Origin of the sequence: Streptomyces sp. NPDC056486, assembly GCF_042795295.1 — a bacterium.
Taxonomy (GTDB): Bacteria; Actinomycetota; Actinomycetes; order Streptomycetales; family Streptomycetaceae; genus Streptomyces.
In genome coordinates, this window is sequence record NZ_JBHTSF010000042.1 from 1 (window position 1) to 55,986 (window position 55,986).

Below are 55,986 nucleotides of genomic sequence, written 5' to 3' on the forward strand. Positions count from 1 at the left end.
CCCTGCGTCCGTGGGGCGGCCCTGTCACGGACCATGGCTCAAGCACCCTGATCGGAGAACTCCATGCTCACCAGATGGCAGCGCTACTTGGAGACCCACCCCCGAGCCAGCGACGCGGCCCTGGCCATCCTGCTGTTCGGCGTCTCCTTCTCCGGCAGCATCCTCAGCACCACCGCCCCTTCCGACCGGCCCGCGTGGTGGGCCGGCGTACTGATCTCGGCCGTCGCGTGCGCAGCCCTGCTGTGGCAGCGCGGTCGTCCCCGCACCGTTGTCGCGGTGACCACGGTCTGCGCCATGGGCACGAGCGCGATGGGCTTCCTGCTCACGCCCCTGCTCCTCGGCCCGGTCATGTCGGCGCTCTACTGGCTGGCCGCCGGAGCCGACCGGAAGACCACCCGCCGCTACACGCTCAGCGTCGCGGTGCTTGTGGGGGCCACGGCCCTGTTCGCGGACCCCGTCAACCACTCGCTGCTGCTCAAGACGCTCAACCCCATAGCCTGGATTCTGCTGTCGGCCATGTTCGGCAGCGGCGTCCAACTGCGCCGCGCCTACCTGGCGGCCCTGCAGTCCCGTGCCGCGCACGCCGAACGCATGCGCATCGCCCGCGAGTTGCACGACGTCGTCGCCCACCACCTGACCCTGGCCAACGCCCAGGCCGGTACGGCGGCTCACCTCGCCCGCACCCACCCCGACCAGGCGCGGCAGATCCTCACTGAGCTGACGGGTACCACCGCGACCGCGCTGCGCGAACTCAAAGCCACCGTCGGGCTGCTGCGCCAGGCGAACGATGCCGAGAGCTCTCCGGAACTAGAACCGTCGCCCGGACTCGCACGGCTCGACGACCTCACCGCATCGTTCGCGTCCACCGGGCTCACGGTCACCGTCACCACGCATGGCGAGCCGCGGGAGCTCTCGGCGGCAGTCGATCTGACAGCATTCCGGATCGTGCAGGAAGCGCTCACCAACGTCAGCAAGCACGCCCACACGAAGACGGCGTACGTCCACCTCTCCTATGCCCCCGAAGGCGACCTGACCCTCAGAATCACCGACGACGGACACCACACGGTCCGCACCGCTCCCGGCCACGGGTTCGGCCTCATCGGTATGCGAGAACGCGCCCACTCCGTCGGCGGTCACCTGCACACCGGTCACCGCCCCGAAGGCGGCTTCGAAGTCACCGCCGAACTGCCGTCGCACCCCCGGCCCCCGGAGGAGAACCGCACCCCATGACCATCCGCGTCCTGCTCGCCGACGACCAGGCCCTCCTCAGGGCGACCTTCCGCATCCTGATCGACTCCTGCGAGGACATGGAGGTGGTCGCCGAGGCCACCGACGGCGAGGAAGCCGTGGCCCTCACCCGGACCCACCGCCCCGACCTCGTTCTCATGGACATCCGCATGCCCGGCACCGACGGCCTCGCCGCCACCGCCACGATCTGTGCGGACCCGGACCTGGCAGCCACCCGCGTCCTCATCCTCACGACCTTCGAGACGGACGAGTACGTCGCCCGGGCCCTGCGCGCGGGCGCGAGCGGATTCCTCGGCAAGGACGTGGGCGTCGACGAACTCCTCGGCGGGATCCGCACGGTGGTCGCGGGCGATTCCCTGCTCTCACCGTCGGCCACCCGCGCCCTCATCACCCGCTTCCTCGCCACCCCGGACCCCGGCGGCCACCTGGCGCCGCCCGAACGCCTCACCGCGCTCACCGCCCGCGAGCGGGAGGTGATGGCCCTGGCCGCCGAGGGGAAGTCCAACGCCGAGATCGCCGACGTGCTCTTCGTCAGCCCGCTGACCGTGCGTACCCACGTCCAGCGCGCCATGACCAAGCTCGACGCCCGCGACCGCGCCCAACTGGTCGTCATCGCCTACCAGTCGGGCCTCGTCCGCCCAGCACCGCCCTCGCGCTGAGTTCAGGACGTCCTGAACTTGAGTTCAAAACTTCAGGCCTTCAAAACTTCAGGCCTTCAAAACTTCAGGCCTTCAGGACTTCTTGAGCCCGTCCATCTCCGCGCGCGTGTCGGACATGAGCATCTCCTCGACCTCCGACGCGGTCGGCGGCTCCACCTTGTCGTCCGGGCCGCCGCCGTAGAAGCTCCAGCGCATTTCGATGGTGAACCAGCCCTCGCGCACGGCGAGCGTCATGCCGTTGAGGGAGTCCTTGCCCGTGCCGCTCGTCTCGGTCACCAGGTATGCCTCGTCGCCGATGCCGCTCACGGCCTTGGTCTTGTAGCCGTACGTCTTCTGCGACTGGTCCTCGTACGCCTTCTGCTCCGACGCGAACTCGCCCGCGGGGTCGGTCGCCTTGTGCCAGCGGGCCGTGGAGTAGACGTAGATGCTCGTATAGGTGTCCTTGTCCGCTTCCGGGTCCTTGAGCTGGCGGCTGCAGTAGCTCTGGTCGAACCCCTTCTGCTGCGAGCCGTAATGGGTGGTCGCGGTGGAGTCCGTATCGAGCTCGTACTTCTTCTTGAAGGCGTCCAGCGGGGAGACGTCGCAGAGGTTCTTCTTGTACTGGTATCCGGCGAGGTCCGCCTTCACGTCGTCGCCGCCGTCGGAGCCGAGGTTGCCGGTGGCGAAGAGCGCCCCCGCCCACAGCGCCGACGCGACCACGACGCCGCCTATTCCCCACACCCAGCCCGGCGTGGGCTTGCGCGGACCTGCCGGGGGCGCGGGCGGGGCGGGCGGCTGGCCATAGGGGCCCGGCTGCTGACCGTACGGGCCCGGCGGCTGGCCGTAAGGCTGAGGCGAGGGCTGGGGCGGGACCGCGCCCGGGGGCTGCTGGTAGGGATTCGGGTTCTGCTGGTACGGATTGGGCTGGTTGGGCTGGTTGGGCTGGGGATTCGGTATCGACATAGGCGGCAATGTACCGGTGGGTCGGGGCAGGAGGAGGCGGTCCTGCCCTGGTCGTCCCAGGGGCGACCGGCTCAAGTAAGGTCACCCTTAGCTATATGTGTACGTAGTGAACCCCTGGAGGCTCCCTCATGCCGCTCACCGCTCCTCCCGACGGGGCGACCCGTCGGCCGCCCCGCATCCCGAGGCCGCAGCCCGTCGAGCGGGCGGACAGCGCGTGGGTGGCCCGGGCCGTGGAGCGGGGCGTGGAGCGTGGCGACTTCTGGGGTGAGGTGCGGGCGGCGGGCGGGTCGCCGGTCGTCGAGCCCGATCCGCAGGGCGACGACGGACATCGGGTGGTCACCTTCCTGTGGCGCGGCACGGACGCGACCCGCGCCGTCCTCGTGCTGCCGAACAAGATCGTCGACCCCCGTGACATGGCGCCCAACCTGATGGAGCGGGTGCCGGGGACGGACATCTGGCACTGGTCGGTCCGGATGCGCGCGGACTGGCGTGCGACCTACAGCCTGTGTGTGGACGAGGGGGAAGGGCCGCGGGCGGAAGACGCCACGTACTGGCCCTGGTTGCGGCAGCAGCAGCGGACTGATCCGCTCAACCCGCTCACGCTCGCCCCGCGTTGGGGCGGCGAACCGGTCTCGTACATCGAGCTTCCGCAGGCGCCGACGGGCGACGACTGGCAGCGCCGCGACGGCATCGCGCACGGCACCGTCAGCGCGCACACCGTCCGCAGCGAACTGCTCGGCAACGAACGGCAGGTGCACCTGTATGAGCCGCCGGGAGGCGGGCGCGACCTGCCCGTCCTGGTGCTCATGGACGGCGAGATGTGGCAGCCGGGCCTGGATGTCGCCGCCCTCCTCGACAACCTCATCGCCGACGGCCGCATCCCGCCCCTGGTCGCCCTGCTGCCCGAGTCCCTGAGTGCCGATCAGCGCTGGGAAGAGCTCGCCTGCAACGAGCGGTTCGTCCGGTTCCTGGAGACCGAGCTGCTGCCCTGGGCGGGCGAGCGGCTGTCCCTGACCGGCGATCCCGCGCGGACCGTCGTCGCGGGCCAGAGCCTCGGCGGTCTCACCGCCGCGTACGCCGCCGTGATCGCCCCGGGACGGTTCGGCCGCGTCCTTGCGCAGTCGGGTTCCTTCTGGTGGCCCGACGGACCCGACCTGGAACGCTCCGAGTGGCTGACCGGGCGCATCGCCGCGAGCGAGAAGCTGCCCGTGCGGTTCTGGCTCTCGGCCGGTGAGCAGGAGTGGGTCGCGCTGCCCGCCATGCGCAGGCTGCGTGCCACCTTGCGGGAGAAGGGGTACGACGACACCGTGTACCGCGAGTTCAACGGCGGGCACGACTACTTGTGCTGGCGCACCGAGCTCGCGGACGGGCTCGTGGGGCTGCTCGGCGATCAGTCCGCGACGCAGACCGCCGCCGCGTAGCCCTCGGGGACGGCCACGTCCCGCACACTCCAGCCCTGGACGGCGAGCGGCGTGGGGCCCGTTCCCACAAGGAGCGAGGCCATCCCGTCGCCCGCGAGCCCCTCGCCCGTTCCCTTGAGGCATGCCTCCTTGCGGGTCCAGCAGCGGGTGAAGGCCAAGGGGCGTTCCGTGGCCGGGAGTTCGGCCAGTTCTGCCTGTTCGCGGGGGTGCAGGGAAGCCGCCACGTCGGCCGTCACGTCCGCGCGCTGCAGCTTTTCCACATCGGCGCCGACCGGCCGGTCCGCGAAGGCGAGCAGCGCGAGCCCGTCCGTGTGCGAGAGGGAGAAGTGCGGGCCCGCACCTGCGGCCACGGCGGGGCGGCCGTGCGGGCCGCCGCACAGCGGGCACGGCAGCCGCACAAGCTCCACCGCCGCCGGATCGACACGCAGGTACGCGCCGAGAACGCGGCGCAGCTCCGAGTGCACCGCCGCGTACAGCTCCTGGTCCGCCGGGCGCCGCAACGCCGCCGCCCGGCGCCGCTCTTCGGCGTCGAGGAGCGACACGTCGAGCGGGGCCGGGCGGACGAGCCGGATCTCCGTCACGCGGGCGGATCCTGGAGGCGGGCCACACAACGGCCGTACGTCTCCGGGCCGTACACCGCGGTCCAGCCATCGGGCGCGCGGCGGAAGACCGGCCACAGGGAGTACTCGCCGAGCGCGTTCTCCAGGATCAGATGGGTCGGCTCGGTGTCGGAGCCGGAGTCGGTGTCGACCGGGTCGAAAGGGCCGGGCGTGGTCGTCATGCGTGGTCCAGCTCCTTGAGGCGGGTGGCGAGGACGGCACAGACCTCGTCGAGGCGGCGCGGCTGCGTCAGCTCCGGATGCAGGCAGTCCACGTCGTGGTTGCCGATCACACCACTGACGTACGGCGCCCAGGCCTCCCTCGTCAGCCAGTCCTCGGCGCGTGGCGCTGCGGCCGTGAAGAACAGGGCGTCGCCATCGAAGGGGCGGTGCTCGTGCTCGCGCATCAGGCGCGCGTTGTTGATCACGATGTCGATGACCGCCGACAGTGTCCGGTCGGGAAGGCCTGCCAGGGCGCTGCCCTCGCGCTGCAGGGTGGCGAGGACGTCCTCGCGGGTCAGCTCGTCCGTCAGGTCGTACCCGGCCATCCGCAGGAGCGCCTTCAGGGCGTCCGCCTCCGCGGGGACCGCGGCGTCACGCCACTGGTCGGACGGGTAGGCGTCGAGCAGTGCGAGCAACTCGACCTCCTCGCCCGCCTCTTGGAGCAGAACGGCGACAGTATGGGCAAGGACGCCGCCCACCGACCAGCCGAGCAGCCGGTAGGGTCCGTGCGGCCGCACGGCGCGCAGCGCGTCGACGTACTCGGCTGCCATCTCCTCCATGGTGGCCGGGAGTTCACCGTCGTCGTGCGAGCCGTGCAGGCCGCGCGCCTGGAGGCCGTACACCGGCTGACCCGGGTCGAGCCGCGAGAGCAGCCCCGAGTAGCACCAGCTGATGCCGCCCGCCGGGTGGAAGGTGAACAGCGGAGTGCGGTCGCCGCCCGCGCGCAGGGCGAGCAGCACGTCCAGGGCGTGGTCGGCCTCGCTGTGGTCCGCGTCCAGGTGGGCGGCGAGCGCCGCCGGGGTCTGCGCCTGGAAGAGCGTGCCGATGGTGAGCTCGGCGCCCAGCGTGTCGCGGACCCTGGAGACAAGGCGGGCCGCCAGGAGTGAGGTGCCGCCGAGGTCGAAGAAGGCGTCCTCCACGCCGAGTTGGGGCACACCGAGGATCTCGGCGAAGAGCCGGGTGAGCGTCTCCTCGCGGTGGCCGCTCGGCACCCGGCCGCCGTCGCCCGAGCCCTCGAAGGCGGGGGCGGGCAGGGCGCGCCGGTCCAGCTTGCCGTTCGGGCTGAGCGGCAATTCGTCGAGGACGAGGATCGCGCCCGGCACCATGTAGTCGGGCAGTGTGCGGGCGAGCCGGGCGCGCAGCTCCTCGGGATCGGGGTCGGGGTCGGCTCCGGTGTCGGAGTCGGACGACGTCACGTACCCGACGAGCCGCTGGTCGCCCGGCCGGTCCTCGCGGACCAGGACGCTGGCCGCGCCCACCGCCGGATCGGCGGCCAACTCGGCCTCGATCTCGCCCAGTTCTATGCGCAGGCCGCGCAGCTTCACCTGGTGGTCGGTGCGGCCCAGGTACTCGATCTCGCCGTGCTCGGTCCAGCGCGCCAGGTCACCCGTGCGGTACATGCGGGTGCCGGACGGGCCGTAGGGGTCGGCGACGAAACGGGACGCGGTCAGTTCGGGCCGCCCCAGGTACTCGGCTGCCAGTTGCGTCCCCGCCAGGTACAGCTCGCCCTGGATGCCGGGCGGGCACGGCTGGAGCGCAGCGTCCAGAACATACAGGCGTGTGTTCCAGACGGGCTTGCCGATCGGTACGGGGCCCGTCGCGTCGGTGGCGCACGGGTGGTACGTGACGTCGACGGCGGCCTCGGTCGGACCGTACAGATTGTGCAGCGGTACGCCGTCGAGCACGCGCCCGAACTCCCGCACCGTCTCGCGCGGCAGTGCCTCTCCGCTGCAGAAGACGTGCCGCAGTCCCACGCATTCCGCCGCGGCAGGTTCCGACAGGAACACCTGGAGCATCGACGGCACGAAGTGGCAGACGGTGACGTCCTGTTCGCGGATGACGCGCGCGAGGTACGCAGGGTCCTTGTGGCCGCCGGGCTCGGCGACGACGAGCGTCGCGCCCACCCGCAGCGCCCAGAAGAACTCCCACACCGACACGTCGAACCCGGACGGCGTCTTCTGCAACACCCGGTCACCGGCGTGGAGTTCGTACTGGGCCTGCATCCAGCGCAGCCGGTTGTCGATCGCCGAGTGCGGCACGACGACACCCTTGGGGCGACCTGTCGAACCGGACGTGTAGATGACGTAAGCGGCATGGTGCGGGGTGAGCGCGCGCGGCGGGTCGTACGAGCCGTACGGCGTCGTGTCCAGGCGGTCGAGGGCGACGAGCGGGACGCCCGATGCGGGCACCCGGTCGGCGCGGTCGGCGATCACGCAGGCCGGTCCCGCGTCGTCCAGCATGTACGCGAGACGGTCCGCCGGATAGTCCGGGTCCAGGGGCAGATAGGCGCCGCCCGCCTTGAGTACGGCGAGGAGCGTGATCACCAGGTCGAGCGAGCGGGGCACGGCGACCGCCGCGAGCGCGCCCGGACCTACGCCGATCTCGATGAGATGGTGGGCGAGCCGGTTGGCGCGGGCGTTCAGCTCGGCGTACGTCAGCTCCTGGTCGCCGAAGACCAGAGCGGTGGCGTCCGGGGTGCGGACCGCCTGCGCCTCGACCGGGCCGATCAACGTGGTGGGCGGCACTGGCCGGGCGGTGGCGTTGAACTCGTCGACCACCAGGGTGAGTTCGGCCCGGCGGGCGATCGTGTGCTCGGCCAGCGGGGTGTGCGGTCCTGCCTCCGCGATGCGTTCCAGGAGCTCCATGAACCTCGCCTGGTGGGCGCCGAGTTCCTCCGGCTCGTAGAGGGCGGGATTGCCGTCGTAGTCGATGCGCAGGCCGCTGCCGTCGGCGCGGTCGTAGACGTTGACCGTGAGGTCGTCGACCGGGCCCGCCGACAGGTTGTGGGCGTCGGTGCGGGCGCCCGCGAAGGTCAGGCCGTAGTCGAACGGCATGACGTTGATCAGTGGCCCGACCAGGGACCGGCCGTCGCCGAGGAGGCCCAGGTCGCGGCGGATGTCCTCGTAGCGGTAGCGCTGGTGGCGGCGGGCGGCACGGATGCCGAGCACCACCTGCCGGGTCAGCTCGGCGAACGTCGCCTGCGGGGTCACGGTGAGCCGCAGCGGAAGGACGTTCATCACCATGCCGGGCACGCGAAGCGCCACCGAACCCATGCGGCCCATCATCGGCAGGCCGAGCACCACTTCGGCGGAGCCGGTGGCCCGCGAGACGTAGAGCGCCTGCGCGGCGATAAGCACCTCAGGCCAGGTCGCCCGCATCGAGGACGCGGACTCCCGCAGCCGGGAAGTCGCCTCGGGGGAGAGGCGGGCGCTGCGGCGGTGGAAGGTGCGGGACGGCAGCGCGGTGCGCCCGGCCAGGTTGGGGGCGTCGGGACGGTCGGCGAAGGCGCCGTCCCAGTGGCGGCGGTCGGTCTCGAACGTCTCCGACGCGCGGTACGCGGTGTCCTCGGCGACCAGGTCCGCAAGCCGCCCGAAGGGGCTTTCCCCCGGTGCCTCACCCGCGGCGAGCGCGGTGTAGACCTCGGCGGTGCGACGCGCGAGCAGCGAGTAGCCGAAGCCGTCCATCACGATGTGGTGCACCCGCTGGTACCACAGCCAGCGCTCGTCGCCTACGCGGAACAGCGCGTGCGCGAACAGCGGCCCGGCCGCCAGGTCGAACGGCGTGGCCAGGTCCTCGCGCATCCACGCCTGCGCCTCGGCGTCCGGGTCGGACGCGGCGCGCAGATCGCGCACCTTCAGCGGCAGCGTCGGATCGGAGACCTCCAACTGGCTCGGCCCTTCGGACCCTTCGATGATCCGTACGCGCAGGGCATCGGCCTCGGAAACCACCTGACGCAGCGTCCGCGCGAACACCGACGGATCGATGGGACCGTGGATCTCCAGGCACTCGGCCGTGTTCTGGGCCGGGCTTCCGGGGTCGAGCGCCTGCGCGAACCACATGCCCGACTGGGCAGCGGTGAGCCTCATGCCGAGGCTCCCAGAATCGGCGCCCAGGCCTCGATGGCGGGCTGCTCGGCCAGGTCCACGAAGGTCGCGGTGATGTCGTGCTCGCGGCGCCAGCGCTCGATGAGCGACATGATGCGCACCGAGTCGAGGCCGTAGTCGACGAGGTTCTCGTCGAGGGGGATGTCGGCCGGGTCCTCGCCGAGGACGTCGGCCACGTCGGCCCGTATGAGTTCCACGCTGAGCGCCATGTCAGATCCCCTTCAGAACCGTGTCGGTGGTGGTGACGACCGCGCACCGTCCTGCCGCGTAGCGCAGCGCCATGTCGTGGTCCTCGCGGGAGAAGTCGGCCACCGCGTCCGCGACGACGAACGCCTGCACGTCACGCATCCACGCGTCGCAGGCCGTCATCAGGACGCCGATGTGCGCGTACACGCCGACGATGACGATCTGGTCGCGGCCCGCCTCGCGCATGCGCTCATCGAGGTCGGTACGGACGTACGCGCTGTACTTCCACTTCGTGAGCACGGTGTCGCCGGGCTCCGGTGCGACCGGGCCCGCGATCGCCTTCGCGTACTCGTCGTCGGGAAGGCCGGGACCCCAGAAGTCCTGCTGGAGGCCGCGCTCGGCCGGCGACTGGCCGCCCGGCTGCGCCGAGTACAGGACGGGGACCCCGGACGCACGGGCCGCCTTCGCCAACTCTCCGACATTGGCGAGTAGTTCAGTGGCCGGTGACGTGTCGGGGGTGTAAGCGGTCAGGAAGTGGTTCTGCAGGTCATGGACGAGCAGCACCGCCCGCTGCGGGTCGATGGTCCACGCGACCCGGTTGTCGGGCAGTTCCTCGGACGAGGGCATCGCGTACGGCGTGACGGCGGGGAGCGCCATGGTGGGGGCCTTTCGGGGAATTCAGGAAAGCTGGGTGGATCGGGGCTGCCTGCCGGGCAGGGGTCAGCTGCCCGGAGCGGCGGTCAGGTGCCCGGAGCGGCGGCGGTCGACCGCTGGTCCTTCTTGCTGATCTTGCCGATGCCGGTCTGCGGGAAGACGGTCACGAACTCGACCCGGTCGGGCACCTTGTACGCGGCGAGACCGCGCTCCCGTACGAACTTCTTGATGACGACGGGCTTCAGCGGTTCGGCGTCCGCGCGCAGGATCACGTACGCGAGGGTCCGCTCGCCGAGGTACTCGTCGGGCACGGCGACGACCGACACGTCATGGACGTGGGGGTGGGCGAGAATGATGTTCTCGACCTCCTCCGGCGCGATCTTCTCGCCGCCGCGGTTGATCTGGTCCTTCGCCCTGCCCTCCACCACCAGATGCCCGGTGGGGGTGCGGCTCACGATGTCGCCGGTGCGGTAGAAGCCGTCGGCGGTGAACGAGCGGTCGTTGTGCTCGGGGGCGCGCCAGTAACCGCGGATGGTGTACGGGCCGCGGGTCAGGAGGTGGCCCGCCTCGCCGTCCGGCACCTCCTGGTCGAGGTCGTCGACGATGCGGATCTCGTCGTCCGGGGAGATCGGACGGCCCTGCGTGGTGACGATGGTCTCGGTCGGGTCGTCAAGGCGCGTGTAGTTGACCAGACCCTCGGCCATCCCGAATACCTGCTGGAGTGTGCAGCCCAGCGCCGGTGCGACCCGGCGCGCCGCCGACTCGCTGAACTTCGCGCCGCCCACGAGGAGCACCTCCAGGCTGGAGATGTCGTACGGGGTGGAGCGCCCCGCGTCCGTCCACACCAGGGCGAGCGGCGGGACGAGACCGGTGATCGTCACCCGCTCCCGCTCGATGAGGGGGAACGCGGTGTCCGGGTCGGGCTGCGGGCACATCACGACACGGCCGCCCGCGTAGAACACCCCCAGCGAACCGGGCGACGAGAGCGGGAAGTTGTGGGCAGCGGGCAGCGCCACGAGGAAGACGGAGTCCTCCGTCACACCGCAGATCTCGTTCGAGCCCCACAGCGAGTACATGTAGTCGTCGTGGGTGCGGGGGATCAGCTTGGGTACGCCGGTACTGCCGCCCGACAGCTGGAGGAAGGCGAGGTCGGACGGCGCAGGCCCGTCGACCGGGGTCGGCTCGCACGGCACGTCGGAAAGCGCCGTGTGCTCGCCGGGGTCGCCCACCACGAACACGTCGCGCAGCGTGGGTACTTCGGCGCGGACCTTCGAGGCGAGGTCACGGTGGTCGAAGCCGCCGACCCGGTCCGGGATGACGTAGGCGACGGCCTCGGTGAACTCGCAGAAGTAGTGGATCTCCGTCTCCCGGTGCGCGGGCAGCGCGAAGACCGGCAGGGCGCCGATCCGGAAGAGCGCGAAGATCACCTCGAAGAACTCGGCGACGTTCGGCAGCTGGACGACGACCCGGTCACCCTTGGTGATGCCGCGGGCGGCGAACCCTGCGGCCAACTGGTCCGCACGTACGTCGAGTTCGCCGTACGTCCAGGTCCGGTCCCCGTCGGTGATCGCGACTCGGGCGGGGTGCGCGTCGGCGCGCTCGCGGAGCATGCCGCCGAACGTCTCGCCGCGCCAGTACCCGGCGGCGCGATACCGCTCGGCGAAGACCTCGGGGATGCGGGGCGCGTCCCTGCGGCTGTCCGCCCCGTGGATGTCTGCCCTGTGGGTGTCTGCCCTGTGACTGTCAGTCGTCGTCATCGGTCGACCCCCACCGCATCCAGGAACGTACGGAACTTGGCGCCCGTCTCGGCGCGTTCGGCATCCGGCGAGGAGTCGGCCACTACACCCGCGCCCGCGAAGAGCCGCAGCTGTCCGCCGCCGACCTCCGTCTCCTCGGCCTCCGCGCAGCGGATCGTGACGACCCACTCGCCGTCGCCGCGCGCGTCGCTCCATCCGACCATGCCGGTGTAGTGCCCGCGGCCGAAAGGCTCAAGCTCGCCGATCACGTCACGGGCGTGCCCGGTAGGGGTACCGCAGACAGCCGGAGTCGGGTGCAGGGCGGTGGCCAACTCCAGGGCGGAGGTGGCCGGGTCGGCGAGCTCGCCGGTCACGGTCGTCGACAGGTGCCACATGGTGGCGGTGCGGACCAGGGTGGGCCGCTCCGGCACATCGAGGTCGGTGCAGAACGGGCCGAGGGCCTTGTGTACGGCGTCCACGACCACGGCGTGCTCGTGCAGGTCCTTCGCCGATTCGAGCAGCGCGGCGGCCCGGCGCACGTCCTCGGCGAGGTCCGACGAGCGGGGCGTCGAACCGGCCAGAGGGTTGGCGGTCAGGCGGGTTCCGTGCCGGGAGACGAGCAGCTCCGGGCTTGCGCCCAGGAGGGTGCGGCCCGCGCCCGTGGGCACGGCGAAGGAGTAGCCGCGCGGGTCACGCCGTGCCAGGCGCTGGAGCATGGCGGGCAGGTCGAGCGGGCTGTCCGTGGACAGCTCCAGGGTGCGGGCGAGGACGACCTTGTCGAACTCGCCGCTCTTCATGCGCGCCACGGCGGCCTCGACCGAAGCGGCGTACTCCGCGCCCGAAGGCACCTCGCGCACCTGCCAGCCACCGGCCGTGACGGGCGGCGGGGTGGGCAGCGCGACGAGCGGGTCGGTGCGCAGCGCGGGTGCCCAGCGGGCCGCTTCGGGCACGGCGAGCACGGCGGGCGCGGTGGGGTCGAAGGGGATGGAGCCCACCACGACCGGGGCCTGGTTGCCCGCGCGCCGCTGCGCGTCGAGGGTGGCGGCGACCCGCTCCGTCAACGGCCGTTCGTCGTGCGGTACTTCGGCGGCCGTGCCGTGGGCGAGGAGGGTGCGGGTGGGCGACGCGAAGAACCGGGTGTCGCCGGGTCGGTAGGCGTCGAGCAGCGCGGTTGCCGCGCCGACGGCCCCGGGGGTGGTGGGGGCGTCGAGTGCGACCACGTCGTTGGGGGGTGTCACGGGTGACTCCTCGTCAAGTAGGGGAGGGCGGCGCGGCTTTCAGGCGCGCAGGGTGGCGCCGCCGTCCACGTACAGGTCGTGCAGGGTGATGTGCCGGGCCCGGTCGGAGACCAGGAAGGCGACCGCGTCGGCGATGTCGGAGGGGTCGGCGATCCGGCCGAGCGGAATACCGACCCGGTACGAGGCGGAGTCGCCCTCGATGACACGGGCGGCGGCCTGCTCGTGATCGTCCGTCCACAGCTGCCGCTGCATGTCGGTGTGGGTGGAGCCCGGCGACACGACGTTGCAGCGCACGCCGTCGCGGGCGACCTCAAGACCCAGACATTTGGTGAACATCGTGGCGGCGGCTTTGGACGCGGCGTACGCGGCCATCTGGGTGCGGGGGACTCCGGCGGCGTTAGAGCCGACCGTCACGATGGATCCCTTGCCCCGCAAGGTCATGCGGCGGGCCGCGGCACGCGAGGTGTGGAAGACGCCGTTCGTGTTGACGGCGAAGGTCTCCGCCCAGTCGGTGTCGGTGAGTTCGACGACCGGGGCGGGCCGCAGGATGCCCGCCACATTGACGAGGATGTCCAACGGACCCACGGTGCGCTCGATTTCCTCGAACGCCGCGTCCACGGCTGCCGCGTCGGTGACGTCGAGGACCATGCCGGTGATGCGGCCGCCCTCCGTCCGCACCGTGACGTCCTGCTCCTTGACGTCGGGCGACCAGTCGGCGGCCACGACCCGCGCGCCGCGCTCGGCGAGTGCGCGGGCCACGGCCTGTCCGATGCCCCGGCCCGCGCCGGTGACCAGGGCCACCCGCCCTGCGAGCTCCAGGTCGGTTATGCCGGAGGTCACTTGCCCATCGCCTTCTCGACGTCCTCGAGGACGGAGACGGCGGCCTGAGCACCGCCGAGGCTGGTCCACTTCGAACCGTCGATCTCGGTGGTGTGGTCCTTCTTGACCGCGTCGAGCTGCTTGTACGCGGCCTTGCCCTTCAGCTCCTTGAAGAGATCGGCGTCCGGACCTGCGGAGGCGAGGGTGCCGATGAACAGCCAGTCGGCGTCGATCTGCTTCAGGTCCTCGTCGCTGAGCGGCGTCGAGTGACCCTCGCCCTTCTTGTTCTGGATGCCGGGCCGCTTGAAGCCGAGGTCCTTCAGGACGTCGGAGATGAACACGCCCTGCTGCATGACGGCGGTGCCCTTGGCGGAGTAGCGCGCCACGGAGACGCTCGCGCCCGCGTTGTCGCCGAGGTTCTTCTTCACCGCGGCGGCCTTGGTGTCGTAGTCCTTGAGGAACGCGTTCGCCTCGTTGGACTTGCCGAGCACCTCGCCGGTGATCTCAAGGGACTTCTTCCAGTCCTTGGTTCTGTCGATCGTGACGACCGTCGGGGCTATCGCCTTGAGCTGCTTGAGCACCTGCTGGTCGGCGAGCTGTCCCGCGAGGATGACGTCCGGCTTGGCCTGCAGGACCTTCTCGAGGTCGGGTCCCGTGACCGCGCCCACGACCGGGATGTCCTTGGCCTGGTCGGCCAGATATCCGGGGGCGCCCTTCTGGCCGCGGCCCGCGGAGAGGCCGACGGGCTTGACCTTCAGGGCGAGGGAGGAGTCAAGGTCCATCTCGCTCAGCGCGATGACCTTCTTGGGATTGGCCGGAACCTTCACCTCCGCGCCTGAGGCGTCGGTGACCGTGACATTCTTCGCGGCGTTTTTGCCCTTTTCGCTGGAGCCGGAGTCGTCGGACGAGTCGGAACCGCAGGCGGAGAGGGCGAGAGCGGAGGCCAGAGTAAGGGCCGCAACCGCGGTCAGCCGGGTACGCGGGGTGTGGTTCGAGGACATGTCCGTGATCTCCATGCTTCTGAGTCCGGGGGTCAGTCCGGACATAAGGGTCATCCCTGGCCGTGTCGGGGCATGACGAATTACCCCTGCAGAAACGGGGAGTTCGCCGACGCCCCGACTCAGGGCTCCAGGTCAAGGTTAGGTTAGGCTAACTTCATGTTGGTTGCGCAAGAGGGCAGGGGTCCAACGTCCGGATCCAGACCTCCGATACCGGGCTTGGCGAAGACGCATCGCCCCACGCTGTGGGCGGCCGCCGTCCTCGTTGTCCTGCTCCTGCTGCTCGGCCTGCTCTCGCTCCTTGTCGGGTCCGGGTCGACGCCGATGGGCCGCGCCTGGGACTTCCTCACCGGGGACCCGTCCGCGCGGGCCGACGCCCAGATCCGGCTCGCCGTCATGGACGTACGCCTTCCGCGTACGCTCGCCGGCGCCCTGGTCGGTGTCGCCCTCGGCGCGGCGGGCTGCCTCCTGCAGGCCGTCACGCGCAACCCGCTCGCCGAGACGGGCCTCCTCGGGGTCAACTCGGGTGCGGCCCTCGGTGTCGTCATCGGCCTCACCTACTTCGAAGTGACGTCGGCCTACGGCGTGTTGGTGTGGGCCCTGGTCGGCGGCATGGCCGCGAGCGCGGTGGTCCTTCTGCTCGCCGCGTCCGGGCGGGCCGCGGGCTCGCCGCTGCGGCTCGTCCTCGCCGGATCGGCGCTCGGTGCGACGTTCCACGGCATGACGTCGTACGTGCTGCTCGGCACCCAGTCGACCTTCGACACCTACCGCTACTGGACCATCGGTTCGCTCGCGGGCATCAAGACGTCGGAGACGTACCCCTTGATCCCGCTGATCGCGGTCGGCCTCCTGATCGCCTTCTGCTGCGTACGCCCGCTCTCCGCCCTCGCGCTCGGTGACGACAGCGCACGCTCGCTCGGCCACCACCCGGGGCGGATCCGCCTGATCGTCGCGGCGGCGGTGACCCTGCTCGCGGGGTCGGCGGTCGCTCTCGCAGGACCCATCGCCTTCCTCGGCCTGCTTGCCCCGTACGCCGCACGGGCCGTCACAGGACCCCGGATGGCGGGCCAGTTGGTGCTCTCCGCGCTGGTCGGCGCGAACGTGATGATCGCCGCCGACCTCCTCGCCAGGATCGTGATCCGCCCCTGGGAGACCCCGGTGAGCGTCCTTCTCGCCTTCATCGGAGGCCCTTTGCTGATCTGGATCGCACGTTCGCAGCGGATGTCCACGGCGGGGGTCGCCGCGTGAGTACCCAGGAGATACCGGAGGATCAGGTTCCGGGGACGGTGAACACGCCCCGGGTCGACATCACGCCGCCCGACTCCACGGCCGTCCGCGTCGGGACCTTCTCCTGGCTCTTCCCCTACCGCAGCGCGCTCGCCGCAGTCGGGATCACGCTGGTGATCGGGGTCGTCGTCTCGTTCGCCACCTTCGCGAGCTCCACCGGGATGAGCTTCTCCGACAGCCTCTCCGGACTGCTCGGAACCGGCGACTCCGCCACCGTCATGCTGGTGCAGGACTTCCGGCTCCCGCGGATCGCCGTGGGGCTCATGGTCGGCGCCGCGCTCGGTGTCGCCGGGTGCCTGACCCAGACGCTCGCGGGCAACAGGCTCGCCACCCCCGACATCATCGGCGTCAACGAAGGCGCCACCGCTGCCGTCGTCGCCTCCGTCGTCGGCTCGTCCACCGGCATGATCGGCGGCTGGTGGCTCGGGCCGCTCGGCGCCGCCGCGGCGGCCATGGTCGTCGTCGCCTGTGCGGGCGGCGCGGGCAGCGGGGGATACCGCATCCTCGTCGTCGGCATCGGCGTCTCCACCGTCATCGGCGCGGTCACCGACCTCGTCATGTCTCGCGAGAACGACAACACCGCGGGCGGCGTCTTCCTCTGGACCGTCGGCTCGCTCAGCGGCCGTGACTGGAGCGTCGGCACGCCCCTCTCGCTCATCCTGCTCGTCCTCGTCCCGCTCTCCCTCGTCGCGGGCAGCCGCCTCCAACTCCTGCGGTTCGACGACGACATGGCGGCCACCCTCGGCGTCAACGTGCGCCGCGTCCGCGCCGTGACCCTCGCGCTCGCCGTCGCCCTGTCCGGCGTGGCCGTCGGCATCGGAGGACCGATCGCGTTCGTCGCGCTCGCCGCACCCGTCGTCGCCACCCGGCTCAGCGGCCCGACCCGCGTCCCGGTCATCGGCTCGGCCCTGGTCGGCGCCGCCCTCGTGGGCGCCGCCGACGCACTGGGCCGCGTCGTCGCCCCCGTGGAGATCCCGGTAGGCGTCATCACCAGCGTCCTCGGCGGACCCTTCCTCCTCTGGGTCCTCTTCGGCAAGAACTCCGAGCAGACCGGAAAGGCCTGACCCCCGTGCAACTGACCGTCGAGGCGCTCACCTCCGGCTACCCCGGCCACACGGCTGCCGTGGACGGCGTCGACCTGACCATCCCCAGCGGACAGGTCGCCGCCATCGTCGGCCCCAACGGCTGCGGCAAGTCGACGCTGCTTCGCTCCATCTCCCGGCTCCACAAGCCGAGTTCGGGCACGGTGTGCGCAGGAGACGAGGACGTGTGGCGGCTCACCCAGCGCCGCGCCGCCCACCGCATCGCGCTGCTCGCCCAGTCCCCGCAGGCCCCCGAGGCGGTCACGGTCGCCGGACTCGTCCGCTACGGCCGCCATCCCCACCAAGGCCTGTTCCGCCAGTGGTCGCGCGAGGACGAGGCCGCTGTGCGCGAGGCACTCGAAGCCACCGGCACCACGGACCTCGCCACGCGCCGCCTCGACCATCTCTCCGGTGGCCAGCGGCAGCGGTGCTGGCTCGCGATGGTCCTCGCACAACAGACGCCGATCGTGCTCCTCGACGAGCCGACCAGCGCCCTGGACCTCGGGCACGCCGTCGAAGTCCTCGCCCTGGTACGGGAGGTGGCCGCCGCGGGCCGCACCGTCGTCATGGTCCTGCACGACCTGGCGAGCGCCGCGCGCTACGCCGACACCGTCATCGCCATGAACGCGGGCAAGATCGTCGCGAACGGCCCGGCCCGCGACGTGGTCACCGCCGAGCTGGTCAAGGAGCTGTACGGGATCGACGCGGACATCCTCCAGGCGCCGGGCGACGGCTCCCCGGTGGTCGTACCGACGATGACCGCTAAAGCGCCCGGTAGGGCGCCGGAGGCGACGGCCGAGCAGGGGCTTGAGGGGGCGGCCGCCGAGCTGCCCGGGCAGGCGCCCGAAGCGGCGGTCTCCACCCCGGCCTCCATCACGTCCTCCGCGAAGGCGACCGAGCCCGGCTGACCGGCGTCCGAAAAGGGCGCCACGACGACGCCACGCCTGCGAAGGCGGCTAAGCCCGGCTGACCGCGAAGTCCGCTGCCGTCCACGCGAGCCCCACGGCCCCGTCGACCATGGCCTGTTCGGCGACCGGCGTGGCGGCCGCCGCGGCGAACTCCGGCTGGTGCGGGCCGCAGCCGCCCCCGCTGATGTCGAGCACGGGGTGGATGGACGGCACGACGTGCGAGACGTTGCCCATGTCCGTGGACGCGAAGGGCCCGCGCCGCTGCGGTTCCGGCCGCCCCAGGGCGCGTGCGTTCGCCTCCCACAGCGCGACGAGACCGGCGTCCGACCGGAAGTCGAGATAGTCGGGCGCGGGCTGCTCCAACTCCACCGCGCACCCGGCCGCGAGCGCCCCCGCCCGAAAGCAGTCCGCTACCCGCTCCCGCAGCTCGCGCAGTTCCTCCACGGACGGTGTCCGCAGCGCGTACGCGGCGGTCGCCCGCTCCGGAATCGCGTTGGGCGCGGTCCCGGCCCCGGTGGTGATCCCGTGCACCTTCCACTCCCCGGGCAGCTGCTGCCGGAGCAGTCCGATGGCCACCTGCGCCACGGTCAGCGCGTCGGCCGCGTTCCGTCCGTCCTGCGGATTGAGCGCGGCGTGCGCGGACTTGCCCGTGTACGTCACCGACAGCGCCCCCATCGCGTACGAGTGGAAGTCGGCCACCTCGAACGGGCACGGGTGCACCATCATCGCCGCGTCGACCCCGTCGAAGGCCCCGGCGTCGAGAAGGAGCGCCTTCCCGGCGCCGCTCTCCTCGGCGGGAGTCCCCAACACGCGCACAGTGAGACCGAGTTGATCGACAACCGGAGCAAGGCCCAGTGCGGCCCCCACGCCCGCCGCAGCGATCAGATTGTGGCCGCAGGCATGCCCCATGCCGGGCAGCGCGTCGTACTCGCAGGCAAGCGCGACCGTCACGGGCCCCGACCCCAGGGTCGCCTCGAAGGCGGTATCGAGCCCGTACGCGGGAGCGGTCACCGCGAACCCGTGCCCGCGCAGCACATCGGCGCACCACCCGGCGGCCCGCCGCTCCTCGAAGGCGATCTCCGGATGGGCGTGGATCCGCCGGCTGAGCCCGACGAGCTCTTCCCGCACCTCGCCGATCCGCGCCCGGATCTCCTCCTTGAGCCCGTCGCCTGCCACCCGTCCTCCTCGCCACTGCCGCCGATCACCCGGGCGGCCAGCTTACGGTCGGCCGCACCTCAGGTCAGACCGGCAGCAACCGCCCGATCAGCGCGCTGAGCTGCCGCGCGTTGCGGCACTCGTACATCTCCACGAGCTCGGCGTAGGTGCCGGCCGCCGAGTCGCCCGTCTGCCACTGGGCGTGGCGCTCCGGGTTGAGCCAGTACACGCGGCGGGCGCGGGACGCGATGGTGCGCAGGGCGGGGACGTTCGGGTCGCTCATGTTCGTGCGGGCGTCGCCGAGCACGAAGACCGTGGAGCGAGAGGTGACCGCCTCCGCGTAACGCTCGGCGAACTCGCCCAGGGCCGAGCCATAGTCGCTGCTGCCGTGGTAGCCGGTGACCGCAGCTCCGGAGATGATGCGGCTGCCCAGGCCCTCGGGGTCCGCCGTGCCCCGCGCGATCAGGTCGGTCACCTCGTCGACGCGGTTGACGAAGGCGAAGACCCGCACCTTGCTGAACTGGTCGTGCAGCGCCTGGACGAGCAGCATCGTGAAGTTGGCGAAGCCCGCGACGGAGCCGGACACGTCGCACAGGAGGACCAGTTCGGGCCGTGCGGGGCGCCGCCGCCGCAGGACCGGGCGCATCGGGATGCCGCCCGTGGACAGGGAGCCGCGCAGCGTCCTGCGCAGGTCGATACGGCCGCGTGCGGCGCGGCGGCGGCGTGCGGCGAGGCGCGTCGCCAGTTTGCGGGCAAGCGGCTGGACCGTCCGGCGCAGATCGTCGAGCTGGGCGCGGCCCGCGATGAGGAAGTCGACCCGGTCGGCGGTCGGGGCGACGGCACGCCGGGCGATCTCGTCCGCGCCGCGCCGCTCGGCGACCCGGCGGCGCGCTTCGGTGCGTACCGCGACGCGGAAGTCCTCGATGCGGCGGCGGATCTCGTCGGCGGTGAGGCGGTCGGTGAACTCGCCTTCGTCGGCTTCGTCCGTTCCCTCGCGGATTCCGGCCAGGATGCGGGCAAGGAGGGTCTCCGGGCGGAGCCGGGACAGCGTCTGGTGCGACGACCACCCGTCCGAACCACTTGACCCGCTCGACCCGCTCGACCCGTCCGAACCTCCGGACCCGCCCGTCCCTCCGGAGCCAGGACGCGTTCCGTATCCGCCCATGCCGTCGACCGCCTCGGCGGCCAACTGGGCAAGCAGCGCCTGATCGTTGGCGGCGAGTGCGGCGGCCAGGCGTTCACGCAGGTCGTCCCTGTCGAACTCCCGCCCCGAGCCGGAACCGTCCGGCGCGTCCGGAGCGCCGACCGCGCGCGGAAAGTACAGGTCGAAGACGGGATCGAACACCGGCCGCTGCCCCACGCTGTGCAGCAGAGCGGCGGCAAGACCCTCCCGTACCCGCTCCCGGTCGGTGAGACCGAGCGCCTCCAGGGCGAGACCCGCGTCCACCGTCTCGCCCGTGCCGATCCGGATGCCGTGCGAGCGCAGCGCCTGCACGAGCGCGGTCAGACGCTCAGGAACCCCGGCTCGCTCCGGAACCCCGGTCGTCGCCCCGGTCACACGGCGTCCAGGTCCAGCTTGGCCGCCGCCTTCAGTACGTCGTCCTGGTGCTTGAGGACGACGCCGAGACTGTCGCGTACGACGTCCTCGTCGAGGGAGTCGGCGCCCAGGGCGAGCAGCGTACGGGCCCAGTCGATGGTCTCGGCGACCGACGGCACCTTGCGCAGGTCCATCGCGCGCAGCGCGCCGACCACGCGCACGACGGACCGGGCGAGCGCCTCGTCGAGCCCGGGCACCTTCAGGCGCACGATGCGGCGCTCCAACTCCTCGTCGGGGAAACCGATGTGGAGGAAGAGACAGCGGCGGCGCAGTGCCTCGGAGAGCTCGCGGCTCGCGTTGGAGGTGAGGACGGTGAAGGGGCGGCGCGTAGCGGTGATGGTGCCCAGCTCCGGGACCGTGACCTGGAAGTCGCTCAGGACTTCGAGGAGAAGGCCCTCGACCTCGACGTCCGCCTTGTCGGTCTCGTCGATCAGGAGCACCTTCGGCTCGCTGCCGCGGATGGCGGTGAGCAGCGGGCGCGGGAGCAGGAACTCCTCGCTGAAGATGTCCGTGCGCGTCTCGTCCCACGACTCGTCGCGGCCCGCGGTGATGCGCAGGAGCTGTTTGGCGTGGTTCCACTCGTAGAGCGCGCGGGACTCGTCCACGCCCTCGTAGCACTGGAGCCGGACCAGGCGCGCGTCCGCGACCTCGGCGACGGCCTTGGCGAGCTCGGTCTTGCCGACACCCGCCGGGCCCTCCACGAGCAGCGGTTTGCCCAGGCGGTCGGCCAGGAAAACGGTGGTGGCGACGGCCTTCGAGGCCAGATAGCCCGTCTCGGCGAGTCGCGTGGCGACATCGTCGACTGATGTGAAGAGCAACGGGGCCTCCGGCTTGTGCGGGTGAGCGACTGACGCCACTGGATCAGTCCGTCGGGCCGCTCCACAACGGTGCCGCCGCGTTTGCGTCGAACGTCACGTGGACGCGCGTCGGTACCCGCTCACCCGCTGCGGTCTGCTGAGTCCAGTTCCGAGACCCACCGAGACCCACCGGGACCCGCGGACCCTTCTCGTATCCTTGCGGCATGAGGCGGACCTCCTTTGCCGACTGGCCCTGCTCCATCGCCCGCACCATGGACCTGCTGGGCGACTGGTGGACCCCGCTCGTGCTGCGCGAGGCGTTCTACGGGATCAAGCGGTTCGACGTCTTCCAGCAGGAGCTGGGCATCGCGCGCAACACCCTGACCGACCGGCTGCGCCGCCTGGTCGACGAGGGGCTCATGGAGAAGCGCGCCTATCAGAGCGAGCCGGTGCGTTACGACTACGTGCTCACAGAGAAGGGCCGCGACTTCTTCGGCGTGCTCGCCGTGATGAACAGCTGGGGCAACCGCTGGCTGAGCGGTGACGAGGGGGCGCCGGTCGTCTTCGAGCACGACAGCTGCGGGCACGAGGGCGCGGCCGAGGTGGTCTGCGGCCACTGCAAGGAGCCGATGTCGGCCGCGGACACGCACCCGCGCCTCGGCCCCGGCTACCCGGCACGCCTTGCCGAACGGCCTGACATCCGGGACCGCTTCAACCGCTGAACCCACTGTCCTGCTACCGCCGTCCCACCCTTGACGAGTGAGTCTATCTACGCAACTCTCGTGGTCAGCGAGTACAGGAACGACTTCAGGAACGACTGCAGAGAGGCGAACCCACGATGGAGTGGACAGGCGCGCGCTACGCGGACAGGCCGACGGCCGAGGTGTGTACACGGATCGCCGCGTCACCGGAACGCGTGTGGGAGCTCGTCTCCGACATCGGCCTGATGCCCACGCTGAGCACGGAACTCAAGTCGGTCGAGTGGCTGGACCAGGCGGCCCGGCCCGCGCTCGGCGCCCGGTTCGTCGGCCGCAGCGAGCACGCGTCGTTCGGAGCGTGGGAGACCACGTCGTACGTCGTCGAGTGCGAGGCCCCGCGCGTGTTCGCCTGGGCGGTCGAGGACCCGGAACAGCCCAGCGCCGTCTGGCGGTTCAGCCTCAGGGCGGCGGACGACGGCGGCACCGAGCTGACCCAGTGGATGCGGATGGGTCCTGGCCGCTCGGGTCTGTCGTACGCGATCGACCGGATGCCGGAGAAGGAGCAGAAGATCGTGTACGTACGGATGCGGGAGTTCGAGCAGAACATGGCGGCCACCCTTGACGCGATCAAGAAGCTGGCCGAGGGTGCCGCTCCCGGCCTCGGGGAGGCGGGCGCCTGATGCGCACGTCGACGACCATCGAGGCGTCCGGGGCGAACTGGCGGGAGACCGTCGACTTCGTCACCGAGGCCGAGAAGCTGGGGATGGACATCTGCTGGGTGGCCGAGGCGTGGGGCTCCGAAGCGCCGTCGCCGCTCGGCTACTTGGCCGCGCGCACCGAACGCATGCTGCTCGGCTCCGGCATCATCCAGCTCGCCACCCGGACCCCGGCGGCCATCGCCCGCGCGGCGATCACCCTCTCGAACATCTCCGAAGGCCGCTTCATCCTCGGGCTCGGCCCGTCAGGACCGCAGGTGATCGAGGGCCTGCACGGAGTGCCGTTCGCGCGGCCGCTCACCCGGATGCGGGAGACCGTGGAGATCGTCCGCCGGGCGGCCACCGGGGAGAAGATCTCGTACGCGGGACGGGAGTTCACCATCCCGCTGCCCGGCGGCGAGGCGAAGCCCATGTGCCTGTCCATGCGCGCCGAGCACGAACTGCCCGTCTACCTCGCCACCCTCTCGCCCAAGATGCTGCGCCTGACCGGCGAGATCGCCGACGGCTGGCTCGGCACCAGCTTCGTCCCCGAGGGCGCGAAGGAGGCCTACTTCGACCACATCGACGCGGGCCTCGCCGCCTCCGGCCGCACCCGTGGCGACCTGAACATCTGCCAGGGCGCCGAAGTGGCCTTCGCCGACGACGAGGACGCGTTGCGCACGATGGTCGCGGCCCGCAAGAAGGAGCTGGCGTTCAGCCTGGGCGGCATGGGATCCGCCACCACCAACTACTACAACAACGCCTACAGCAGGCAGGGTTGGGCCGATACCGCAGCGGAGGTCCACACCCGTTGGCAGTCCGGCGACCGCGACGGCGCAGCGGCCCTGATCACCGACGACATGGTCCTCGCCACCACCCTCATCGGCACCGAGGACATGGTCCGTGAGCGGCTGAGGGTGTGGCGCGACGCGGGCGTGGACACGGTCCGTTTCTACCCGGCGGGCGAGAGCCTGGAGGCGCGGCTCACGACTCTGGGGCGGGCGATCGACCTTGTGCGTGATGTGGAGGGGCAGGGGAGCGCTCCGGCGGCTGGGCCGTCAGGCGCCACAGTGACGTGACCTCGGCGGCGCGGGCCGCGTGCAGAGGGTCCGCGGTGTCGGCGGCCCGGGGGTGCTCCGGCCGGGTGTCGAGGCGGCCCGCGACATGGAGGCCCGCCGCCGTGATGGCCGCGCGGAGTTCGCCGGGAGCGCGCAGGCCCAGATGTTCGGCCAGGTCCGACATGATCAGCCAGCCCTCGCCGCCGGGCAGCAGATGCGCGGCCAGGCCCCTCAGGAAGGCGTGGAGCATGGCGCCCCCCGGGTCGTACACGCCCTGCTCGAGAGCCGAGTTGGGCTTGGCGGGGAGCCAGGGCGGGTTACATACGACGAGGCCCGCGCGGCCCGGCGGAAAGAGCTCGCCGCCGCTTGTGACCTCCACCTGCCGGGTCAGGCCGAGGCGGCTCATGTTGGCGAGGGCGCAGGCGACCGCGCGGGGGTTGTTGTCGGTGGCCACGACATGGCTGACGCCTCGGTGGGCCAGGACCGCGGCGAGCACGCCGGTGCCGGTGCCGAGGTCGAAGGCCGATCCGCCGTGCGACGCGGGGCGGGGCAGGGGCGCCCGCGCCACCAGGTCGACGTACTCGCCCCTGACCGGTGAGAACACCCCGTAGTGCGGGTGGATCCGGGCGCCGATCGCGGGCACGTCCACGCCCTTCGTACGCCACTGGTGCGCGCCGAGCACACCGAGCAGCTCCCGCAGCGAGACCACCGAGGGCGTCGACGGCGGCGGGCCGTACGCCTCCTCGCAGGCGGCCCGGACATCCGGCGCCCTGCGCAGGGCGAGCGTGTGGTCAGCGCCCAGCGGCACGAGGAGCCTGCCGAGCACGCGGGCCCGGTGGCCACTGGCGCGGCGCTGGAGGTGGAAGGCGGCTGTCGGTGAGGTGGGCGCCGCGGAGGTCTTGCGGTCGACTCGGCGGCCCAGGGCCCGCAGCAGCTGGCGTGCCTGGTGGTAGTCGCCCTGCCACAGCAGGGCGGTGCCTTCGCAGGTCAGGCGGTGGGCGGTGGACGCGTTCATGCGGTCGTCGGCGGGGACGACACGGCGGGGTGCGGGCATTCCGGTCTCGGAGTGCCAGCGGGCGGTGTGTTCGGCGTCGCCGTCGATCCAGTGGATCCAGCGGGTCTCGGACACAAGTACTCCTCAGAGAGTGAACGTGCAGGGGCACGAACAGCACTTCGACGAGGAGCGGGAGGTGCGGCTCAGGGCCGGGCCGGTCAGATCATGGGCCGGTCAGATCAGGTGGTGCGGCTCCCGCGTCGAAGTGCGGGAGGCGTCGCCGAGCACCAGGCCTGGCACCGTGCCGAGCGTCATGACGGGCTCCTTGAGGAGATGGCGGCGAGGAAATGGGCCGCCGCGAGGAACAGTGAATGTCTCACAGGGAAACACGGTCGGGCAATCGACTTATCGGCCCCTGACGTGGGCCACCCGCAGCAGGCCTGACCAGCACCTCCGATGATCCTCAACCAGCAGTCCAGAAAGGCCTGTTGGCTCCGGGGATCCCTCGATCTAACCTGGTAGCCGCCTGAGGGGGAGACGAATGAGTGAGAGCGTCGAGAACACCCGGGACAGCAAACGGCGGGCTCCGGCCGGCAAGGGAGAGCGGCTCGCCGACTGGGCGGACGGCCGCCTCGGCATCAACACCCTGGCCAAGACCCAGATGCGCAAGATCTTTCCGGACCACTGGTCCTTCATGTTCGGGGAGATCTGCCTCTACAGCTTTCTGATCCTGATTCTCACCGGGGTCTATCTGACGTTCTTCTTCGAGCCGAGCGGCTCCGAAGTCATCTACGACGGCGTCTACACCCCGCTCAAGGGCATCCAGATGACCCGGGCGTACGAGTCCACGGTCGACATCAGCATGGAGGTGCGCGGCGGTCTGCTGATCCGGCAGATCCACCACTGGGCCGCGCTCGTCTTCGTCGCCGGGATGCTCGTGCACATGATGCGGGTGTTCTTCACCGGCGCGTTCCGCAAGCCGCGTGAGCTCAACTGGGTGTTCGGCTGGACACTGCTGTTCCTCGGCCTCATCACGGGGCTCACCGGGTACTCGCTCCCCGACGACCTGCTCTCGGGCACCGGTATCCGCTTCGCGCAGGGCGCGATCCTGGCCATCCCGGTGGTGGGGACGTACATCTCCCTCTTCCTCTTCGGCGGGGAGTTCCCCGGCGACGCCATCATTCCGCGGCTGTTCAGCGTGCATGTGCTGCTGTTGCCGGGGATCATGCTGGGGCTCGTCGTCGCCCATCTGATCCTGGTCTTCTTCCACAAGCACACGCAGTTCGCCGGGCCCGGGAAGACCGAGAAGAACGTGGTGGGCGCGCCCTTCATGCCCATCTACATCGCCAAGGCGGGCGGGTTCTTCTTCCTCGTCTTCGGCGTCCTCGCGATCATGGGCGCGGTCGCCACCATCAACCCCGTGTGGACCATGGGCCCCTTCCGCCCCGATCTGGTCTCCACCGGCGCTCAACCCGACTGGTATCTGGGCTTCTCCGAGGGGCTCATCCGGGTGATGCCCAGCTGGGAGATCAACGCCTGGGGGCACACGCTCCAACTCGGCGTCTTCATCCCGTTCTCGCTCTTCCCGCTGATCTTGGCGGCGATCGGGGTCTATCCGTTCATCGAGGCCTGGGTCACCGGCGACAAACGCGAGCACCACATCGTGGACCGGCCGCGCAACGCTCCCGTGCGCACCGGCCTCGGTGTGGCATGGCTGACGGTGTTCGGCGTGCTGATGATCGGCGGCGGCAACGACCTGTGGGCCACGCACTTCCATCTCTCCATCAACGCGATCACGTGGTTCGTGCGGATCGCCTTCTTCGTCGCACCGGTGCTCGCCTTCTTCGTCACGCACCGATGGTGCCTGGGGCTGCAGCACCGCGACCGCGAGAAGGTGCTGCACGGCCGGGAGAGCGGCACGATCAAGCGGCTGCCCCACGGTGAGTACGTGGAAGTCCACGTACCCCTCTCACAGGGCGAGTTGTACAAGCTGACCGCACACGAGCAGCCCAAGCCGTACGAGATCGGTCCGCTGGTCGACGCGCACGGCGTGGCGCGCAAGGTCACCCGGGGCGAGAAGCTGCGGGCGCGCCTCGGCCGGGCCATGTTCGGCCCTTCGGCGCAGGTGCCCAAGGCGACGCCCGAGGAGTACCTGGAGATCCAGCAGAGCGGCGGCGGGGACGGGCACCACTGAGGGGCGGGCGGCACGGGCCGCTGCTCTCTCCCTCACTGATCACGCCACGCGGCGCAAGCGGTGCGGTTAGCCTCACAGAGTGACACAAGCACGCGAGAAGACACCGAAGTTGTACGCCATCAGCGATCTGCACGTCGCGTACGACGACAACAGGAAGTTCCTCGAGTCCCTGCGCCCGGAGACCGACGAGGACTGGTTGATCGTCGCGGGGGACACCGCCGAGCGCATGGCCGACATCGAATGGGCGATGCGCACCCTGACCGAACGCTTCGCCAAGGTGGTGTGGACGCCGGGCAACCACGAACTGTGGACGCCCCGCGACGACCCGAACCAGCTGCGCGGCGAGGCCCGCTACCGCCATCTCGTCGACCTGTGCCGCTCCTTGGGCGCCGCGACCCCCGAGGACCCCTACCCGGTGTGGCGCGGCGAGGGCGGCCCGGTCACCGTGGCACCGCTGTTCCTGCTCTACGACTACACGTTCCGTCCCGCGGGCACCTACGCGAAGCGGGACGCCCTTGAGGCGGCCCACGAGGCGGGTGTCGTCTGCACCGACGAGATACTCCTGCACCCCGATCCCTACCTCGGCCGCGACGACTGGTGCCGCGCCCGCGTGGCGCTGACCGAGGAGATGCTCGCCCGGCGGACGCCCGGTCTCCCCACGGTCCTGATCAACCACTGGCCGCTGGTGCGCGACCCCACCCGGATCCTGCACTACCCGGAGTTCGCCCTGTGGTGCGGCACCGAGCTGACCGCCGACTGGCACGTGAAGTACGACGCGGCGGCCGTCGTCTACGGCCACCTGCACATCCCCCGCACCACCTGGCACGACGGCGTCCGCTTCCAGGAGGTCTCGGTCGGCTACCCGCGCGAGTGGCAGCGCGACCGCCACCCCGACCCGAGGCTCCGCCAGATCCTGCCGGAGCCCCGGGACGCCGGATAGCCGGTCGGTCTCGGGCGGCCTACTCAGCCCCGCCCGAGACCGGCTGCGATGCCGAACTCCCGCAGCCAGTCCGGACGTACCGCCGCCATGCCGAACCCCGACGGGGTCGGCAGCGGGCCGTGCGACAGGTACTCCTCGCGGTAGCGGCGGCAGTCGCGGTGCCAGGTGTAGATGCCCGCCATCCAGTTCTCCAGGTCGCGCACATAGCCGTCGAGGATGTCCCGCGTCTCCTGGGGCAGCTCGAAGTCGTCGTACAGGACGGGGAGTTCGTGCGCCACGACGTGCTGGAACTGGCTCAGCCGCGACTTCATCAGGTCGTCGATGATGCCGAGCGCCGTCGGATAGTCGCAGCCGAAGAAGTTCTGGACGACGAGGATGCCGTTGTGGACCTCGCCCTCGTACTCGATCTCCTTCTGGTACGAGAAGACGTCGTTCATCAGGGCCGAGTAGTCGGCGGCTGAGCTCTCCAGGCTCCGCATGGGGCCCGTGCGGTAGATCTCCTGCGGGACCTGGGGGCCGTTGCCCAGGCGGCACAGGCTCATCGTCAGCGGGGCGCCGAAGGTGAGGCGGCGCATCTCGATGTAGTCGACGGGGTCGGGGATACGGTTCTGCGCCTGGTTGTCCAGCTCCCAGAGCCAGGCGGCCGTCATGACCTCGACGGCGGTGCGCAGCGTGCGGCGCGCATCCTGATCCATCGGCCCCGCCGTGCGCTCCCACAGGTCGGCGAGGCCCCGCTCCAACGCGTTCCCCGGCACCGGCATGTCGGCGAGGTCAAGCGGCATGAAGAGCGAGAGCCGCTCGTTGCAGAGCTTGGCTCCCGCGAGATCGCGGGGCCTGCCGAAGACCACGGGGAAGTAGTCGTCCCCGTACGTCCCCCAGGTGAGCCAGTGCGAGTCCAGGTCCAGGGCTTCGGGGGCCGCGTCCGGGTGGATGCCTGCCGCGCAGAGCGCGAAGTCGTATCCGTGCAGCTTGCGCGCGTCCCAGATGTCCGAACCCGGCACCCCGGCCTGGGGTTCGAGCATGCCCATCCGGTCCGCCCACTCCACGGTACGGGTGCGGGACGCCGCCAAGTGGGGCGAGAGCCTCGTCTCGTACGGCAGGTTGAAGTCCGGGAGCCGGGAAGGACCCACCCGACGGAAGGGGACATGTGTGTAGCCGCGCAGCCGCTGCGCGCCCGTGGCGGCGATCAGCGCCTTGATCCCGGCGGCCGACGTGCCGGGCCCGGTGGGTCCCGCGAGCGGTGAAGGGGCGGCGCCGCCCTTGTTCATGTAGCGGCTGGACACCAGGTGCCACTCGTGCCCGCCGGACTGCCAGTCCTGGAGGCCCTCGGTGTACGCGAGCACGTCCGCGCACTCCTTCGGTGGTAAACCGGTCTGCGCGAAGAGCGGCGCCAGTTCCGTCAGCGCCGTGTTCTCGAACTGCTGCATCCGCGAGGTCAGGAGGTCGTTCACGGCGTCCGCCGCCTCCTGCGTGGAGCAGTGGAGGAACTTCTCCAGGACAAGCACGCCGTTGGAGAGTTCACCCTCGTCCTCGATCTCCCGCTGGTACGAGAAGAGGTCGTTGCGCAGGTGGACGGCGTCGGAGAACGACTCCTTGAGGACGCGCAGCGGCCTGCTGTCGGCGACGGCAGCGGGGACTTCCGCCCCCGTCGCGTACTCGACGAGCCCCGCCGACCAGGGCGCGCCGCCCACCTTGCGGCGCATCTCGATGTACTCGACGGGGTTGGCGATCCGGCCCTCGTTGATGTTCGAGAGTTCCCACAGGGATTCGTTGAGCAGGTTCTCCGTGCTCTCGGCGAACCGCGCCCGCCAGTCCCGCGACATGTACGGCACTGTCCGCGCCCACAGGTCGGCCAGACCCGCCTCGACCGGATTCGTCGGCTCCGGCACGGGCGCCGACAGGTCCATCGGCATGAAGGCGGGCAGCCGGTCGAGATAGGCCTTGCCGCCCTCACGGTCCTGGGTCCGCTTGAACAGTTCGAGGAAGTGGTCGTCGAAGAAGAACACCCACACATACCAGTCGGTGATCAGCGACAACGCGGGTGCGTCACAGCCGGGGTGGGTGTACGCGCACAGCAGTGCGTAGTCGTGGGCGTCCAGGTCACGCTGCTCCCAGACGCCCGAACCCTCCAGCATCCCCATGCCACGAGCCCACTCCCTGGAGTGCTCCCGTGCCTCTTCCACATGGGGGTTGAGACGCGCGGGATGCGCCATGTAGAAGCTGGGCAGTTCGAAGGGCTGCGGCATACGGCGTTCTCCTCGCACGGTGTCTGACGGGCAGCGGAGCACTACCCGCGCGGGAGAGACCGATGCGATGATCGCCCGAGCGTCACACCATCGCGTGACGTCAGCGCACCGGTGCGCCGGGGCCGAGCGGGATGCCGAGCGCCCACCAGGCGAGGAAAAGCAGCGTCCAGGCCGCCGTCATCGCGACGGCGAGCGGCAGCGTGTACGAGGCGAGGGTGCCGAGCCCCGCCGACTTGCGGTACCGCTGCAGAAAACCGAGCGCCATCACGAAGTATGGGCTCATGGGCGTGATGGCCGTCGAACCGGAGTCGGCGATGCGGAAGAGCGCCTGCGTGGTCTCGGCCGGGACGTCCACGAGCATCAGCATCGGTACGAGGACGGGGGCGGCCAGGGCCCACATCGCGGACCCGCTGGTGACCATGACGTTCACGACGGTCAGGAGCAGCAGGACGAGCAGGAAGACGAACACGATCGGCAGCTGACTGTGTTCGAGCGCCTCGGCCGCCTTGACGGCGAGGACGTCGCCGATGTGCGTCCAGTCGAAGTAGGCGAGGAACTGGGCGATCGCGAAGAACAGGACGAGCACCGGAGCCATCTGCCTGACGCCCTCGGCCATCAGCTTCGGCACGTCACCGGGCTTGCTGATCGACCCGGAGCGGGCCCCGTAGACGATGCCGACGAGCGCGAAGAGGAAGGCGACGATCACCGCGATGCCGTCAAGGAGCGGTGACTCGACGATGCTTCCGCCGTCGCCGCGCAGGGGCGACGCGGCCGGGACGACGGCCGCGGTGAGGGCCGCGACGGCCACCAGGAAGGTGACGCCCGCCCGGCGCAGGGCGGAGCGCTCGCGGTCGCTGAGGCTGAGCGCGCCGATGTCGTCGAGGTCGGCGTCCGGGTCCGCGTCGAGGTCAGGGCGCTTGCTCAGGACGAAGCGGGTCACCAGGGTGATGACGGCGGCGAGCAGGAGGGAGGAGGCGATGTTGAAGAACCAGTTGCTGAGCGGCGAGACGTACGCGTCGTCGCCGCCCGCGATCTTCGCGGCCGCTGTGGTGATCCCCGCGAAGATGGCGTCGTTCGGCGTCGGCACCGGGCTGGCGTCGTAGCCCGACGCGATGGAGGTGTAGGCGACGACGATGCCGAGGACGGGGGAGCGGCCCACGGCACGGAAGGCGAGCCCGCCGAGCGGTACGAGGATGACGTAGGCGGCGGCCGACGCCACATGGGCCACCGTGCCCGCGAAAGCGACGGCGAAGACCACCCAGGACGCGGGCACGCGGGAGACGCCGACCTTCATCAACGCGGCCAGGAACCCGCTGCGTTCGGCGACCGCGACACCCATGATGACCACGACGATGGTCGCCATCGGCGGGAACGCGGCGAAGTTCTCGATCATCGTCGACACGGCCATCGCGAGCCCGTCCCCGCTGAGCAGGCTCTGTACGGCGACGTGCTTGCCGTCGCCGGGCGCGATGACGGAGACGTCGAACCCGGCGAGGACCGCGCTGATCACGGCGAGGATGCCGGAGAGGATCCAGAACAGCCAGAAGGGGTGCGGCAGCGCGTTCCCGGCACGCTCCACGACGGCCATCGCGCGGATGATGCGGGGCAGCGGCGGATCGGTGGAAGGTGGTGGGGGTGGCGCGTCCGGCAGGGCTGGGGGCGGGGAGGACATGGCGGCTCCGCGGGGGATGGGTGGGGAGGGCTGGTGAGGGGGCTGGTGAGGAGGGGACGGGGCGGTGGCTCAGCGCAGGTGGTGGCGGCGCAGGAAGCTCCACGCGACCTCGTGGGCCTCGATGCTCTGGGTGGTGTAACCACCGCCGCTGTAGCTGTCGGCGCCGGGCCAGGTGTGCCCGCCGTCCGTGACGGCCACATGACGGACTTCGGCGCCGTTCGCGCAGCCGGTCCAGCGGGACTCGGTGATGTCGGGGGCGGTGGCCCGGTCCGGGGTGCGGGTGCGGCAGCCGTTCCGGTCGGCCCAGGTGGTGAGCCAGTCAGGGAGCGCGGGGAGGCCGCGGTCGGGGTCTCCGGCGTACGGGATCGTGGCGTCTCCCGTGCCGTGGAAATCGATGACCGGGACCGGGCGCTTGGGGCGGCAGTTCTCGCCGGTGCCGGGATAGAAGGCGCCGGCGACAGGGGCGATCGCGGCGATGCGGCCGGACATCCGGCAGGCGAGGAGCGCGGTGAACCCGGCACCGTTGGACTTCCCGGTGGCGTACACGCGCCGGGCGTCCACACAGAGGCGGGCCTGGAGGGAGTCGAGCAGATCACCGGTGAACGCCACGTCGTCCACGCCGGGCGCGGCGTACGGAGCGCCCTGCCACGCCTGCCGCTGCCCGTCACCGGTGCCGACGACACCTTCCGGGTACGCGACGATCGCGGGCAGCGACGACAGCTTGCTGAACTCCTCCGTGCCGCTGCCGGTGTTGCCACGGCCGTGGAAGGCGAGGACGACGGGCAAGGCGCGGTCGCCGGTGTAGCCCTTCGGCAGGTGGAGCTGGTAGGTCCGGGTCAGGCCGCCGCTGGTGAGGGTGTGCGGGGCGGTGGTGCCTGGAGGCTGCGGGGAGGCCTGGCGGCACCCGGAGACACCGGCATGGGCAGAGGCGGGAGAGGACAGGCCCACCCCCGCGAACAGGGTGAGTCCGGCGATGACAGAGGCGGCCGTGCGGGACAGTACGCGTTTCAAGGCAGGCTCCTTCCGCCGACGGCGCGGGGCGCGGCCGACTGAGGGGGGACTGATGGAGGGGGAGGGGTGGTGACGGAAAGTCAGTTGATGACGGGCAGTCAGCCGGTGGTGTCCAGCCACTCCTTGGCGAAGATGACGATGCGGTGGACGGCGGCGTCGACTATCGCGCGGCCGTCATCGGGCGTGGCGCGGCGGGGATCGCCGAGTACGCCGTTGGGGCTGAGCCGGTCGTACGGCAGGGTCAGGGCGGGGTGGCCGCCGCGGCGTGCGACTCGGGAGAGCGGGTCGAGTTCGTCCTGGGTGACTGACCCCGGGGTGAGACGTTCGCCGTGCACCAACTCCGGTGCGATGTGCAGCATTTGGGCGGTCTCGGCCTCCCCGCTGTGCCCATGGACCTCGCTGGGCCGCATGGCCGCGACGGCTTCCGGGGCCAGTGAGGTGAGCGGCGTCCAGGCGAACCGCAGGCCGGGATGGGTGACGAGCAGGTCCTGCGCGACGGTGGTGAGCGTGGCGTTGTTGCCGCCGTGCCCGGTGATCACGAGCACGTCCCGCCAGCCGTGCCGGTGCAGGCTGTCGACGTAGTCACGGACGAGCGCGGCAAGGGTCCCCGTCGACAGACTCACCGTGCCCGCGAAGGCCAGGTGGTGCGGCGAGACCCCGATGCCGAGCGAGGGCCCGACCACGGCACGTCCGGCCAGCTGCGAGGCGACCAGGTCGGCGACATGCTCGGCCCGGATGGTGTCGGTGGCGAGCGGCATCCCGGGCCCGTGCTGCTCGAAGGCGCCCGCGGGAATGATGACGAGAGGGCTGGCGCGGACCGCTTCGGCGGCTTCGAGAGTGGTCATCTCGGCCAAGCGGTGCGGGAGTTGGCTGGGGGTGTCGTCGTTCATCGGGAGCCCTCCCCGGGAAAGTCCGCCGCAAGTACCGCGTCGCGGATCGCCGTCAGGTGTTCGCGGGTGAGGCGCTCCGCCGCCGTCGCGTCGCCGGACCGCACCGCCTCGTAGATCTCCACGTGTTCGGCGTGGTCGCGCTCGCGGTCGTTGTAGCGGTGCCGGATCTCCACCTGCTCGCGTGCCCTCACGTACAGCAGGGCTTCGACCGCTTCCCGGAGCAGCGCGTTGCCGCTGGCCGCCGCGAGCGCCACGTGGAAGTGCACGGACTGATCCAAGGACTCCTCGGGCGGGAGCAGGGCGTTGCCCGCAGCGAACGCCAACTGCTCGATCCCGTCCTCCGCTTGGGAGCGCGCGGCAGCCGCCGCGATCGCCGGTTCCAGGACGAGGCGCGCCCCGACCAGTTCGAGCACCGAGGCGCGGTCGCTGCGCGGCTGATGCGGGTTGGCCAGGAGCCTGCGGTCCACACCGGGACCCACGTACGTCCCTGAACCGTGCCGGAACTCCACGACGCCGGTCGCCTCCAGCCTGCGCAGCGCCTCGCGCACGGTCGGCGTGGTGACCTCGAAGCGGCGGGCAAGATCGCGGGACGAGGCCAGCGCGTCGCCGGGGGTGAGGCGTTCGGTGCGGATGATCTCGACTATGTCGTCCGCCAGGCGCTCGGACAGGGAGGGTTGACTGCCGTAACTCATGAAGTGAATAAATCACTTGGTCTCTTGGTCGGTCAATGGTCGCGACAGGACGAGTTCAACAGGGCGAGTTCACACGAGCATCCCCCGCCCCCTTGTACATGGCATCTTTCTCGACCTAGCCTGCTCGCGATCAAGCGCTTCTGCCCGGACAACGATGTCAACCGGTCGCACGTACGTGGACACGCACGTCGAGGAGAGCTGCCTGTGATTCAGCCGTGGTTCACGGACTCCAAGCTCGGGATCTTTCTCCACTGGGGCATCTACAGCGTGGACGGAGTCGCCGAGTCCTGGTCCTTCTTCGACGGCCGGGTGCCCTACGACCGCTACATGGCGCAGCTCGACGGCTTCACCGCATCCGCGTACGACCCCGAGTCCTGGGCCGATCTCTTCGTCCGCGCGGGCGCGCGCTACGCCGTCCTCACCGCCAAGCACCATGACGGGGTCGCCCTCTGGGACACGGCGGCGAACGGCCTGTCCGTCGTCAAGCGCACCCCCGCGGGCCGCGACCTCATCACCCCGTATGTCGCCGCCCTGCGCGCCCGAGGCATCAAAGTCGGCCTCTACTACTCGCACTTGGACTGGTCGCACCCCGACTACGCCACCGTGCGCCCCGAAGGACAGGACCCCGCCGAGCGCGGCAACCGCTACTCGATGCCCGCCGTCGGCGAGGAATCAGGGGAGAGGTGGGCGGACTTCCTCGCCTTCCACCGCGTACAGGTGCGCGAACTCATCGAGCGCTTCGAACCGGACCTGCTGTGGTTCGACGGGGAGTGGGAGCGCAGCGCGGAGCAGTGGCGGATGGCGGAACTCGCCGAGGAGATCCGGGCGCTCTCCCCGCACACCGTCGTCAACGGACGCCTCACCGGGCACGGCGACTACGCCACCCCCGAGCAGGGCGTGCCGATCGAACCACCCGCACAGCCATGGGAGTTGTGCCTCACCGTCAACGACTCCTGGGGCTACCAACCGCAGGACACCCACCACAAGTCACCGCGCCGACTCGTCCGCATCTTCGTCGAGGCCATCGGAGGCGGCGGCAATCTGCTCCTCGACGTCGGCCCGAAGGAGGACGGCACGCTGCTCCCCGAACAGATCGAGCGCCTCGAAGCGCTGGGGGAGTGGACGTCACGGCACGCCGAAGCGGTCTACGGCACGGGACGGGGCCTTCCGCACGGCCACTTCTACGGTCCGTCGACGCTCTCCGCCGACCGCCGCACCCTGTATCTGTTCCTCTTCGACCGGCCCAACGAGTACGTGGTGCTGCGGGGCGTACGCAACGGCGTGACGTCCGCCCGCGTGCTCGGCACGGACACGGTCGTCCGCCGCGAGCGGGTCGGCGGCCTCGGGGACGTACCCGGCTGGGAGTACGTCCATCTCACCGACGACCTGCTCGATCCGCTGTGCACGGTCATCGCACTGGAACTCGACGGTGACCTCGACCTGTACGGCGCGCACACGCGGGACTGACCCGCCCCCCGATCCCCGCACCCCATCCCGAAGTTCGGAGGCCCCATGCCCCGCACCACACGCACTCTCAGGCCCGGGACGGCGCTCCTCGCACTGGCCGTCCTGGCGATCCCCCTGGCACCGTCGGCTGCCGCCGCGCCTTCGGCGCCGCAGAAGGACACCGCGGCCCGCCGGCTTCCCGTCGTCTCCCCGACCCCGCAGCACATGACTCGCGCGGGCGACGACGTGCCGCTCGCCCGGCGCGTCGAACTCGTCGTCCACGACGACACCGACGAGGCGGCCCGGCGCCGGGTCACCGAGACGCTGCGCGCCCACGGGGTGCGCCACATCGACGTACGCGCGAAGGCTTCGGGCCGTGCACCGCTGACCGTCCTGCTCGGCCCGGCGACCCGGCCCGACATCGCGAAGGCACTCGGCGGTACGGAGGTGCCCGAGCAGGCGGAGGGGTACGCGCTGCGGGCGAAGCACCGCACCGTCGCGCTCGGCGGCAAGGACGCGACCGGTCAGTTCTACGCGGCGCAGACCCTCGCGCAGCTCATCTCGCACGGGCGCATAGCGGGGGCGGAGGTCTCCGACTTCCCGTCCATGCCGCTGCGCGGCAGCATCGAAGGGTTCTACGGTCCGCCCTGGACCGAGGCCGAACGCCTCGACCAGCTGGACTTCCTGGGCGACACCAAGGCCAACACGTATGTCTACGCGCCCAAGGACGACCCCTACCACCGTGAGAAGTGGCGCGCCCCCTACCCGGCGGACAAGCTCACCGAGCTCGGCAAGCTGGTCGACCGCGCGAGCGCCAACCATGTGCGTTTCACGTTCGCGGTCTCGCCGGGCGGCTCCATCTGTTACTCGGACCCGGCGGACGTCAAGGCGCTGACGGCGAAGCTCCAGGCGATGTACGACCTGGGGGTGCGGTCCTTCTCGGTCCCGCTGGACGACATCAGCTACACCAAGTGGAACTGCGAGGGTGACAAGGCGAAGTTCGGCGAACCCGGCCGTGGCCCCGCGGCGAAGGCGCAGGTGGGGCTCCTCAACGCGATCCAGAAGGACTTCATCGCGAAGCACGAGGGCGCCAATCCGCTGCAGATGGTGCCCACGGAGTACGGGGACCTCACGGACACCGCGTACAAGCAGACGATGCGGGCCGAGCTCGACGGCGCCGTGGAGGTGATGTGGACGGGCACGGACGTGGTCCCGCCCGAGATCACCAACGCTCAGGCGGAGAAGGCCGCCGAGCTCTTCGGACGGAAGGTGTTCGTCTGGGACAACTACCCCGTCAACGACTTCGCGCGCACGGCGGGGCGACTGCTTCTCGCGCCCTACGACAAGCGTGAGCCGGGCCTGTCCGGTCACCTGAGCGGCATCGTGTCCAACCCGATGAACCAGGAGGGGGCCAGCAAGCTCGCCGTCTTCACCATGAACGACTTCTCCTGGAACGACCGGGGGTACGACCGGTCGCGGTCGGGGCGGCAGGCGGCGCTGTATCTCGCCGGGGGCGATCAGCGGGTCGCCGACGCGGTGCAGACGTTCGTGGACCTCAACCACGCGGCACCGACCTTCGGTGAGTCGAACTGGCAGCCGCAGTCGCCCGTGCTCGGGCCGAAGCTTGATGCCTTCTGGAAGCGGTACGAGAGTGATCCCTCGGGGGCGGTACGGGTACTGCGGCCCACCGCCCGGGGGATCGAACGGGTCCCCGCGGTGCTGCGCTCCGGGGTGCCGGACACGCAGTTCCTGCACGACGCGAAGCAGTGGCTGGACGCCACGGAGCTGTGGGGTGCCGCGCTGAAGCATGGGCTCGCGGCGCTGACCGCCGCCCAGGAGGGGGACGACGCCGAGGCGACGCGGGAGCGTGCGGCGATGGAGTCCCTCGCGGGACAGGCGCGCGCGATCTCCGTCGACCCGGCGGAGCACCATCAGCTGGGGCCGGTGAAGATCGCCGACCCGTACCTGGACGAGTTCGTGAGGGGGGTCCAGGACAGGACCTAGTCGCTCGGCTCCGGGCGGATCTCTCTCCCACCCACCCGTTTGCCCCGCATGACAGGGGTGAGCTGGTGGGTGGGTGTGCGTGGGTAAGCTGTTGCAGTAACTGATACGTCAGTCAGGATCGCAATGCCGGGTTCTAGCTGCAGAAATTCTGTCCCGTAGATTGCGATCAGCGCAATGCCCAGGTAGCGTGACCGCCCATGCAGCAAGACCCCGAGGTCGCGGACAGGGTCCGCAAGGTCATCGCGGACGCCGGTGCGACCCAGCGCGAATTCGCCCGCCGCGTCGTGATGGACCCTTCCAAGCTCTCCCGCTCCCTGAGCGGCACCCGCCGCTTCACCGCGGCGGAGCTTGCCCGCATCGCGGACACCGGCGGTGTGGACGCGGGCTGGCTCCTGGGCACCCAGAACGTCGTGACACCCCCGGCCCGCCGGGAACGCACGGTCGCAGCCCCGGAAGGCGGCCGTCCTCTCCAGATCGTCCGCGAAACCGTGCGGCTCGTGGCCGAGCGCGGCTTCCACGCCGTACGCGTCGCGGACATCGCCGAAGCCTGTGCCACCAGCACCGCCGCCATCCACTACCACTTCCCCGGCCGCGACGACCTCCTTGAGGCCGCCGTCCGCTGGTGCATGGACGAGGACACCGCCCGCCGCGCGGCCCGCATCGCGGACGCGGCCGACGCGGCCGACGAGCTGCGCCAGCTGATCGAGCTCCAGATCCCCCGCACCCCGCAGCAGCGCTGGCAGTGGAGCGTCTGGCTCGACCTGTGGGCGGAGGCCGCCCGCTCCACCGCCGTCGGACGGCTGCACGCCGACTACTACCGGCAGTGGCGCGCGACCGTCGCCGACGTCGTGCGGCGCGGTGTCGACCAGGGCGTGTTCCGCCTCGTCGATCCGCAGTCCGCCGCGCTCCGGCTCACCGCGCTGATCGACGGCCTCGCCACCCAGGTGCTCGCCTCCACCCCCGGCACGGACGGCACCACTCCCGACGACATGCACGAGGCGCTGCTCGTGTACGTCGACGCGACGCTCGCCGCCCCGCGCGACGACGCGTAGACCCAACTTTAGAAGAGCACCAACACCCCACCCCCGAGGGAGAGTTCACCATGCCCGTGAACCAAGACGTCATCATCACCGCCGCCCTCACCGGCGCGGGCGACACCGTACGCAAGAGTCCCCACGTCCCCGTCACCCCCGAGCAGATAGCCACCTCCGCCGTGGAGGCCGCCGAGGCCGGCGCCGCCGTCGTGCACATCCACGTGCGCGACCCCGAGACCGGCGACCCCTCGCGCGACCCCCGCCTGTACCGCGAGGTCGTCGAGCGCATCAAGGAGACCGGCACCGACGTCGTCATCAACCTCACCGCGGGCATGGGCGGCGACCTCGTCATCGACCCGGTCGAGCCGCTGAAGGAGCTCGGCGAGCTGCCCGGCACCGACCTCGTCGGCGGCCTGGACCGCCTTCCGCACGTCGAGGACCTGCTCCCCGACATCTGCACCCTGGACTGCGGCTCCCTCAACTTCGGCGACAACCTCTACATCTCCACGCCCGACATGCTCCGTCAGGGCGCCAAGCGCATCCAAGAGCTCGGCGTACGGCCCGAGTTGGAGATCTTCGACACCGGTCAGCTCGCGTTCGCCAAGCAGCTGCTTGCGGAAGGGCTGCTCGACAACCCCACCGTCTTCCAGCTCTGCATGGGCATCCCGTGGGGCGCCCCCGCGGACCCGGGCGTCCTGCAGTCCATGGTCAACATGCTGCCCGAAGGCGCCCAGTGGGCCAGCTTCGCGCTCGGCCGCATGCAGATGCCGTGGGTCGCCCAGTCGATCCTGCTCGGCGGTCAGGTCCGCGTCGGCCTCGAGGACAACCTCTACCTCGGCAAGGGCAACAAGGTCTCCAACGCCCAACTCGTCGAGCGTGCCGTGCAGATCACCGAGAACCTCGGCTCGCGCGTCGCCACACCGGACGAGGCCCGCCAGAAGCTCGGCCTCAAGCGGTAGCGCTTCGCTGGATTGCGCGGATATCCGGCTGCGGGCCGGCTGTGGCTGGTCGCGCAGTTCCCCGCGCCCCTTCGGGGCACGACCCCGCCGCACCCCCACGACGAGTAGGACCCCCTCCATGAACGACATCACCACACCCCCCGCTCCCTGCGCCCCCGAGGACGTACGCCGTATCGCCTGCGTCGGCGCCGGAGTGATCGGCGGCGGCTGGGTTGCCCACTACCTCGCCCGCGGCTACGACGTCACCGCCTGGGACCCGGCCCCCGACGCCGAGCAGAAGCTGCGCCGCCTGGTCGACGCGGCCTGGCCCGCGCTGACCCAGCTCGGCCTCGCCGAAGGCGCGTCGCCGGACCGCCTCACCGTCACCCCCACGCTCCAAGAGGCCGTCGCCGACGCCCAGTTCGTACAGGAGAGCGCCCCCGAGAAGCTGGAGCTCAAGCGCGATCTGCTTGCGCAGCTTGACGCGGCCGCGCCCGCCGGAGTCGTCATCGCCTCCTCCACCTCCGGCTACCCGATGACCGACATGCAGACCGAGGCGACCGACCCGGGCCGCCTCGTCGTCGGACACCCCTTCAACCCGCCCTACCTGATCCCGCTCGTCGAGGTGGTCGGCGGTGACAAGACGGTCCCGCACGCGGTCACCTGGACCTCGCGCTTCTACGAGGTCGCGGGCAAGTCCGTGATCACCATGGCGAGCGAGGTCCCCGGCTTCATAGCCAACCGCCTCCAGGAAGCCCTCTGGCGCGAGGCCCTGCACATGGTCGCCAACGGCGAGGCCACGGTGAAGGAGATCGACGACTCGATCACCGAAGGCCCCGGCCTGCGCTGGGCGTTCATGGGCCCCATGCTCACCTTCGCGCTCGCGGGCGGCGAGGGCGGCATGGCCCACATGCTCGACCACTTCGGCCCGTCCCTGAAGTCGCCGTGGACGCGCCTCGAAGCACCCGAGCTCGACAAGGAGCTGTACGACGCCGTGGTCGCCGGATGCGACGACGCGGCCGACGGACGGACCATCGCCGACCTGGTGGCCGAGCGCGATCAGGGAGTCATCGACGTACTGCGGGCGACGGGACGCCTGCCGCAGCAGCGCACGACGGAGGACACCAAGTGAGCGAGTCCCTGCCTCTCAAGCCCCTGCCCATCGAGCCCCTGCCGCTCCTGCACCGGACCGTCCGTCCCGAGTGGATCGACTACAACGGCCACATGAGCGAGGCGTTCTACGTCCTCGTCTTCGGCTACGCCACCGACGCCATGATGATCGAGACCGGCCTGCACGCGGGATACCGCGAGTCCACCGGCTGCTCGCTCTACACGGTCGAGGCGCACATCCGCTACCTCGACGACGTCGCGGAGGGCTCCCACCTCGCCGTCCGCACCCGCATCCTGGGCGCGGACGCCAAGAAGGCCCGCTTCACCCATGAGCTGTACGTGGTCGAGGAGCCCGACGCGGAGATCGCGCCGGAAGCCGCCCCCGTGGCGACCACCGAACTCCTCGCCATCCACGTCGACCAGAACGCGGGCCGCTCGGCCCCCCTCCCGGACACGATCCGCGAACACCTGACGGCCCTCGCGGAAACGGCCCCGGAGTGGGCGGGCCGCTCGATCGCCGCGGTGCCGAAGGGGAGTTAGCGGGTCGGAGAGCCAGCGGTTCAGCGCTCCAGCTCCTTGTGGGCGGTTTCCGGGAGCCTGAGATACACCGCTGAAGACGCGAGGCAGAGCACGGCCACGTACCAAGGGAAGAGGCCCGGGTTGCCGATCTCCTTGAACAGGGTGCCCATGTACGGGGCCGTGCCGCCGAACAGTGCGACGGTGAGGGAGTACGGGAAGCCGATTCCCGCGGCCCGTACGTGTGCGGGGAACATCTCCGCGTTCACCGCGGCCGAGATCGACGTGAAGCCGGTGAGCAGCACCATGCCCGCGCACTGCACCATCAGGAGCGAGCCGAACGAGCCGTTCAGGGACCGCAGCAGGGGCACGCTCAGGACGGCGAAGCCCAGGCCGAAGAAGAGCAGGAGCGGCCTGCGGCCGAAGCGGTCGGAGAGAAGGCCGCCGACCGGCTGGAGCAGCGCGAAGAACGCGAGCGAGAGGGTGCCGGACAGCAGGGCCTGGCTCTTGCTGATGTCGGTGTTGAGCTCGGCGTACGTCGGAAGGTATGACGTCCACGTGTAGTAGGCGATCGTGCCGCCGGCCGTGATGCCGCAGATCAGCAGGGACTGGCGCGGATACTTGCGCAGGGCGTCGAACAGGCCGGGGCGTTCGGACGGGTCCTGGGGTGCCTGATGGGTCTCGTACGCGCCCTGCCTGATCCAGAAGCCGACCAGGCTGAGCGCCGCGCCGATGAAGAACGGCAGCCGCCAGCCCCAGCCGTCCATCTGCCCGTCCGAGAGCGTGCCGACGAGCAGGGCCGCGACGCCGGACGCGGCGAGCTGACCCACGCTCGTCGACACGTACTGGAAGCTGGAGAAGAGGCCGCGCCGTCCTGGCCCCGCGGACTCGACGAGGAAAGTCGTCGACGCCGCGAACTCACCGCCCACGGAGAGCCCCTGGAGCAGCCGCGCAAGGACGAGCACGACCGGCGCGAGCACCCCCACGGACGCGTACGTCGGCGTCAGACCGACCAGCAGGCTGCTGCCGCCCATCAGCAGGATGGTGACCGTGAGCGCGGCACGCCGCCCGCGCCGGTCGGCGACCGTGCCCATGAGCAGCCCGCCGACCGGACGCATGAAGAAGCCGACGGCGAAGACGGCGAACGTGGAGAGCAGCGGTACGAGGGAGTTGTCCGCGCTCTTGGGGAAGACCTGGTCGGCGATGTACGTCGCGAGGAACGTGTACGCGTACCAGTCGTACCACTCAACGGCGTTGCCGACCGAGGCGGCGAGGAGCTGGCGGACCCGTTGAGCAGGGCGGGTGGCGGTCGTGGTGGTCTCTGTCATGATCCTGTCCCGTGCCCAGGAACGCCCCTGTTCACGCCCGCTTTTACGCATCCTCGTCCAGTGCAAGCGGTACAAGAAGGGCAAGAACGACTCGTCTGATGCGGTCATTCACGCCAATGGGGCTCGCTGGGACCTGCACCGCTGCCACCGTGCCGTCATCGTCGAGCTGGGCGTCGTACCAGCGCGCGAGGTCACGGTGAGGTCTACGCGGATCGGGCGTGTGGGGGTCCGGGGCGAGTTCGGCGACATGGGGTGACGGTTTCCCGGTGGCTACCTGCGGGGGCAACCGGCGTGCCCGGTCCCGCGGGCGCTGACGGGGCTCCGGGCGAGCAGGGCCCGCAAGGGCCGGAGGGTCCGCAGCCGCCGCTCGGCGCGGCCGGTGCATGGTCGGCTGCGCTCCGCTCGACCGGTCACTGAGGCCAGGACCTGGCAGCCGTCTTCAAGCTCGGTCAGTTCACCGAAGTGGACCGTGTCCCACTGGACCAGGCGATCGTGCAGGGCGCGGAAGGGGTCCGTGATTTTCAGGGCCCTCTTCGTCGCGGCGAGTGTGAACCCCTGTCGGCGGCGCATCCCCTTGTCTCGTCACACATCTGACAATCAGATTGCCTACAACGGAAACATCTGTTGGACAGAATTCATGCTGCGTTCAAGGATGGCTCGCACGGCAGCACAGTCAACGCGACACCGGGATGAACTGCCGTCTGAGTGGAGGATGAAGTGCCGAGCGAAGAAACCGAAGTAGTCGTCGTCGGAGCCGGCCAGGCGGGCGTGGCGGCCAGTGAGCACCTGGGGGCTCACGGAGTGCCGCACGTCGTGCTCGAGCGGCACCGCATAGCCGAGCGGTGGCGCTCGGAGCGGTGGGACTCCCTGGTCGCGAACGGGCCCGCGTGGCACGACCGTTTCCCCGGCCTCGAGTTCACCGACGTCGACCCCGACGGCTTCGCTTCGAAGGACCAGGTAGCGGAGTACTTCGCCGCGTACGCCGAGAAGATCGGTGCCCCGGTCCGCTGCGGCGTCGAAGTGACCGACGTGCACCGGCATACAGGCGGGCCGGGTTTCCGGGTGGAGACGTCGCAGGGCTCGATCGACGCACGCTTCGTCGTGGTGGCGACCGGGGCGTTCCAGCGGCCCGTGTTCCCGCCCATCGTCCCGGACGGCGCCGTCCCCGTGCAGATCCACTCCAGCGGTTACCGCAACCCTGAGCAGCTGCCCGAGGGCTCGGTCCTGGTGGTCGGGGCCGGTTCCTCGGGGGTGCAGATAGCGGACGAGCTGCGCCGCTCCGGCCGCCGGGTCTTCCTCTCCGTCGGTCCGCACGACCGTCCTCCGCGCGAGTACCGCGGGCGTGATTTCTGCTGGTGGCTCGGCGTGCTCGGGCTCTGGGACGCGGAGACGCCTCCTCAGGGAGCCGAGCACGTCACCATCGCGGTCAGCGGCGCGCGCGGCGGCCACACCGTGGACTTCCGTGCCCTGGCCGCCGACGGCATCGAACTGCTCGGGATGACCGCGTCCTGTGACGACGGCGTCCTGCGCTTCGCGCCCGACCTCGCCACGAACATCGCGCTCGGCGACGAGAAGTACCTCGGACTGCTCCGGGCGGCCGACGAGTACGTCGAGCGCAACGGTCTCGACCTCCCCGAGGAGCCTCAGGCCCACGTCCTCGGGCCGGATCCGGAGTGCGTGAGCGACCCCCGGCAGGAGCTTGACCTGGCCGAGGCCGGCGTCACCTCGATCGTCTGGGCGACGGGCTTCGCCACCGACTACGGCTGGCTCGACGTCGACGCCTTCGACGAGAAGGGCCGCCCGGAGCAGCGACGCGGAATCTCCTCCGAGCCCGGCGTCTACTTCCTCGGCCTGCCCTGGCTGTCCCGCCGCGGATCCAGCTTCATCTGGGGTGTCTGGCACGACGCCCGGTACGTCGCCGACCACATCGCGACCCGGCGGGGCTACCTCGCGTACGGCACCACCGACCGGCCCGGCGTCGCCGCGGCCACCCCCACCACCTGAGGAGCAGACGATGACTTCCACGAACCAGGGCCCTCAGGCAGCCAAGGCCCCGATCGTCGCCGGCGGGCACACCCGGATCCGTCCGTTCAACACCCGCGACACCTACCCCGAGCAGAACCTCGACAACGACCTCTGTCAGGCCGTCGTCGCCGGCAACACGGTGTACGTCCGGGGCCAGATCGGCCAGGACCTCGACACCAGTGAGTCCGTGGGCATCGGCGACGTCGAGGCGCAGGCCGAACAGGCCATGGCGAACATCAAGATGCTGCTCGAAGAGGCGGGCGGCCGGATGGAACACCTGGTCAAACTGACCATCTATCTGGTCGACCCGCGCTACCGCGAGGCGGTCTACCGCACGGTGGGCCGCTGGACCAAGGGCGTCCACCCGATCTCCACCGGCATTGTGGTGTCCGCTCTTGCCCGGCCGGAGTGGCTGTGCGAGATCGACGCGATCGCCGTGCTTCCCGAGACCGCCGTACTTCCCGAGGGGGAGCAGGCATGACGTTCTCTCTGGTGGTCCGGGACGGTGAGCGGTTCGGTATCGCGGCCAGCTCGTCGAGTCCGGCCGTCGCCGCCCGGGTCGTCCATCTGCGGCCCGGCATCGGCGCGGCGACGTCACAGAACATCACCGACCCCATGCTCGGCACCAGCCTCCTCGACGGCCTCGCGGACCACGGCGACGCCGAACGCGCCCTGGCCGACGTCACCGGCGCCGCGGGGAACAAGGAGACCATCGACTACCGGCAGTTGACCGTCCTCGGCCGGTCAGGGCCAGGGGTCGCCTTCAGCGGTCCGCACACCCTGGGCACCTTCGCCTCGGCCACCGCGGACGGCGCGGTCGCGGCCGGCAACATGCTGTCCGGCAAGCACGTCCCCGGCGTACTCCTCGACGCGTACGCCGCCGCCACCGGGGAGTTGGAGGAACGGCTGCTCGCCGCGATGCAGGCCGCCGTCGCGGCCGGTGGCGAGGAGGGTCCTGTGTACTCCGCCGGGATGGCGGTCGTCGCGGACGTCGGCTGGCGGGTCACCGACCTGCGGGTGGACTGGGCCGATGACCCCCTGGACCGGCTCGGTGACCTGCTCGACGTCTGGCTGCCGCAACGGGACAACTATGTGCGTCGCGGACTCGATCCCGCCACCTCTCCCTCGTACGGCGTGCCGGGAGACCTGTGATGGGGACGAAGCCTGTGATGGGGACGGTGAAGGACGCGGCACGGCACGCGGTCGACCGGCACGCCGAGGAACTGATCGGCCTCTCCGAGCGGCTGCACGCCGATCCGGAGACCGCCTGGCAGGAACACCGGGCTGCCGCCGCCGTACCGGAACTCCTTGACCGCGCGGGGTTCGACGTCACCTCGTCCTATCTCGGCCTGGACACCGCCTTCTACGCCCGGTTCGGCAGCGGGCCGGTCCGGATCGCGCTGTGCGCCGAGTACGACGCGCTGCCCGGCCTCGGTCACGCGTGCGGCCACAACCTCATCGCGGCGAGTTCGGTCGGCGCGGCCCTCGGCCTCGCGGCCGTCGCCGACGAAGCCGGGCTCACCGTGGAGGTCTACGGCACCCCGGCCGAGGAGGGCGGCGGCGGCAAGATCGAGATGCTCGACCGGGGCGCCTTCACCGGCGTGGATCTCGCGATGATGGTGCACCCGGCGCCGGTCGACGTCGCCGAGGCCCGCCCGTTCGCGGTCAGCCACTCCAAGGTCTCCTACACCGGGAAGTCCGCGCATGCCGCCGCCTACCCGGAGGCCGGGATCAACGCGGCCGACGCCTTCACCGTGGCCCAGGTCGCCATCGGGCTGCTGCGCCAGCAACTGCCGTCGTCGGCGCGCGTGCACGGCGTGGTGACGCACGCCGGGGACGCCCCGAACGCCATCCCGGACCGGTCGAGCGGACGCTGGTACGTCAGGGCCGAGACGCTCGCCGAACTGGCCGAGCTCGAACCGCGCGTCATGCGGGCCTTCGAGGCGGGCGCCCTCGCCACCGGCTGCGACCTGGTGATCGAACCGGAGAGCAAGCCCTACGCGGAGTTCCGCACGGACGAGACCGCCCTCGGGCACTACCGGGCCAACGCCCTCGCTCTGGGCCGCGAGTTCGCGCCACCCGGCCAGGCGGCGCGCATGAACCGCGCCTCCACCGACATGGGCAACGTCTCGCAGGTCGTATCGGCGATCCACCCGTACATCGGCATCGGCTCCCTGCCCGCCACCAACCACCAGCACGAGTTCGCCGCCTACTGCGTGGGCGGGACCGCCGAGCGGGCCCTGCTCGACGGCGCGGTCGCGCTGGCCTGGACCGGCGTGGACCGGAGCGCGGCCCCACCTCCCCGACCCTGACGACACGAAGTCGGCGGCACCCGCACAGCTCCAGCTTCGGAATCCCTTTTCCCCAAGGAGGCGCGTATGCCCACGCGTGAAAGCAGTGCCACGACCACCGAGGCCGAGCCGCCCACCGAGCCGGCCACCGACGTGGTCGCACTGCGCAGGAGCGTCGCCGCAGGAGCCGTAGGCGTGTTTGTGCACTGGTTCGACTGGGCTGCCTACGCCTATCTCGCCGGCACGGTCGCGACCGTGTTCTTCCCCGCCGGGGACAGCACGACCGGACTGCTCGCCGTGTTCGGCGTCTTCGCCGTCTCGTTCGGCATCCGGCCCATCGGCGCCCTGGTCTTCGGACCGCTCGGCGACCGGATCGGCCGCAAGCGCACCCTGTCACTGGTCATCTTCATGATGTCGGGCGCGACCCTGACCATAGGTCTGCTTCCCGGCTACGACTCGATAGGCATCGCAGCCCCGGTACTCCTGGTGGTACTTCGCCTGATCCAGGGTTTCGCCGCGGGCGGCGAGTTCGGCAGCGCGGCCAGCTTCCTCGCCGAGAGCGCACCACGGCGCCGACGCGGATTCGGCGTGAGCTGGCTGGAGGTCGGCTCCCTGCTCGGCTTCCTCGCCGGGTCGTTCGTCTTCCTCATCCTGTCCTCCGCTCTCGACGAGAGCCAACTCACCTCCTGGGGCTGGCGCGTCCCCTTCCTGATCGCCGCGCCCCTCGGCGTCATCGGCTTCATCATCCGCAGCAAGATCGAGGACACCCCGGAGTACCGGGCGCTCGAAGCGAACGACACCGTTCCGACCAGTCCCGCCCGGGAGCTGCTCCGCTCCCACAAGAGGGAACTGCTCCAGGCGGCGGGCCTGATGGCGGCCATGCACGTGCCCTTCTACGCCGTGCTGACCTACCTCGTCACCTACGAGACCGACCACCTGGGCCACTCGGACGGCAACGCGGCCCTGCTGTCCACCGCCATCTCACTGATGGGTCTCGCGCTCGTGCCGCTGTTCGGCGCGCTCTCCGACCGGGTGGGACGCAAGCCGGTGTTCATCGGGGCGACGGCGGCCCTGTTCATCCTGTCCACCCCGGCCTTCCTCCTGATGCGGACCGGGCTCGTGGGCACCTGGATCGCCGGCCTGCTGCTCGGCGTGATCCTGGCGGCGATCCTCGGCACCTACGCGGTGTGGTCGGCGGAGATCTTCCCCACCCGCACACGCCAGAGCGGTCTTTCGGTCGCGTACAACATCACCGCGGCGCTGTTCGCCGGGACCGTGCCCTACCTGATGACCGTGCTCATCTCCGCGACGGGCAGCACGTTGGTGCCGGGCCCGTACTTGATGGTGTTCGCGGTGGGCGGCCTGGTCGCCGCCCTGACCCTGAAGGAGACCGTCGGCACCACGCTGCTGCGCCCCGAGGACATCTCCGACACGCCTGCCGAGCGGGTGTAGGCGTCGCCGCCGCATAGGGTCGGTGCGGACACGGTTCACCGGGCGCAAGGGTCTCGCATGACATCACCGCTGGGTTTCACCCTCGTTCAGCTGCGCTACTTCCTCGTGGCCGCCGAGCGTGGCTCCATGACAGAGGCGTCGGCCGAGCTGCACATCGCCCAGTCGGCCGTGTCCGCCGCCGTCCACAACCTGGAGCAGGACCTGCAGGTGCAGCTCTTCATCCGGCGGCGGGGCCGGGGCCTGACCCTGACACCCGCCGGGGAGCGGCTCCAGCAGCAGGCGCGGGACCTGTTGGCGCGTGCCCGCGAGGTCGAGCAAGAGGCCCGGGGCGACGGGGAGAACCTCTCCGGGCCGGTCGCCGTCGGCTGCTTCGTGACCTTGGCCCCGTACTATCTGCCGCCCTTGTTCACCGAGTTCACCCGTCGCCATCCCGGCATAGAGATCGACGTGGTGGAGGCGGAGACGGACGAGCTCGTCCAGGCCCTTGCGGCGGGACACATCGACTTCGCCCTCACCTACGGCCTCGGTCTGTCGTCCGAGCCGGAGCTGCACAGCGAGACGATCGCCCGCGCTCCGGCCTACGTCATCGTCTCGGCCGACCACCCGCTGGCCGGGCAGGGCAGTGTGGAGCTGGCCGAGCTGTCCGCCGAACCCCTGGTCCTCCTCGACCTCCCGCACAGCCGCGACTACTTCCACGCCCTGGTGGCCGCCACCGGCACCGCACCCGACGTCCGGTACCGCACCCGCAGCTACGAGACCGTGCGCTCGCTGGTGGCACGAGGACTCGGGTATTCCGTGCTCAACCAGCGGCCTGCGACCAGTCAGACCTACGGCGGCGGCGAGATCGCGGAACTACTGCTGCGGGACGGCGGACCGCCACTGGAAGTCAAGATCGTCTCCATGGGCGGTGTGGCGCAGAGCGCCCGCGCCCGAGCGGTGATGACCCTGCTGCGGGAGATCGCCGCCCGGCCCGGAGAGGCCTGAGCCGGGCGCGGGGGCGTGCCGGTGTTGCTGTGTCATGACCGCGACCATCCCCCCCCCGCGCCCGGTGTGTGCAGGTCATCCCCTGGTGGTCAGCCTGTCGTCGGCCGGTACGAGTAGACCGATGTCGTCACCAGGCAAGGCACCGGCGGTACGACCTCCACGCGCAACGTGCGCCGCGCCGAGTCGTAGTCGACGCCCTCCGTCTCGAACGTGCCCGAGCAGATGCTCCGTTGCGGGGCGGCGAACAAGCTCGTGACCTTGCCAGTGACCTGCTTCCCGTCGAGCGCGTGCTCCAGGTCCACCTGGAGGACGGGGCGGTCCTCGGGCCACAGCTCCTTCGACGCGTCGTTGGACGCGCACACGAGGCGGGTCGCGGAGGCGAAGTCGCAGCCCTGGATGTCACGCACCGGCTTGTCGAGCGAGATCTGACCGGCCTGGGGGAGCGCGCCGCCGGTGGGCGGGGTCGAGGAGTTGAGGAGCGGGGCGGGGAAGACCTGGAGACGGTTCTGGTCGCCCCACTCGCCCGACACCAGCCACTGCTTGTCGGGGGAGACCGCCGCGAAGGAGTTGTTGAGCTTCTCGCCCGCGTCGAGCTTGTGCTCGTACAGGTAGCGCTTCTCGTCGGGTGTCGTGACGGCGAACATCTTCGACTTCGCGTCGTCGCCGCCCTGATAGGCGTCGACGGTGTGGCCGTCGGCTATGTCCGGGTCGCCGATGTGGGTCCATCCCTTGATCCGCAGATCGAGCGGGACCGAGGCGAGACCGCGGTAGAGGAGACTGCCGTCGGCGCGGCTCGCCAGGCCCTGACTGCCGGTGAGGGAGTCGACGACCGAGACGCCGGACTCCTGCCAGCCGCCGGGGGATCTCGGGGCGGTGTCGGCCTGGGCGCCGACTCCGGTCGCCAGCGTCAGCGCGAGTGCGCCGAGCAGGGCGCCGGATGCCTTCGCGGATGTCTTGAGGGGTGTCATCGGTGCGCTACCTCCGTGGGGGAACCTATGGGTTGCGTCAACCCTGTCGTGCCGGGTTCGAGGTGGTTCGTCGGTCCGGGGTTCATGCGGCGAGGGCAGCGGTCCTGGGCTCGCGAGGTTCGTAGAAGGTGCCGTCGCGGAGCATGGCGAACAGGACGTTGATGCGTTGGCGGGCGGGGTGGAGGAGAGCTTGAGTGTGGGGCAGGCCCGCCGCCCGCGAGCTGTCCTGCATTGCGCGCCGGACCGGGCAGTGGCCGGACCTCTCCTCCGCCTCTCCGACGGCATCTCCCGGATCCGGTGACACCGTCCCCCCCAAGTCATCAGTTCTACAGCGGCACACAGTCGTGCCGGGCCCGGAGGCCAGCGGCCTTCTTGCAGGACGGCGAAGAATATAACGGGGGCGATCGCTGCCGGTCTGCAGGGGCAATCGTACGTAACTTGAATCCTCCCCTCCCCTGAAGGGAGGGAATTCTTCACCCTCCAGGGCTGATGTGGGGATTTCTGGCTCAGGCAGCCACTTGGGGCAGCGCCCCAAGTGGTCTTATGCCCTCAGCACCAACCGGGTTGAGACCAGCCCGGACCAGCATCACGCGGGCGGAGTTCTTATCCCTGGGGGATGTGGCCCCGCATGCGGTGCAGGTATAGGTTCGCATCGAGAGAGGTAGTGCGTGCTTGGTTCTCGCTCCGCACTGCGCGCAGTCCATGGTGGTGTGCGCGGGGTGTACCAAGTGAACAGCACGTCCGTGCTTGCGACCCATTTCGATCAGGGCCGTCTTCGTCGCGCCGATCGCCGCGTCGGCGGCCTTCTTGGCCAGGGTGGACCTCGAGAGGAACTTCGGCTTGAAGTCCTCGACGGCCAAGGCGTCATGGTCACGGACCACGGACCACGGACTTGGCCCACTTGCGGCCAGTGTCCTGGCGTTGCCGGGCGATCTTCTTGTGAAGTCTCGCCGTCAGCTTCTTTGCCCGGCGATATCCCTTGGATTCGGCCTGCCCGCGCTTCGGCTTGCGGCGCTTCATCATCCGCTGGTAGCGGGCGAGATGCGCTGCCGACTTCCTGCCGTGTTGGGCGTGGGTTAGGTCGTGCGCGTCGGATGTGGTGGTTGCGGTCTCCTTCACGCCCCAGTCGATGCCGATCACCACGCCCGTTTCGGGGAGCGGCTGGATCTCGGCGGGCACAACGAACGAGCAATACCAATGTCCGACGCTGTCCTGATAGACGCGCACGCTGGACGGGTCGGTGGGCAGGTCACGCGACCACACCACCGTCAGAACGATCCCGCCCGCCAGGTGTAACTTGCCGTCCTTCAACCGGAAGCTGCGCTTGGTGTAGTTCAGGCTCGGCCGGGTCTCGCGCTTCTTCTTCCACTTGGGCATCCCGGCCCGCTGCCGCATCGGCAATCGTTCCTTGATGTCCTTGTGCGCCTTCGCGCGGGACTTCCCAAAGTCCCGGATCACCTGCTGTTGCGAAACCGAACTGCCCTCACGGAGCCAGGTGTTCGTGGCGCGAGCCTCGGTGAGCATCCTGTCGAGCTGTGCCGGACCGCACGTACGCTGATCGACGCCCTGAGGCCGGGTTTTGTTCCAAAGATGTGTTTGCTTGGACTTCGCGCAGCACTCGTTCCAGACCCACCGGCACCGGTCCCACTCCGCGTGCAGATCAGCAAGGGCGGTGGACGACACGCGGATGCGGAAGGTCCACCGGGCGTGCCCGGCCTCTCCCGTTTTCTTTAGTGTCGCCATGGCGCCATAATAGCACCATGGATAACGAGGTACGCATGACTCTGCGACTCCCCGAAGATCTCCGTAACCGTCTGGCATCCCATGCCAAGTCCGAGCGGCGGTCCCTCAACTCTGAGCTGGTCTACATGTTGGAGGTCGGCCTCCGCGCTGCCGGGGTAGACGAGGAATCGCCCTGACGGCGATGCCTCTTTCCCTGCCCCGCTCCACGGGAAGCCGGATTCCTCCCGGCCCTAAAGGACGGGGCGCCAATTACCAGGTGACCTCTGTCGATGGGTGAGTTCTGACAGGTTGCTAGGTGTTGCGACAACTGATCCGACAGAAGGTGGTTGAGACGTGAAGCTGGTCATTCTCGGTGGCGGCGGATTCCGCGTTCCGCTCGTGTACGGCGCGCTGCTCGGCGACCATGCCGAAGGCCGGGTCACCGAGGTCGTGCTGCACGACCTGGACGCGGGCCGGCTCGGCGCGATCGCCCGCGTCCTCGCCGACCAGGCGGCCGGGGTGCCTGACGCGCCCGCCGTCACGGCCACCACCGATCTCGACGAGGCCCTGCGCGGCGCGGACTTCGTCTTCTCCGCGATCCGGGTGGGGGGCCTGGAGGGGCGTGCGGCCGACGAGCGGGTCGCCCTCGCGGAGGGGGTGCTGGGGCAGGAGACCGTCGGCGCGGGCGGTATCGCGTACGGCCTGCGGACCGTGCCCGTCGCCGTCGACATCGCGCGCCGGGTGCGGCAGCACGCCCCGGACGCCTGGGTCATCAACTTCACCAACCCCGCGGGCCTGGTCACCGAAGCGATGTCCCGGCACATCGGCGACCGCGTTATCGGCATCTGCGACTCGCCGGTGGGTCTGGGCCGCCGCGTGGCACGCATGCTGGGCGGCAACCCCGACGAGGCGTTCATCGACTACGTGGGACTCAACCACCTGGGCTGGCTGCGGGGCCTGCGGATCGCGGGACGCGATGAGCTGCCGCGGCTGCTCGGCGACAGGGAGATGCTTGGCTCGTTCGAGGAGGGGCGGCTCTTCGGCGCGGAGTGGCTCCAGTCGCTGGGAGCCGTCCCGAACGAGTACTTGCACTACTACTACTTCAACCGCGAGGCGGTCCGCGCCTATCAGGAGGCCGAGCAGACGCGGGGGGCGTTCCTGCGCGACCAGCAGGCGCGTTTCTACGAGGAGTTGGGGCGGGGGGAGACGCCGTCAGCTGCGGCCTCGACTTCGGCTTCGATTTCGGCCTCGGCCCCGGCGCTGAAGGCTTGGGATGCGACGCGGGCCGAGCGTGAGGCCACGTACATGGCCGAGAACCGGGAGGCCGCGGGTGTCGGGGAGCGGGCGGCCGAGGACCTGGAGTCCGGAGGGTACGAGAAGGTGGCCCTCGCCCTGATGCGGGCGATCGCGCGGGACGAGCGGACGACGCTGATTCTCAACGTCCGCAACCGTACGACCCTTTCGGCCCTCGACGCGGACGCGGTGATCGAGGTGCCGTGCTCCGTCGATGCCAACGGTGCGCATCCCATGGCCGTCGATCCACTTCCCTTGCATGCGACGGGGCTTGTGTGCGCGGTGAAGGCGGTGGAGCGGGAGGTGCTCTCTGCGGCGGAGAGCGGCTCTCGTTCCACTGCGGTGAAGGCGTTCGCGCTGCATCCGCTGGTGGATTCCGTGGCGGTGGCGCGGCGGTTGGTGGAGGGGTATCGGGGGGTGCATCCGGGGTTGGGGTACCTGAGGTGATGCGGGCCGGGCCTGCCCGGGGGCGGGCGGGTGCGGTTCTGCTCCGTCTGTGGGGGCGGGGCCGCGCCGGTATGTCCGTCCTCGCCATCCGCTACTGGTCGCTGCCCGCTTCGGTCGGGGGAGCGCTGAGTACCGTGCTCCGGGCAGACATACCGACACGTCCCCTCGCGTCTCGGTGCCGACCGCGGGTGGGTGGGGGCTTGCCCCCTGTCTGCTCTCCCGCCGGAAAAGGGGAGGACGGCTGAGCGCTCGTGTTGGTAAATTCCGGATCATGGAACCTATCGGCGAGAAAGAGATTCGCGCGGCCTTCGTCAACTGCTCCAAGGGCGAAGCCCGCAGGCTCACTCTCCCTGCGGGCTTCCCGGAGACCCCCTGGTCAGACCTGGACTTCCTCGGCTGGCGTGACCCCAAGGCCCCGGACCGCGGCTACATCGTGACGGAGCGGGACGGCGAGTACGTGGGCATCGCGCTGCGCGCCTCGACGGGCGCGCGCAAGAGCCTGCTCAAGTCCAGCATCTGTTCGGTCTGCGTGACCCCGCAGTCCGGCTCCGGCATCACGCTGCTCGTGGCGCCCCTCGCAGGCCCCGCGGGCCGCCAGGGCAACTCGGTCGGCATCTACATCTGTGCTGACCTCGCCTGCTCCCTCTACGTACGAGGCAAGAAGACCACGGCGCTTGCCCGCCGCTTCGAGGAGAGCCTCACGCTGGAGGAACAGAACGCACGCACCGTGGCGAACCTGCACGGCTTCCTCGACAAGGTCCTGGAAGGCTCGAAGACGGCGGCCTGAGGCTCAGGCCTTCCGGGGGTCGACCACCTGCAGCGTGAGCGCTGCCGACGGTGGCGCGATGCCCGGCCCGCCCGCCTCTGCCCACGCGAGTATGTCGTCGATGGACTCGTCGTCCATGGCGAAACCGACCCAGACTCCTCGGCCACCCCGCCTGCGCCCTTCTCGCGAGGGCTGTACGACGATGATGTTCGCCTGCCCGCAGGGCCCGAGGCACTCACTGGTACGCACCGCGAACCGCCCTGCCGACTCCGCGGCGGCGGCCCGCATCCGCGCCAACTGCCAGTCGTGGTCGGTGGCGGGGTGCTTGCGCGCGTCGCCGCAGCAGCAGCCCCCGCACACGACCAGTGTGCAGGGGCGGGCGGCGGCGGATCCGATGGAGATGACGGGACTCATCCGTTGATCATCGCAGCCCTGTTGTCAGTCCCTCATGGCACGCTCGGTCCATCGCATTCTGTGGGGAAGAGGGAGAGCATCCATGTCGGCCAAGTGGACTGTGACCATCGACTGCGCGAACCCGGGCGAGCTGGCCAAGTTCTGGTCGCTTGCCCTGGGTTACGCGGAGAAGCCACCGCCGGCCGGCTTCGCCAGTTGGAAGGCCTGGTTCGCTCACCATGAGGTTCCGCAGGAGGAGTGGGACGACGGTGCCTATCTGTCGGACCCGGACGGTTCGGGCCCCAGCCTCTCCTTCCTGAAAGTCCCGGAGTCGAAGACGGCCAAGAACCGGCTCCACCTGGATGTCCAGGTGGGCGGTGGCCGTGAGACTCCCTGGGAGATCCGCTGGCCCCGGGTCGTCGCGGCGGTCGAGAGGCTGACCGCAGCGGGGGCGAGGGTGCTGTGCGAGCACGAGATGCGGGGTAGGCCGGACCACGTGGAGATGGCTGACCCCGAGGGCAACGAGTTCTGCCTTCTGTGACCCGGGGCCCGCCTCGGCCCCCTCCGCAGCGGGCCCGCCTCGCCTGCCGGCGCCCGTTCCCCTAGGCGGCTGCCCCCCACGAACAAGCTCTCCCGCCCACCTGCCCGATTGCCCCGCGTGGCGGGCGGGGGGATTGATTGGCACGGGCGGGGGTGGAGCGACGCACCCCAGCCATGGGGACCGGCCCCGACGCACCCGCAGTCGGCA

Annotated in this window: 51 protein-coding genes and 2 pseudogenes; 28 read left to right on the forward strand and 25 right to left on the reverse strand. The window is 70.5% G+C overall.

The features are described from left to right. Positions 1–63: 63 nt before the first annotated feature. The gene (locus ACFQ7F_RS18640) at positions 64–1,230 is read left to right on the forward strand and encodes a sensor histidine kinase (protein WP_383271628.1); all 1,167 of its coding nucleotides are present in this window, start codon (positions 64–66) and stop codon (positions 1,228–1,230) included. Then, complete coding sequence (locus tag ACFQ7F_RS18645; protein WP_383271630.1) at positions 1,227–1,907, forward strand: response regulator; 681 nt, start codon at positions 1,227–1,229, stop codon at positions 1,905–1,907. Before ACFQ7F_RS18640 ends, ACFQ7F_RS18645 begins: the two co-directional genes overlap by 4 nt. Before the next feature lie 72 nt (positions 1,908–1,979). On the opposite strand, the gene ACFQ7F_RS18650 is transcribed toward ACFQ7F_RS18645, so the two are convergent. Further along, a complete protein-coding gene (locus tag ACFQ7F_RS18650) occupies positions 1,980–2,849 on the reverse strand; it encodes a hypothetical protein (RefSeq protein ID WP_383271632.1) in 870 nt (289 codons plus the stop codon). A gap of 128 nt (positions 2,850–2,977) precedes the next feature. Here ACFQ7F_RS18650 and fes point away from each other — a divergent pair, with 128 nt between their 5' ends. After that, positions 2,978–4,270, forward strand: a complete 1,293-nt coding sequence (fes, locus tag ACFQ7F_RS18655) for an enterochelin esterase (protein ID WP_383271634.1) — start codon at positions 2,978–2,980, stop codon at positions 4,268–4,270. Here fes and ACFQ7F_RS18660 read toward each other — a convergent pair. The 9 genes from ACFQ7F_RS18660 to ACFQ7F_RS18700 all read right to left on the reverse strand — a co-directional run bounded on the left by ACFQ7F_RS18660 (position 4,240) and on the right by ACFQ7F_RS18700 (position 14,608). Continuing rightward, entirely contained in the window at positions 4,240–4,851 is a 612-nt protein-coding gene (locus tag ACFQ7F_RS18660) for a 4'-phosphopantetheinyl transferase family protein (RefSeq protein ID WP_383271636.1), read from the reverse strand. The genes fes and ACFQ7F_RS18660 overlap by 31 nt on opposite strands. Continuing rightward, on the reverse strand, positions 4,848–5,051 hold the full coding sequence (locus ACFQ7F_RS18665) for an MbtH family NRPS accessory protein (protein WP_383271638.1): 204 nt from the start codon (positions 5,049–5,051) through the stop codon (positions 4,848–4,850). The genes ACFQ7F_RS18660 and ACFQ7F_RS18665 overlap by 4 nt, the downstream gene beginning before the upstream one ends. Beyond that, positions 5,048–8,956 carry an amino acid adenylation domain-containing protein gene (locus ACFQ7F_RS18670; protein ID WP_383271640.1) on the reverse strand — a complete coding sequence of 1,303 codons (3,909 nt, stop codon included), beginning with the start codon at positions 8,954–8,956 and terminating at the stop codon, positions 5,048–5,050. The genes ACFQ7F_RS18665 and ACFQ7F_RS18670 overlap by 4 nt, the downstream gene beginning before the upstream one ends. Beyond that, on the reverse strand, positions 8,953–9,183 hold the full coding sequence (locus ACFQ7F_RS18675) for a phosphopantetheine-binding protein (RefSeq protein ID WP_383271642.1): 231 nt from the start codon (positions 9,181–9,183) through the stop codon (positions 8,953–8,955). The genes ACFQ7F_RS18670 and ACFQ7F_RS18675 overlap by 4 nt, the downstream gene beginning before the upstream one ends. 1 nt (position 9,184) lies before the next feature. Beyond that, the gene (locus ACFQ7F_RS18680) at positions 9,185–9,817 is read right to left on the reverse strand and encodes an isochorismatase family protein (RefSeq protein ID WP_383271644.1); all 633 of its coding nucleotides are present in this window, start codon (positions 9,815–9,817) and stop codon (positions 9,185–9,187) included. A gap of 83 nt (positions 9,818–9,900) precedes the next feature. After that, positions 9,901–11,571: a (2,3-dihydroxybenzoyl)adenylate synthase gene (locus ACFQ7F_RS18685; RefSeq protein WP_383271646.1), complete on the reverse strand. Its 1,671-nt coding sequence runs from the start codon at positions 11,569–11,571 to the stop codon at positions 9,901–9,903. Next, entirely contained in the window at positions 11,568–12,788 is a 1,221-nt protein-coding gene (dhbC, locus tag ACFQ7F_RS18690; RefSeq protein WP_383271648.1) for an isochorismate synthase DhbC, read from the reverse strand. The genes ACFQ7F_RS18685 and dhbC overlap by 4 nt, the downstream gene beginning before the upstream one ends. 39 nt (positions 12,789–12,827) lie before the next feature. Next, positions 12,828–13,628 (reverse strand): 2,3-dihydro-2,3-dihydroxybenzoate dehydrogenase, encoded by an 801-nt coding sequence (locus ACFQ7F_RS18695; RefSeq protein WP_383271650.1) that lies wholly within the window; start codon positions 13,626–13,628, stop codon positions 12,828–12,830. After that, positions 13,625–14,608 carry an ABC transporter substrate-binding protein gene (locus ACFQ7F_RS18700; protein WP_383271652.1) on the reverse strand — a complete coding sequence of 328 codons (984 nt, stop codon included), beginning with the start codon at positions 14,606–14,608 and terminating at the stop codon, positions 13,625–13,627. The genes ACFQ7F_RS18695 and ACFQ7F_RS18700 overlap by 4 nt, the downstream gene beginning before the upstream one ends. Positions 14,609–14,764: 156 nt before the next feature. Here ACFQ7F_RS18700 and ACFQ7F_RS18705 point away from each other — a divergent pair, with 156 nt between their 5' ends. Genes ACFQ7F_RS18705 through ACFQ7F_RS18715 form a run of 3 tightly spaced genes read left to right on the forward strand, consistent with a single transcriptional unit; the run spans position 14,765 to position 17,882 of the window. Beyond that, complete coding sequence (locus ACFQ7F_RS18705) at positions 14,765–15,853, forward strand: FecCD family ABC transporter permease (protein ID WP_383271654.1); 1,089 nt, start codon at positions 14,765–14,767, stop codon at positions 15,851–15,853. Then, positions 15,850–16,956: a FecCD family ABC transporter permease gene (locus ACFQ7F_RS18710; RefSeq protein WP_383271656.1), complete on the forward strand. Its 1,107-nt coding sequence runs from the start codon at positions 15,850–15,852 to the stop codon at positions 16,954–16,956. The genes ACFQ7F_RS18705 and ACFQ7F_RS18710 overlap by 4 nt, the downstream gene beginning before the upstream one ends. Positions 16,957–16,961: 5 nt before the next feature. Then, positions 16,962–17,882 carry an ABC transporter ATP-binding protein gene (locus tag ACFQ7F_RS18715; RefSeq protein ID WP_383271658.1) on the forward strand — a complete coding sequence of 307 codons (921 nt, stop codon included), beginning with the start codon at positions 16,962–16,964 and terminating at the stop codon, positions 17,880–17,882. 48 nt (positions 17,883–17,930) lie between these two features. On the opposite strand, the gene ACFQ7F_RS18720 is transcribed toward ACFQ7F_RS18715, so the two are convergent. The 3 genes from ACFQ7F_RS18720 to ACFQ7F_RS18730 form a co-directional block, all read right to left on the reverse strand. Next, the gene (locus ACFQ7F_RS18720; RefSeq protein ID WP_383271660.1) at positions 17,931–19,058 is read right to left on the reverse strand and encodes a M20 family metallopeptidase; all 1,128 of its coding nucleotides are present in this window, start codon (positions 19,056–19,058) and stop codon (positions 17,931–17,933) included. A 64-nt stretch (positions 19,059–19,122) separates the two neighbouring features. After that, positions 19,123–20,595, reverse strand: coding sequence for a VWA domain-containing protein (locus ACFQ7F_RS18725; RefSeq protein ID WP_383271662.1), 1,473 nt, complete (start codon positions 20,593–20,595; stop codon positions 19,123–19,125). After that, entirely contained in the window at positions 20,592–21,452 is an 861-nt protein-coding gene (locus ACFQ7F_RS18730) for an AAA family ATPase (protein ID WP_383271664.1), read from the reverse strand. Before ACFQ7F_RS18730 ends, ACFQ7F_RS18725 begins: the two co-directional genes overlap by 4 nt. A gap of 203 nt (positions 21,453–21,655) precedes the next feature. Here ACFQ7F_RS18730 and ACFQ7F_RS18735 point away from each other — a divergent pair, with 203 nt between their 5' ends. The 3 genes from ACFQ7F_RS18735 to ACFQ7F_RS18745 all read left to right on the forward strand — a co-directional run bounded on the left by ACFQ7F_RS18735 (position 21,656) and on the right by ACFQ7F_RS18745 (position 23,903). Next, the gene (locus ACFQ7F_RS18735; RefSeq protein ID WP_383271666.1) at positions 21,656–22,153 is read left to right on the forward strand and encodes a winged helix-turn-helix transcriptional regulator; all 498 of its coding nucleotides are present in this window, start codon (positions 21,656–21,658) and stop codon (positions 22,151–22,153) included. A 116-nt stretch (positions 22,154–22,269) separates the two neighbouring features. Further along, entirely contained in the window at positions 22,270–22,809 is a 540-nt protein-coding gene (locus tag ACFQ7F_RS18740; RefSeq protein WP_383271668.1) for an SRPBCC family protein, read from the forward strand. Further along, complete coding sequence (locus tag ACFQ7F_RS18745) at positions 22,809–23,903, forward strand: LLM class flavin-dependent oxidoreductase (protein ID WP_383271670.1); 1,095 nt, start codon at positions 22,809–22,811, stop codon at positions 23,901–23,903. The genes ACFQ7F_RS18740 and ACFQ7F_RS18745 overlap by 1 nt, the downstream gene beginning before the upstream one ends. On the opposite strand, the gene ACFQ7F_RS18750 is transcribed toward ACFQ7F_RS18745, so the two are convergent. Beyond that, positions 23,809–25,011 (reverse strand): methyltransferase, encoded by a 1,203-nt coding sequence (locus ACFQ7F_RS18750; RefSeq protein ID WP_383271672.1) that lies wholly within the window; start codon positions 25,009–25,011, stop codon positions 23,809–23,811. The two genes, ACFQ7F_RS18745 and ACFQ7F_RS18750, sit on opposite strands and share 95 nt — an antisense overlap. Positions 25,012–25,417: 406 nt before the next feature. On the opposite strand from ACFQ7F_RS18750, the gene ACFQ7F_RS18755 reads away from it, so the two are divergent. Beyond that, positions 25,418–27,070: a cytochrome bc complex cytochrome b subunit gene (locus tag ACFQ7F_RS18755; RefSeq protein WP_383271674.1), complete on the forward strand. Its 1,653-nt coding sequence runs from the start codon at positions 25,418–25,420 to the stop codon at positions 27,068–27,070. A gap of 79 nt (positions 27,071–27,149) precedes the next feature. Next, the gene (locus ACFQ7F_RS18760) at positions 27,150–28,010 is read left to right on the forward strand and encodes a metallophosphoesterase family protein (RefSeq protein WP_383271676.1); all 861 of its coding nucleotides are present in this window, start codon (positions 27,150–27,152) and stop codon (positions 28,008–28,010) included. A gap of 23 nt (positions 28,011–28,033) precedes the next feature. On the opposite strand, the gene ACFQ7F_RS18765 is transcribed toward ACFQ7F_RS18760, so the two are convergent. The 5 genes from ACFQ7F_RS18765 to ACFQ7F_RS18785 all read right to left on the reverse strand — a co-directional run bounded on the left by ACFQ7F_RS18765 (position 28,034) and on the right by ACFQ7F_RS18785 (position 34,521). Continuing rightward, complete coding sequence (locus tag ACFQ7F_RS18765; protein WP_383271678.1) at positions 28,034–30,256, reverse strand: germacradienol/geosmin synthase; 2,223 nt, start codon at positions 30,254–30,256, stop codon at positions 28,034–28,036. 100 nt (positions 30,257–30,356) lie between these two features. Then, entirely contained in the window at positions 30,357–31,928 is a 1,572-nt protein-coding gene (locus ACFQ7F_RS18770; RefSeq protein WP_383271680.1) for an AbgT family transporter, read from the reverse strand. 69 nt (positions 31,929–31,997) lie between these two features. Then, complete coding sequence (locus ACFQ7F_RS18775) at positions 31,998–32,939, reverse strand: alpha/beta hydrolase family esterase (RefSeq protein WP_383271682.1); 942 nt, start codon at positions 32,937–32,939, stop codon at positions 31,998–32,000. 98 nt (positions 32,940–33,037) lie between these two features. Further along, a complete protein-coding gene (locus ACFQ7F_RS18780; protein WP_383271684.1) occupies positions 33,038–33,829 on the reverse strand; it encodes a creatininase family protein in 792 nt (263 codons plus the stop codon). Next, the gene (locus ACFQ7F_RS18785; protein WP_383271685.1) at positions 33,826–34,521 is read right to left on the reverse strand and encodes a FadR/GntR family transcriptional regulator; all 696 of its coding nucleotides are present in this window, start codon (positions 34,519–34,521) and stop codon (positions 33,826–33,828) included. The genes ACFQ7F_RS18780 and ACFQ7F_RS18785 overlap by 4 nt, the downstream gene beginning before the upstream one ends. A gap of 207 nt (positions 34,522–34,728) precedes the next feature. Here ACFQ7F_RS18785 and ACFQ7F_RS18790 point away from each other — a divergent pair, with 207 nt between their 5' ends. From ACFQ7F_RS18790 to ACFQ7F_RS18815, 6 genes are all read left to right on the forward strand, one after another. Then, a complete protein-coding gene (locus tag ACFQ7F_RS18790) occupies positions 34,729–35,988 on the forward strand; it encodes an alpha-L-fucosidase (protein ID WP_383271726.1) in 1,260 nt (419 codons plus the stop codon). A gap of 45 nt (positions 35,989–36,033) precedes the next feature. Further along, a complete protein-coding gene (locus ACFQ7F_RS18795; RefSeq protein WP_383271687.1) occupies positions 36,034–37,971 on the forward strand; it encodes a beta-N-acetylglucosaminidase domain-containing protein in 1,938 nt (645 codons plus the stop codon). Between the two features lie 197 nt (positions 37,972–38,168). Beyond that, positions 38,169–39,023 (forward strand): TetR/AcrR family transcriptional regulator, encoded by an 855-nt coding sequence (locus tag ACFQ7F_RS18800; RefSeq protein ID WP_383271689.1) that lies wholly within the window; start codon positions 38,169–38,171, stop codon positions 39,021–39,023. A 50-nt stretch (positions 39,024–39,073) separates the two neighbouring features. Continuing rightward, positions 39,074–39,964 (forward strand): 3-keto-5-aminohexanoate cleavage protein, encoded by an 891-nt coding sequence (locus tag ACFQ7F_RS18805; RefSeq protein ID WP_383271691.1) that lies wholly within the window; start codon positions 39,074–39,076, stop codon positions 39,962–39,964. A gap of 118 nt (positions 39,965–40,082) precedes the next feature. Then, complete coding sequence (locus ACFQ7F_RS18810; protein ID WP_383271693.1) at positions 40,083–41,075, forward strand: 3-hydroxyacyl-CoA dehydrogenase NAD-binding domain-containing protein; 993 nt, start codon at positions 40,083–40,085, stop codon at positions 41,073–41,075. A 29-nt stretch (positions 41,076–41,104) separates the two neighbouring features. Next, the gene (locus ACFQ7F_RS18815) at positions 41,105–41,593 is read left to right on the forward strand and encodes a thioesterase family protein (protein WP_383271728.1); all 489 of its coding nucleotides are present in this window, start codon (positions 41,105–41,107) and stop codon (positions 41,591–41,593) included. Positions 41,594–41,613: 20 nt separating this feature from the next. Here the strand turns inward: ACFQ7F_RS18815 and ACFQ7F_RS18820 are convergent, their stop codons facing one another. Continuing rightward, positions 41,614–42,897 carry an MFS transporter gene (locus ACFQ7F_RS18820; RefSeq protein WP_383271695.1) on the reverse strand — a complete coding sequence of 428 codons (1,284 nt, stop codon included), beginning with the start codon at positions 42,895–42,897 and terminating at the stop codon, positions 41,614–41,616. Between ACFQ7F_RS18820 and ACFQ7F_RS18825 the strand changes: the two genes are divergently transcribed. Continuing rightward, the gene (locus ACFQ7F_RS18825; RefSeq protein WP_383271697.1) at positions 42,896–43,153 is read left to right on the forward strand and encodes a hypothetical protein; all 258 of its coding nucleotides are present in this window, start codon (positions 42,896–42,898) and stop codon (positions 43,151–43,153) included. The two genes, ACFQ7F_RS18820 and ACFQ7F_RS18825, sit on opposite strands and share 2 nt — an antisense overlap. A 14-nt stretch (positions 43,154–43,167) precedes the next feature. Here the strand turns inward: ACFQ7F_RS18825 and ACFQ7F_RS18830 are convergent, their stop codons facing one another. Continuing rightward, a complete protein-coding gene (locus ACFQ7F_RS18830; RefSeq protein WP_383271698.1) occupies positions 43,168–43,467 on the reverse strand; it encodes a hypothetical protein in 300 nt (99 codons plus the stop codon). Positions 43,468–43,614: 147 nt separating this feature from the next. Between ACFQ7F_RS18830 and ACFQ7F_RS18835 the strand changes: the two genes are divergently transcribed. From ACFQ7F_RS18835 to ACFQ7F_RS18860, 6 genes are all read left to right on the forward strand, one after another. After that, positions 43,615–44,901: a flavin-containing monooxygenase gene (locus tag ACFQ7F_RS18835; RefSeq protein ID WP_383271700.1), complete on the forward strand. Its 1,287-nt coding sequence runs from the start codon at positions 43,615–43,617 to the stop codon at positions 44,899–44,901. A gap of 10 nt (positions 44,902–44,911) precedes the next feature. Further along, on the forward strand, positions 44,912–45,403 hold the full coding sequence (locus ACFQ7F_RS18840) for a RidA family protein (RefSeq protein WP_383271702.1): 492 nt from the start codon (positions 44,912–44,914) through the stop codon (positions 45,401–45,403). Further along, a complete protein-coding gene (locus tag ACFQ7F_RS18845; RefSeq protein ID WP_383271704.1) occupies positions 45,400–46,074 on the forward strand; it encodes a DUF1028 domain-containing protein in 675 nt (224 codons plus the stop codon). The genes ACFQ7F_RS18840 and ACFQ7F_RS18845 overlap by 4 nt, the downstream gene beginning before the upstream one ends. Then, positions 46,074–47,234: a M20 family metallopeptidase gene (locus ACFQ7F_RS18850; RefSeq protein WP_383271706.1), complete on the forward strand. Its 1,161-nt coding sequence runs from the start codon at positions 46,074–46,076 to the stop codon at positions 47,232–47,234. Before ACFQ7F_RS18845 ends, ACFQ7F_RS18850 begins: the two co-directional genes overlap by 1 nt. A gap of 66 nt (positions 47,235–47,300) precedes the next feature. Further along, positions 47,301–48,665 (forward strand): MFS transporter, encoded by a 1,365-nt coding sequence (locus ACFQ7F_RS18855; protein ID WP_383271708.1) that lies wholly within the window; start codon positions 47,301–47,303, stop codon positions 48,663–48,665. Positions 48,666–48,722: 57 nt separating this feature from the next. Then, positions 48,723–49,649 (forward strand): LysR substrate-binding domain-containing protein, encoded by a 927-nt coding sequence (locus ACFQ7F_RS18860; RefSeq protein WP_383271710.1) that lies wholly within the window; start codon positions 48,723–48,725, stop codon positions 49,647–49,649. A gap of 89 nt (positions 49,650–49,738) precedes the next feature. On the opposite strand, the gene ACFQ7F_RS18865 is transcribed toward ACFQ7F_RS18860, so the two are convergent. From ACFQ7F_RS18865 to ACFQ7F_RS18875, 3 genes and pseudogenes are all read right to left on the reverse strand, one after another. Then, a complete protein-coding gene (locus ACFQ7F_RS18865; RefSeq protein ID WP_383271712.1) occupies positions 49,739–50,617 on the reverse strand; it encodes a hypothetical protein in 879 nt (292 codons plus the stop codon). Between the two features lie 82 nt (positions 50,618–50,699). After that, positions 50,700–50,843, reverse strand: a pseudogene (locus ACFQ7F_RS18870) (IS110 family transposase); the annotation flags it as partial. 280 nt (positions 50,844–51,123) lie between these two features. Further along, positions 51,124–52,360 (reverse strand): annotated as a pseudogene (locus tag ACFQ7F_RS18875) (RNA-guided endonuclease InsQ/TnpB family protein). A gap of 35 nt (positions 52,361–52,395) precedes the next feature. Between ACFQ7F_RS18875 and ACFQ7F_RS18880 the strand changes: the two are divergent. The 3 genes from ACFQ7F_RS18880 to ACFQ7F_RS18890 all read left to right on the forward strand — a co-directional run bounded on the left by ACFQ7F_RS18880 (position 52,396) and on the right by ACFQ7F_RS18890 (position 54,866). Then, positions 52,396–52,536 carry an Arc family DNA-binding protein gene (locus ACFQ7F_RS18880; RefSeq protein ID WP_383271730.1) on the forward strand — a complete coding sequence of 47 codons (141 nt, stop codon included), beginning with the start codon at positions 52,396–52,398 and terminating at the stop codon, positions 52,534–52,536. Between the two features lie 157 nt (positions 52,537–52,693). Continuing rightward, positions 52,694–54,079, forward strand: coding sequence for a 6-phospho-beta-glucosidase (locus ACFQ7F_RS18885; protein WP_383271714.1), 1,386 nt, complete (start codon positions 52,694–52,696; stop codon positions 54,077–54,079). A gap of 271 nt (positions 54,080–54,350) precedes the next feature. After that, positions 54,351–54,866 carry an FBP domain-containing protein gene (locus ACFQ7F_RS18890; RefSeq protein ID WP_383271716.1) on the forward strand — a complete coding sequence of 172 codons (516 nt, stop codon included), beginning with the start codon at positions 54,351–54,353 and terminating at the stop codon, positions 54,864–54,866. Between the two features lie 3 nt (positions 54,867–54,869). On the opposite strand, the gene ACFQ7F_RS18895 is transcribed toward ACFQ7F_RS18890, so the two are convergent. Next, positions 54,870–55,259 carry a (2Fe-2S) ferredoxin domain-containing protein gene (locus ACFQ7F_RS18895; RefSeq protein WP_383271718.1) on the reverse strand — a complete coding sequence of 130 codons (390 nt, stop codon included), beginning with the start codon at positions 55,257–55,259 and terminating at the stop codon, positions 54,870–54,872. An 82-nt stretch (positions 55,260–55,341) separates the two neighbouring features. Here ACFQ7F_RS18895 and ACFQ7F_RS18900 point away from each other — a divergent pair, with 82 nt between their 5' ends. Continuing rightward, positions 55,342–55,779, forward strand: a complete 438-nt coding sequence (locus ACFQ7F_RS18900) for a VOC family protein (RefSeq protein WP_383271720.1) — start codon at positions 55,342–55,344, stop codon at positions 55,777–55,779. The last annotated feature ends 207 nt before the right edge of the window (positions 55,780–55,986 follow it).

Coding starts and splice junctions, on each gene's coding strand:
- ACFQ7F_RS18755 (WP_383271674.1), top strand. CDS start 25,418: ATGAGTGAGAGCGTCGAGAACACCCGGGACAGCAAACGGCGGGCTCCG.
- ACFQ7F_RS18650 (WP_383271632.1), bottom strand. CDS start 2,849: ATGTCGATACCGAATCCCCAGCCCAACCAGCCCAACCAGCCCAATCCG.
- fes (WP_383271634.1), top strand. CDS start 2,978: ATGCCGCTCACCGCTCCTCCCGACGGGGCGACCCGTCGGCCGCCCCGC.
- ACFQ7F_RS18780 (WP_383271684.1), bottom strand. CDS start 33,829: ATGAACGACGACACCCCCAGCCAACTCCCGCACCGCTTGGCCGAGATG.
- ACFQ7F_RS18770 (WP_383271680.1), bottom strand. CDS start 31,928: ATGTCCTCCCCGCCCCCAGCCCTGCCGGACGCGCCACCCCCACCACCT.
- ACFQ7F_RS18810 (WP_383271693.1), top strand. CDS start 40,083: ATGAACGACATCACCACACCCCCCGCTCCCTGCGCCCCCGAGGACGTA.
- ACFQ7F_RS18675 (WP_383271642.1), bottom strand. CDS start 9,183: ATGGCGCTCAGCGTGGAACTCATACGGGCCGACGTGGCCGACGTCCTC.
- ACFQ7F_RS18845 (WP_383271704.1), top strand. CDS start 45,400: ATGACGTTCTCTCTGGTGGTCCGGGACGGTGAGCGGTTCGGTATCGCG.
- ACFQ7F_RS18880 (WP_383271730.1), top strand. CDS start 52,396: ATGACTCTGCGACTCCCCGAAGATCTCCGTAACCGTCTGGCATCCCAT.
- ACFQ7F_RS18800 (WP_383271689.1), top strand. CDS start 38,169: ATGCAGCAAGACCCCGAGGTCGCGGACAGGGTCCGCAAGGTCATCGCG.
- ACFQ7F_RS18700 (WP_383271652.1), bottom strand. CDS start 14,608: ATGTCCTCGAACCACACCCCGCGTACCCGGCTGACCGCGGTTGCGGCC.
- ACFQ7F_RS18805 (WP_383271691.1), top strand. CDS start 39,074: ATGCCCGTGAACCAAGACGTCATCATCACCGCCGCCCTCACCGGCGCG.
- ACFQ7F_RS18825 (WP_383271697.1), top strand. CDS start 42,896: ATGATCCTGTCCCGTGCCCAGGAACGCCCCTGTTCACGCCCGCTTTTA.
- ACFQ7F_RS18795 (WP_383271687.1), top strand. CDS start 36,034: ATGCCCCGCACCACACGCACTCTCAGGCCCGGGACGGCGCTCCTCGCA.
- ACFQ7F_RS18850 (WP_383271706.1), top strand. CDS start 46,074: ATGGGGACGAAGCCTGTGATGGGGACGGTGAAGGACGCGGCACGGCAC.
- ACFQ7F_RS18890 (WP_383271716.1), top strand. CDS start 54,351: ATGGAACCTATCGGCGAGAAAGAGATTCGCGCGGCCTTCGTCAACTGC.
- ACFQ7F_RS18820 (WP_383271695.1), bottom strand. CDS start 42,897: ATGACAGAGACCACCACGACCGCCACCCGCCCTGCTCAACGGGTCCGC.
- ACFQ7F_RS18645 (WP_383271630.1), top strand. CDS start 1,227: ATGACCATCCGCGTCCTGCTCGCCGACGACCAGGCCCTCCTCAGGGCG.
- ACFQ7F_RS18745 (WP_383271670.1), top strand. CDS start 22,809: ATGCGCACGTCGACGACCATCGAGGCGTCCGGGGCGAACTGGCGGGAG.
- ACFQ7F_RS18785 (WP_383271685.1), bottom strand. CDS start 34,521: ATGAGTTACGGCAGTCAACCCTCCCTGTCCGAGCGCCTGGCGGACGAC.
- ACFQ7F_RS18855 (WP_383271708.1), top strand. CDS start 47,301: ATGCCCACGCGTGAAAGCAGTGCCACGACCACCGAGGCCGAGCCGCCC.
- ACFQ7F_RS18860 (WP_383271710.1), top strand. CDS start 48,723: ATGACATCACCGCTGGGTTTCACCCTCGTTCAGCTGCGCTACTTCCTC.
- ACFQ7F_RS18705 (WP_383271654.1), top strand. CDS start 14,765: ATGTTGGTTGCGCAAGAGGGCAGGGGTCCAACGTCCGGATCCAGACCT.
- ACFQ7F_RS18665 (WP_383271638.1), bottom strand. CDS start 5,051: ATGACGACCACGCCCGGCCCTTTCGACCCGGTCGACACCGACTCCGGC.
- ACFQ7F_RS18685 (WP_383271646.1), bottom strand. CDS start 11,571: ATGACGACGACTGACAGTCACAGGGCAGACACCCACAGGGCAGACATC.
- ACFQ7F_RS18840 (WP_383271702.1), top strand. CDS start 44,912: ATGACTTCCACGAACCAGGGCCCTCAGGCAGCCAAGGCCCCGATCGTC.
- ACFQ7F_RS18740 (WP_383271668.1), top strand. CDS start 22,270: ATGGAGTGGACAGGCGCGCGCTACGCGGACAGGCCGACGGCCGAGGTG.
- ACFQ7F_RS18900 (WP_383271720.1), top strand. CDS start 55,342: ATGTCGGCCAAGTGGACTGTGACCATCGACTGCGCGAACCCGGGCGAG.
- ACFQ7F_RS18895 (WP_383271718.1), bottom strand. CDS start 55,259: ATGAGTCCCGTCATCTCCATCGGATCCGCCGCCGCCCGCCCCTGCACA.
- ACFQ7F_RS18830 (WP_383271698.1), bottom strand. CDS start 43,467: ATGCGCCGCCGACAGGGGTTCACACTCGCCGCGACGAAGAGGGCCCTG.
- ACFQ7F_RS18735 (WP_383271666.1), top strand. CDS start 21,656: ATGAGGCGGACCTCCTTTGCCGACTGGCCCTGCTCCATCGCCCGCACC.
- ACFQ7F_RS18670 (WP_383271640.1), bottom strand. CDS start 8,956: ATGAGGCTCACCGCTGCCCAGTCGGGCATGTGGTTCGCGCAGGCGCTC.
- ACFQ7F_RS18680 (WP_383271644.1), bottom strand. CDS start 9,817: ATGGCGCTCCCCGCCGTCACGCCGTACGCGATGCCCTCGTCCGAGGAA.
- ACFQ7F_RS18865 (WP_383271712.1), bottom strand. CDS start 50,617: ATGACACCCCTCAAGACATCCGCGAAGGCATCCGGCGCCCTGCTCGGC.
- ACFQ7F_RS18765 (WP_383271678.1), bottom strand. CDS start 30,256: ATGCCGCAGCCCTTCGAACTGCCCAGCTTCTACATGGCGCATCCCGCG.
- ACFQ7F_RS18640 (WP_383271628.1), top strand. CDS start 64: ATGCTCACCAGATGGCAGCGCTACTTGGAGACCCACCCCCGAGCCAGC.